Raw genomic sequence first — 48,519 nt, 5'->3', positions numbered from 1 at the left:
GCCCCACTCCCCCCCCCGCTCCGACCGCGCCCCACCGGCGCAACCCCCCCGGGTGGGGGCCCCCCCCGGGCGGGGGCCGCCCGCGGGCGCCCCCCGCGGGGGCACGGCCGCTCCCGGTCAGACCGCGCGGGTCGGCGGCAGGAAGTCCCTGACGTGACTGCGGGTCCAGCAGGCCCCCGTCTCCCGCAGCTCCCGGCCCGAGGTGAACGCGTAGCGGAACAGCCGGGCGCGGACGTGGCGCGGCGGGGCGTCCGGCGGGAACGGCGAGTGCCGCAGCAGCCGCAGGGTGTCCGGGTCGCCCGTCAACAGCCGTTCCACCAGGGCGCCGAACCACGGGTGGGCGTACGCGGGGGAGAGGGCGGCGAACCACATCAGCCAGTCCAGCCGCAGGTGGTACGGAGCGAACTGGCGGGGCCAGCGCCGGACGTCCCCCGGCTTGCCCCGGAACTCGTACGCCAGCCAGGTGCCGTCCGCCCGGGGCACCGGATCGGGGGTGCCCTCGATGACGATCTCGTACCGCACCCGGCTCACGCTGCCGAACGCACCGTAGCTGTTGACCAGGTGCAACGGGTCGAACGAGCGGTTCATGACCTGCCGCCGGGACACCAGGTTGCGCACCGGACGGTAGCTGCGCACCAGGACCAGGGCCGTCACCGCGCACACCACGACCACGTACCAGAGCGGGGCGCCCGCCGGGGCGGGGGCCGTCGTGGGCACCGACAGTGCCGAGGGGTCCAGTACCGAGACCGCCAGCGCGATCGTCAGCCAGTTCAGCCAGGCGAAGTTGCCCGAGAGGACCAGCCACAGCTGGGAGACGATCATCGCGACCGCCGCCCAGCCCGCCACCGGCTGCGGAGCGAACAGGAACACCGGCACCACGAGCTGCGTCAGATGGTTCGCCGCCGCCTCCACCCGGTGCAACGGTCGGGGCAGCCGGTGGAAGAACCAGCTCAGCGGGCCCGGCATCGGCTGCGTCTCGTGGTGGTGGAACAGACAGGTCAACCGCCGCCAGCACGCGTCGCCCCGCAGCTTGATCAGCCCCGCACCGAACTCCACCCGGAACAGCACCCAGCGCAGCAGGAACAGCACGAGCACCGGGGGCGCCACCTCGTCGTTGCCCAGGAACACCGCGAGGAACCCCGTCTCCAGCAGCAACGACTCCCAGCCGAACCCGTACCAGGTCTGCCCGACGTTCACCACCGACAGGTACATCACCCACGGCACCGCCCACAGCAGCATCGCCGCCCACAACGGCAGCAGCCCGTCCACGCCCGCGACCAGCGCCAGGGACACCGCGCAGCCGGTCCACGCCCACAGCGCGTAGAACCGGTCCGAGTAGTACAGCTGGAACACGCTCGGGGCCCGCCGCGCAGGGGTCCGCGCCACGTACCGGCGCACCGGGAGCATCCCCCGGTCGCCGAGCAGCGCACGGAACTGACGGGCCGCACCGAGGAAGGCGCACAGGTACACCACGGCCAGCATGCGCTGGAAGACCAGCCGGGCCGGCCCGTAGTCGGGTTCCGTGAACCACTGCACCCGTCCATTGTGGAGTCCGTCACTCCCGGTGGGCCGGTGGAGCGCGGAGAATCCCCCGACAAGTCGAACATCCGGACAAGTGGTGGCAAGGTGGGCCCATGGTTGAGCGGGGAGCGAGAGACCCGTCACTTCCGGACGACTGGCCCGCCGAACCGGCAGCGATCCTGTCGTCCAACCGCATGGGCAGCTTCGACTGGGACCTCGACAGCGGACGGATGCACCTCGACGCGGCGGCCTTCGTCCTCTTCGCCCAGGCTCCCGACGCGTTCGACGGTCGTCCCGGAACGCTGTCCGCACGGGTCCCCCCGGTCGACGCGCACCGCCTGGACTCCCGGATCGCCCAGGCGATGAAGAAGGGCAGCGACGGTTACGCCGGCTACTTCCGGGTCCGTCACCGGGACGACACGCTGCGCTGGACCCACGTCCAGGCCCACATCCAGCGGGACGGCACCGGACGGCCCCGCCGGATCGTGGGCATCGTCCGGGACGCCGCCCTCGAACTCAGCGACGGCCCCACCCGCACCTCCCGACCGCCCGCCCGTCCCGGTCGCGGCACCAGCGTCGTGCAGCTCGCGACCGATGCCCTCGCCCACGCCCGTACCGTCCAGGACGTCATCGACGCGCTCAAGGACTCCCGGGGCCTGACCCACCTCGGTGCCACCAGCCTGGTCCTCGGGCTGGTCGAGGCCGGCCGCATCCGACTGGTCGCCGAGGGCCCCGCCGGGAGCTTCGTGCCCGGCACCCGGGTCACCCGCGTCGACGAGCCCTACCCCATGAGCGAGGTCGTGCGCACCCTCGCCCCGCGCTTCATCGAGTCGCCGGAGGAGTTCGCCGAGTCGTACCCCGTCCTGTGGCCGCACCTCACCGACCTGGAGATCACCTCGGCCGCCTATCTGCCGCTGATCGCGCAGGCCAGGCCGATCGGCGCACTGGGACTGCTCTACCACGACCGGTACGGCTTCTCCGAAGAGGAACGGGACGTGCTGGTCGCCCTCGGCAGCAGCATCGCCCAGGGCCTGCGCCGGGCGATGTTCTACGAACAGGAGAAGGACCTGGCGACCGGCCTCCAGCGGGCGATGCTGCCGCGGACCATCCCGGCCGTACCCGGCGCCGACCTCGCCGTGCGCTACCGTTCCGCCTCCCTCGGCCGGGACGTCGGCGGCGACTGGTACGACGTGATCCCGCTGCCCGGCGGCCGGGTCGGTGCCGTCATCGGGGACGTCCAGGGGCACGACACGCACGCGGCGGCCGTCATGGGCCAACTGAGGATCGTGCTGCGCGCCTACGCGGCCGAGGGACACACCCCGGCCACCGTCATGGCCCGTGCCTCCGCCTTCCTCGACGAACTCGACACCGAGCGCTTCGCCACCTGCCTGTACGCCGAGGTCGACCTGTCCACCGGGGTCGTGCGGCTGGTGCGCGCCGGCCACCTCGACCCGCTGGTCAGACACACCGACGGCACCTGTCGACGGCTGCCCGTCGAGGGCGGGCTGCCGCTCGGACTGTCCGCCGAGTTCGGGCGCCTCGACTACCCGGTCACCACCGCGGAACTCGACCCGGGCCAGACCCTCGTCCTGTGCACCGACGGCCTGGTGGAAACCCCCGGCACCGACCTGGACGACGGCCTGATGGCCCTGACCGCCCTGGTGGAGGAAGGCCCCCGGGACATCCAACGGCTCGCCGACCGGCTCTGCGGCACCGCCCACGAACGCGGCGGCGACGACGACGTGGCGCTGTTGCTGCTGCGCCGGCTGGGGGTGGGCGCCCCGCAGTCCGGTGGCCGCCTCCAGCAGCGCGTGCTGCCGGGGGACCCCGAGGGGCTGCGCGGGGCGCGCCGGATGATCCGGTCCGCGGTCGTTGCGTGGGGTGCGGGGAACCGGGCCGACGACATCGAACTCGTCGCCGACGAGATGGTCACCAATGCGCTGATCCACACCGAGGGTCCCGCGGTCGTCACCCTCCGGGTCCTCGCGGACGCGGAGCGCCGCTTCCGGGTCGAGGTCGAGGACCCCTCCAGCGCGCTGCCCCGACGCCGGGACGCCGGGGACGAGGGGGTCTCCGGCCGCGGGCTGCTGCTGGTCGACCGGCTCGCCGACACCTGGGGCGTGGAGTCCCGCGGCAGCGGCAAGTGCGTGTGGACCGAGTTCGCCGTCGCCCCCCGCCCGGCGCCCGACTGACCGCCCGCCCGCTCGCTCGTCCGCTCGCTCGCCTGGCGCGCCGGCCCGGCCCGGAGCCTGCCCGGCCCGGTGCCGCCGGCCCGTCGTGCCACCCGGACGGGCGGGCCACCGCCCCGCGTGTGACGCTGAAGCCATGCCCGAGCTGCCCGAGGTCGAAGCCCTCAAGGACTTCCTCACCGACCACCTGGTCGGCCACGAGATCGTCCGCGTCCTCCCCGTCGCCGTGCACGTCCTGAAGACCTACGACCCGCCGCCCTCCGCACTGGAAGGACACACCGTGAACGCGGTGCGGCGGCACGGCAAGTTCCTGGACCTCGCCACCGAGGGCGGTCCCCACCTGGTGACGCACCTCGCCCGCGCGGGCTGGCTCCACTGGCGCGACCGACTCCCCGACGGACCGCCCCGGCCGGGCAAGGGCCCCCTCGCGCTGCGCGTCGCCCTGGAGACCGGCCAGGGCTTCGACCTCACCGAGGCCGGCACCCAGAAACGGCTCGCCGTCCACGTGGTGGACGACCCGGAGCAGGTCCCCGGCATCGCCCGGCTCGGCCCCGACCCGCTCGCCGAGACCTTCGACGAGCCGGCCTTCGCCGCGCTGCTCGCCGGGGAGCGGCGCCAGCTCAAGGGCGCCCTGCGCGACCAGAGTCTGATCGCCGGCATCGGCAACGCCTACAGCGACGAGATCCTGCACGTGGCCAAGATGTCCCCCTACAAGCTGGCCGCCTCGCTCACCGACGAGGAGACCGCGCTGCTGTACGCCGCGGTGCGCAGCACGTTGGGCGAAGCGGTCGAGCGGTCCCGCGGGGTGGCGGCGGGGCACCTGAAGGCCGAGAAGAAGAGCGGACTGCGGGTGCACGGCAGGACGGGTGAACCGTGCCCGGTCTGCGGCGACACCATCCGCGAGGTGTCCTTCCGGGACTCCTCGCTCCAGTACTGCCCCACCTGCCAGACCGGCGGCAAACCGCTGGCGGACCGCCGGACGTCCCGCTTCCTCAAGTAGCCCCACGGAGCCGCGCCCCGGGCCCGCCCGGCTCCGGGTGGCCCGGGGGCGTACGCCCCCGGGCGGATGCCCCGGCGGACGGACGTCCCTATGATCGGGCCATGACCACCGCCCCGATCCGCGCCCCGTGGGCCCGGCGCCCACCAGCGGTCGTCGGGGAGGCCCTGGCCTGGTGCGCCGCGCTCGCCTACCCCGTGGTGCTGCACGTCGCCGTGGTGTCCGAACCCGAGCCCACCGGGCTGCGGTTGCTGCCGCTGCTCGCGTGCGCCGTGCTGCCCCTCGCCCTGGTCCTGCGCCGGCCGCTGCCCGCGTGGGGCCTGGTCCTCACCGCCTCGTTCCTCGCCACCACGACGGCGGCTTCCCGGGTGGCGGTGACGCCCTGGGGGTGGGTGCCCGCGCCGGTGTGGCAACTCGGCTACCTCCAGGCACTGGTGGCGGACCTCGTCGTCGCCTGGATCGTGGCCACCCGTCCCGGAGTGCTGCGCATGCTGCTGACCGCCGGGCCCACCTTCGCCGTACAGGCCGTCGGTGCCTCCTACTACCGCTCCGGCTCCGACGCCTACGTGTCCACCCTCGCGTTCCTGGCGCTCGCGCTCACCGTCGCCTGCACGGTCGGCCATCTCGTCCACGAGCGCCGCCGGCACGCCGAGTCGGACCGGAGCCGCACCGCGGAACTCGCGGTCAGCGCCGAACGGTTGCGCATCGCACGGGAACTCCACGACATGGTCGCCCACAGCATCGGCGCCATCGCCATCCAGGCCGGGGTGGGCCGCCGGGTCATCGACAGCCGCCCCACCGACGCCAGGGACGCGCTGACCGCCATCGAATCGACCAGCCGTGAGACGCTCGCCGGTCTGCGGCACATGCTCGGGGCGCTGCGCCAGGCCGACCCCGAGGGACCGCCCCTGACCCCTGCGCCCACCCTCGCGGACCTCGACCGACTGGTCGCCCACGCACGGGACGCCGGTGTGCGGGTCGACCTCGTGCACTCCGGTGCACAGCGCCCGCTGTCCGCCGATGTGGAACTCGCGGCCTTCCGCATCGTCCAGGAAGCCCTCACCAACGTCATCCGGCACGCGGCCGTCCCCGAGTGCCGGGTGTCGGTCGACTACGGCGACGGGGCACTGACCGTGACGGTCACCGACGACGGCCGGGGCACCGCCGGAGAGCCGGGCCGGGGCTACGGCCTCACCGGCATGCGGGAGCGCGCGACCCTGCTGCGCGGCAGCTGCACGGCCGGACCCCGCCCCGGCGGCGGCTTCCGGGTGACGGCCTGGCTGCCCGTACCCGTGGGCGTCCGGTGATCGGCTCCGGAGAGGGACCGCCCCCCACGGCGGGGGAGTGGCCGACGCCGCAGGTCGGGGTGCTCCTCGTGGACGACCAGCCCCTGGTGCGCGCCGGGTTGCGGGTGCTCATCGCGGACAGCCCCGGACTGACGGTCGCCGGGGAGGCTACCTGTGGCGAGGACGCCGTCCGACTCGCCGCCGACCTGCGCCCGGACGTGATCGTGATGGACATCAGGATGCCCGGCATGGACGGCATCGAGGCCACCGGTGCGATCATCCGCGGACCCGGCGCGGCCCGGGTCCTGATCCTCACCACCTTCGACGACGACGCCTACGTGTACGGCGCCCTGCGCGCCGGGGCGAGCGGGTTCCTCGTCAAGGACATGGACCTGGACGAGATCCTGACGGCCATCCGCGTGGTGGCGGGCGGCGAGGCGCTGCTCGCGCCCCGGGTCACCCGCCGCCTCATCGAGGAGTTCGCCGCGCGCCCCGAGCCCGCACCGCCCCTCCCGGCGGCCCGTGGGATCACCGAGCGGGAGCGGGAGGTGCTCACCCTGGTCGGTGGCGGCCTGTCCAACCACGAGATCGCCGACCGGCTGGTGATCAGTCCCGCCACCGCCAAGGCGCACGTGGGCCGGCTGTTCACCAAGTTGGGCGCGCGGGACCGGGTGCAACTCGTCATCATGGCGTACGAGTACGGTCTGGTGGCGCCGTCCCGGTGAGGGCTCGTCGCCCCGCACGGGTCACGGTCACCAGGGGCGTCCCGTCCCCGTCGCGGATCTCGAACCGTGCGATGTCCGCACGGTGCAGTCCGGTGCCGCCCCGCGGATCGGCGGCCGACCCGCCGCGGTGGGGGACCGTCCAGGTCAGCACGGTCTGGGTGGTGCCGTCCCGACCCACGGCGACGAGTGCGCAGACGGCCGGCCCGGGCACCTTCGCCGGGGCGAGAGCCACCTCGGTGCCCCAGGACCGGTCGACGAGCGTCAGCCGGGCCCGCACTCCGGTCGCCGGGTCGGTGGCCTGCCAGGTCCGGGCCACCGGCGCCACGGGTGCCGGTGTGCGCCGGATCGGTTCGGCGAGTGCGTACGCCCCCACGGGTGCCGTGACGATCAGTGCCGTGACGATCGACGCCAGCCGTAGCCGTCGGCCCCGGGCCCGGCCGCGCAGGTCGGCCACCTCGTCCAGGAGCCGGACGAGCAGGGCGCCCGTGGGGCGTTCCAGCGGCGGCCGGGCGCGGGGGCGCGGCCCTGCGTGGGGCGCCAGCAGCGCGGCCAGGCGGGCGAAGTCACCGAGCAGCACCGTGCAGGGGACGCAGTGGGCGAGGTGTTCCTCGAAGTGGAGGGTGTCGGCGGGTTCCAGGGCGTCGAGCGCGTAGGCGGCGACGTCCCGGTGCCGCTGCTGCGGGCTCATGGGGGTCCTCGGGATCGAAGGCGGGGCCGTCCTCGGATACGGAACGGCCGCCGCGTTCGCTCAAGGGCCGCGCCGTTCGTGTGCCGGGGCGCACGGACGGCGGGTCGGACGCGTGGTCAGAACAGGTGGATGGCCAAATGGCCGAGGGGGACACCGAGTTGCCAGGCGGGGGTCCAGACCTGATCGCTCTCGTCGACCGACAGCTCGCTCCGTCGCCAGGCCAGCCCCGTGTCGAGGTCCGGGGCGAGGAGTTCGGTGTGCTCCAGCCAACGCCAGGCGGCCTCGGCGAGACGGAGGTCGGGGTTGGTACGGCGTCGTGCGCGCTCCTCGGCGGCGAGGCTGGTCAGACGTTCGCGCACCCACTCCTGCCAGGGGTGGCCGTAGGCGGTCAGTGAGAGCCATTCGTCGAACTGCGAGACGACGCGGATGCCCGACAGTTCGTCGTTGAGGTCCGAGAGGTAGGCGGTGAGGGCGAGCGTCTGGCGTCCGGCTCGGAACTCCAACGTGCTGGCCGGGACGAGGTCGCCGGTGCGGAGCACTTCGTCGGCGATGTACTCGGCGTACAGCCAGGCCATGGGGATCACGAGTTCGTCGCCACTCGTGCCGTTCGTCTTGTCGGGCAGCACCGTTCCACCTTTTCTTGGACCTCTGCGTGCTCACGGACCCCGCGCCGGTTCCGGCGAGGGGCCCGCACCGTGAGACACGCTGTCGGGTCCGGCTTCACTCACGTTGACTCTGTGCTTTCGCGGGTGGCCTGCCGGGGTTCACCCGTCCCCGGGCGGCAGGCCACAGGTGTGACGCACGGGGCGGGGAGCCCCGACGTCCGGTCGGCCGAGCCCTCACATTACGGCCGTCGGTGGCGGAATGTGATGGTGAAGCGTGAACCTCCTGGGCCGGCGGACGTCACCGGGCCCGGCCAACTGCTGGCGGGTCGGGGCGTTCAGAGGCCCTTTCAGATGCCCGCAACCGTCCCGGAGGGCGCAGATGGGCCTTCCCGTCGCATCCGACGCACGGGAACGACCCATTCCGCTACGGAGCGTCGCGTTACCGGCACGTGCGGGGGTTGAAGCGCGAACCATCGTCACGCACCGAGAGGGCGGTGAGTGAAACGTGAGATGCGTCACACCGATGCCTTTCGGTGTGCCGTGGCGGCCCCGGAGCCCTGGCCCGGCTGCCGGGGACGGCCGACCGCGCGGCCTCGCGGACGGGCGGGGCCACGCGGGTGCGGTGGGGCCGTGGGTGGGGTCGCGCCCCTCCGCGGAGACGATCACGCTCCTCTACGGGGTCACGTCGGCGGGCGTGACCCGTCATGGTTGTCCCGATCGGCTTGCGACTCCCGCTCCGCCGCCTCGGCGACCTGCTTGATGCGCGCCAGCCGTCGGTCCCAGTCGGCGGCGAGCGAGGCCATCCACTGCGCCGTCGCGTCGAGCGCCGCGGGTCGCACCGTGTAGCGCACCTCGCGCCCGATGCGGCCGCCGCTCACCAGTCCGGCGGCGTCCAGGACCGCGAGGTGCTTGACCACGGCCTGACGCGAGACGGGGAGGTGTCCGGCGAGCGTCGTCGCGGTGGCCTCGCCCTCGGCGGCGAGCCGTTCGAGCAGTCGGCGCCGCGTCGGGTCGGCCAGGGCGGTGAGAACGGTGTCGACCGCCTCGACGGCGCCGCGGGGTCCGTCCGTCACGCGGAGGGCTGTTCGGCGCGCGTCTTGAGCGCGTCGAGTTCCTGGGGCCAGCCGATGCTGTTGTCGCTGACCGCCCGGTCGCGCAGTTCCTGGGACCCGGTCAGTGCCGCGAACCCGCTCTCGACCACGCGCAGCCGCGTCTTGTCGCCCTCCGGCGTCAGTGTGAACTCCACGAGGGTGCTGTTGTCCTCGCGCAGTTCCTCCCCGGGGAACGCGCTGGCCCAGCGGTAGGCCAGGTAGGTCGGCGGCTCGACCTTCTCCACGCGCACCGGGAAGTCGCCGTACTCCGGGTTCTTCGTCATCAGCTCCTCGCCTTCCCTGGCCACGGTGCCGGGCAGGCTCGCCTTGTCGGCCACCCAGAAACCGGGCTCGGCCACCAGGGGCCAGACCCGCTCCAGGGGGGCCTCGATCAGGGTTTCGCTTTCGATCCGGTCCTGGCTCATCAGGGGACTCCTTCGCGGTCGGCATTTGATGCAACTACAGAGTTGCACGTCGCCCTCTTGAGTGCAACCTGAGAGTTGCGTCTCGATCGGTTCGTGTGTGGGTGCGGGCCCGCGTGCGCGTGGGGCGCGGAGGTGCGGCAGGGCGGACGGTCGGCTCCCTCCGGGAGGGGGTGGGTGGTTCGTGCGTCCCATCGGGTGACCGGGCGGCGCGGTGAGTTGCTGCCCGCTTTCATTACTTATGAAGTCATATCGTCCGCACATACGAAGAAATGTCGAGCGTGTGGAGCTCGGACCGTGATCCACGCACCCGCCTCCCCGCCCCGCGGCTCGGCAGACACGCGCAGCGACGGGAAGCCGGTTCCATGACCTCGCACCACCCTCCGCGTCCCCTCCTCCCCGCCAGGTCCCGGCACGCCCTCGCGGCCTGCACCGCCCTCCTGCTCGGTGCCACCGCCACGGCCTGCGCGGACCCGGCGGGGGACCGCACCGCGGCGGGCCGCACCCCGGCCGCCTCGTCCGCGACCCCGGCCACCGGCGGCACCGCGAGCCCGGCCGCGCCCACGACCAGCGCGAGCCCCCCCGGCGAACGCGGCTTCACCCTGGTCGCCACCGGGGACGTGCTCCCGCACGATTCGATCATCCGCAGGGCCAGGGCCGACGCGGTCGGCGAGGGGTACGACTTCGCCCCCATGCTCGCCGGGGTCCGGCCGGTGATCTCCGGCGCCGACGTGGCCATCTGCCACATGGAGACGATCTACGGAGCGGAGGGCGACTACTCCGGCTACCCCGCCTTCAAATCCCCTCCCGAGGTCGCCGCCGGACTCCGGGCCACCGGCTACGACTCCTGCTCCACCGCCTCCAACCACACCCTGGACGACGGTGTCGAAGGAGTCACCCGCACCCTCGACGCCCTCGACCGCGCCGGTGTCAAACACGCCGGATCGGCCCGGACCGAGCGGGAGGCGCGCACCCCCGCCTGGCTGACCGGGGGCACCGCGAAGGTCGCCCACCTCGCCTACACCTTCGGCACCAACGTCAACCCCCTGCCCGAGGACATGCAGTGGGCCGTCAGCCCGATGGAGCCGGAACTGATCACCCGGGACGCCAGGGCGGCCCGGGCCGCCGGCGCCGACGTGGTCGTCGTCTCCCTGCACTGGGGCACCGAATGGCAGGAGGAGCCCGACGAGGACCAACTCGCCGTGGGGGAGCAGCTCACCGCGCTGCGCACCGGCGACCGGCCCGACATCGACCTCATCATCGGCACCCACGCCCACGTCCCCCAGGCGTACGAGAAGGTCAACGGGACCTGGATCGTCTACGGCATGGGCGACCAGATCGCGGGCGACATGATGAACTACGACGGCGAGTGGGACGCCCGCGGCAACGAGGGCAGCATCGCCCGCTTCACCTTCCGACCCCCCGTCCGCTCCGGCACCCGGTGGGAGGTCGACAAGGCCGAGTTCCTGCCCCAGTGGTTCGACACCGGACGGGGCCGCGTGGTGGACCTGACCAGCTCCCGGATCGCCGACGGCACGGAACCGGCCGAGGTGCGCGAGCGGGTGCGCGAGACCGTGCTCAGCCGGGGCGCCGCCAAGGACGGTCTGACCATGGCACGTTGAGTCGGACTCCCACGGCGGCCGAAGTGCCCCGGCGCGCCGTGGGGAACGGTGGCCGCCCCCCGGCGCGTCCCCGCACGCCGCGACCAGCGGAGCATGGCAGACTGCCTCCGGTTCCGGCCGGACGGCCCTTGCTCCCATCGGGTGCATTCGGACGGCGCTCCGGAAACGGTGAGCCGTCCGACGGGTGAGCCGTGCGACGGATTAGTCATGAAAGACGATCGGACGACACCCATGCGTCGGGCACTGCTCCGCGGTGCCGCGGCCCTCGGCGTGGCTGCCAGCGCGGGTTGCTTCGCGACCGACCCGGCGCGCACACCCGGCCGGGCCGCCACCGGCGCCGCCGCGACCGCTCCGGGAGCCCCGGCCCCCGGAGCCCCGGCCATCGCCCCCTTGAAGCCCTCGGCCTACCGGCTCCAGCCCCTCACCGGCTACGGACCCCCGGCCCGGACCCGGGTCGTCGTCAAACCCGCTGTGCGTCGCGCCCCGATCCTGCGGATCGACAGCGGTGGGCGCCGCACCATGGTCCTCACCTTCGACGACGGGCCGGACCCCGCCTACACCCCCGACATCCTGCGGGTGCTGCGCGAACACCGCGTGCCCGCCGTCTTCTTCGTCTGCGGCGAACAGGTCCTCTGGAACAAGGGCCTGACCCGACGCATGGTCGACGAAGGGCACCTGGTCGGCAACCACACCTGGAGCCACCCCCTGTTGCCCTCGCTCTCCCGGAGCGCGATCCGCTCCGAGATGCTGCGCACCAGCGAGATCGTCGAGCACACCGTCGGAACGGCCCCCGAGTGGTTCCGCGCACCGTACGGCGCCTGGAACCGCTCGGTGTTCCAGATCGGTGCCGAACTCGGGATGGAACCCCTCGCCTGGAACATCGACACCCTCGACTGGGACACGCCCGGAACCGCCGCCATCACCCGGTCGGTCCGCCAGGGTGCGGGTCCCGGGGCGGTGGTCCTCTCCCACGACGCCGGCGGCGACCGGTCCCAGACGGTTCGGGCCCTGCGCATCTGGCTCCCCGAACTCCTCGCCGAGGGGTACGAGATGGTACTGCCGGACCGCACGGTGGTGTGAGGCGCGCGGACGGACGGGGGCGGGAGCGGGCCGGAGTTCCCGCCCCCGTCCGTCCGGGCCGACCCGCTCAGCGGACGTCGATCATGCGGGCGAACACCACCACGTTCCCGTCGTAGCCGCCCTGCTGCGAGAAGCCGCCACCGCAGGTGATCACCCGGACCTCGGGGTACCCGGTGTCCCCGTACACCTCGTCGCCGGGGAAGTTCTCCTTCTGGAAGACCTCGATGCCGTAGATCTCGAACACCGCGGTCTTGCCGTCGGCCCGGTGGATCTCCACCTTGTTCCCCTTGTCGAGCGCTCCGAGCCCGTAGAAGACGGCAGGCCCCCGGGTGTTGTCCACATGGCCGACCACGACCGCCGTGCCCTTCTCGCCGGGGGACACCGCGCCCGAGAACCAGCCCGCCAGGTTGGGGTCCTCCGGCGGCGGCGCGTCCACCCATCCCTGCGAGTCCAGCGCCACCGGCATCATCGGCGCGTCCACCCGGATCGCCGGGATGGTCACCCGCTCCGCGCGGGCGAAGGGCAGCGCCTCCAACTCCTCGCCGTCCACCGGGGCGGGGGCCGGTCCGCGGCGGTCCGTGGCCGCCACGGAGGCCGGCTGCGGGGGGCCCGTGTCGAACTCGCCCGACCCGTTCCGTATCAGGGCGAGACCGGTCAACAGCACGAGCGCTATCACCCCCCAGGGCGCGCGCTTCTTCGGCCGCTCGGCCTCGAACGGCTGGGACGCTGACATGGTCCATCCCCTCTCGACGCGACCCCCGGCCGGCCGTGTCGTCGGTGCGTACGAGCAAGCTAAGCGCGGTGCGCGCGGGCGGCGACGCGGCAGGTGCGAACGGGTGGTGCCGTCGAGCCGCCGTGCGCCATCCGGGTCGGCCCCGTGCGGAAATTTCTGACGGTCCGTGACCTGCGGTGATGGCGCAGCGCACGGGGTGGCCGGGGGCGTGCGCTCACCGGGACGGGCGAGCGTCGACATGCGCGCCCGCGCCCGCCCCCTGAGGGTCGGGTACGGAGGCGCTCTCGCCGACCGACCGGGGACCGTACCCCGGGGCGCCTGCCGCGGAGGATGTCCATGCGTAGTCTCCGAGCCCTGGTGGTCTCGGCCGCCTTGGTGGCCGCCGTCGGGGCCACCGCCCCCACCGCGACCGCCGGGAACGACCAGAACAACAACGGCAACAACAACGGCAACAACGAGCAGATCGGTAACATCACCGCCCACCCGAGCGTGATCTCGGCGGGCGGACGCCTCACGGTCACGGTCGACGGACGCGCCTGCGGCAACGGCTCCGTCGAGTCACCCGCCTTCGAACGCACCCGGTTGACCGGCCTCGGCCGCGACGACCGGGACGGACGGGGCACCGCCACCGCCACCGTCACCGTCCACCGCTTCGCCTCGGCGGGCTCCCACGAGATCACGGCCGAGTGCGACGGTCGGCGGCACACCCGGCACCACGCCTTCACCGTCATCGGCGGGGTGCGCGGCGGCCTCGGCGGCAGCAGCGAGAGCGGCGCCACCCGCACCGACATGGCGATCGGCGGCGGCCTCGTCGCGGCGGCGGCCATCGGCGGCGGACTCTTCTGGATGCGCCGCCGCGCGGAGAACCGGGCCTGACCGCCCGCCCCTCGGAACGCACGGGACAGCCCTCTTCCCCGGACCGGTCGAGTCCGGGGAAGAGGGCTGTCCGAGGTGGCCGTCGGGGAATCGGCGGGACGTCGTCACGGTGGCCTCAGGAGGCGTTCTCGTCGGTCCTCCGCCGGGTCACGTACCAGGCCGAGCCGATCGCACCGCCGATCAGAGCGGCACCGAGGCCGATCTCCCCCAGGTCGAATCCGGCGACGGTCCCGCCGATGCCGGCCCGTACCCCGCGCCGTTCCTCAAGGTCCGTCCCGCTGTGGTGGTCGCCCTCCGAGCGGCTGCCCGCGACGGTGAGGTGCAGGGTGCGACTCGCGCCCTCCTCGCAGGAGAACGTCACCGCGTACTCGGCGCCCGCCCGCGCGTCCCAGTCGACGGTGACCGAGCGCGAACGGTCGCCCGAGCGCAGCCGCACCGTGTCGAAGACGCCCGAGGTCACCCGGGTCTCCCCGGAGCAACCGGCCGAACGCAGGGTGACCTGCCCGCCCGCGGCGATGGTGGTCGGGGCGGCACTCACGTCGAACCGGTCGTGACCGGAGCCCTGCTCCTCCTCCGTGCCGCGGTCCTCGGCGGTCGCGATGGGAGCCGCCAGGGCCAGGGCGCTGGCGATCAGTGCGGTGCCCGCCAGCGCGGTGGCCGAGGCCAGGCGTATCGCGCGCATGATGCATCCTCCGGTCCCGAGGGGCAGCCGCGGACCTGTTCCGCTCGTTGTCGGTCGTGTCCCTCGTTGCCCGACACGCTAGGTACGCCCTCCGCGGCCCGCGATCGCTGTCGGGCGAACGGGGTACGGGGCTGGGCCGTGCGGGGGAACCGCCACACCGGTTCCGTCGCCCGCACGGGGGAGGACAACGGCGTGGCGCCGCCCGGTCAGCCGTACATGGCCACCCGGTGGAAGGCCGCCAGCGCGTCGTCGGCTCGGGTCGTGGCCAGGGTTCCCCCGCCCCAGACCGTGCCCCCGTGGCCCCCGGAAGACGCCCTGGCCGGGACCCTCCATCGGGTGCAGGCCGAGGCCGTTGGAGTGCACCCCGGCCTACCGCCCGGGGTGCCGACGGCAGGTACTCGGCGAGACCACTGGTGTGGTTGAGCAGCATCCGCACCGTGATCAGATCACCGCGGCCTCGGGGAGCCAGTGCCGGAAGGTACCGGCCGATCGGCGCGTCGAGACCGATCCGACCGCTCTCGACCTGGTGCAGGACCACAGCGGCGGTGAAGGGGCGCCCGGTGGCGACGTCGGCGACCCCGAACGCTTCCCGGCGCTGGCCCGCTTCGCCCGGGACCTGAGCCCCCTCGGCGCGGACCGCCGCGCCGCGTTCGAGGAGATCCTCACCGCCCAACTCGCCCAGATCGAGACCGCGACCCGTCCGAGCTAGCCGCCGGCCGGCTCGGATCGGGTCGGGTCGGGCGGTCAGGACCCGAGGTCCGGGAACAGGGTCAGGAACGGTTCGGCGCCGTCCGCGACGCCCTGGCTGTAGGGCGTGTCGAAGTCCCAGATCAGGAAGAGCAGGAAGGCGATCAGCGCTGAGAACAGCCCGGCCAGCAGCAACTCCCGGGCGGTCCTCCTGATCTGGAGTGCGAACATCATCCCGAGCGTGACCAGCGCGCCGATGATCAGTCCGAACCACACCACCCCGGGCATCGTCGGCTCGGCCGAGGCCCCGCGCCCGTTGCGGGCCTGGTCGGCCACCGTCACCTGGTCGACGAGCGGTTGGTACGCCTGTGCCTCGAAGTCGTTCGCCGGCTGGTAGTCGGTCACGTCGTGGCGGATGCGGTCCATCAGTTCCTGGCCCCGGTCGGTCAGTGCCCCGGTGTCCGCCATCTTCTGCCACTCGACGTCCACCACGTGGCCGACATAGGCATTGACGTCGGCGCGGATGCGGTCCCGGGTGTCGGCAGGGTAGACCCGTACGCGTTCGTCGATCTCATGGAGGGCACGTGCCTCCGTGCGGACGTGGTCGTCCGCCGCGCTGCGGGCCTCCCAGACGCCCGCGATGGCCAGTCCCAGGACGATGGCGTACACCACGCCGATCATCATGGTGATGTACTCGATCACGTCAGGGGTCTCCGACGGGTCGTCATCGACCCCGATCCTGCGGTGCTGGAGAAGCGTTACGGCGAGGACGACACCACACGCGGCAACCATCGCGAGGGTGAGAACAAGCCATTCCGGCATCGATCAATCCTTCTGAAGGTCAGCGCGGGCGCAGCGCGGCGACGGCGAGCACTGCGGGCGCGGTGATGAGCAGGGTCATGGAGACGAGGGAGGGGCCGTGTCGAGCCGGGGCGCGACGCACGGTGGGCCGGTACTCGGGGTACGTCACCTTCTTCGGCGACGGCCGCGCGCTGGGTCGGGCCGTGGGTTTCGGGGAGGTCCGTACCGCGGACGGCGACGGGGACGGCTTGGCCACGGGCACCGGCTGAGGGCGGGGCGTCGTCGACGGTGGCGACGGTGCCGGCCGCTCCGGCGCCCGGCGGGTCGGGGCCGGTGACCGCGGGGGAGTGGGCCTCGCGGAGGGGGTCGGGGACGCTTCGGTCGGCGTCGGCGTCGGCGTCGGCGTCGGCGTCGGCGTGGGTGTGGGTGTCGGCGTGGGTGTGGGTGTCGGCGTGGGTGTGGGCGTCGGGGTGGGTTTCGGTGTGGGAGTGGGTTTCTGTGTGGGGCTGGGCTTGGGCGGGGTGGGCTTGGGGGTCGGCTTGGGCGGGGTGGGGTGCGGGGAACAGAAGGGGGCGCTGCCCGCGACCGCCACTGCTCCACCGCCGTTCCCGGTGGACGCGTACGCGCAGGCGTCCACCGGGGCGAGGGTCACGGGGCCCGACGGCGACAGGGCCACGGCGGGCGCAGCGGCCAGCCCCGCGAGCGCAAGGGGAGCGAACGCCCGTATCAGCATGGCGGACCAGGTCCGCCGGTATCCATACACGACCTTGAGCATGGAGGGAGCGTTCCGACCTCATGCTTCGCGTGGACATAAATGCTCCGAACGGGTGATCGTGCGGCGTGGCGAGTTGACGAACGCCCGAGCCATGGGGGGCGGTCCTCGCGGGTGCGGGCGGGGTGCCGCACACCCGGTGGCGCCCCCTCCGCGAACTTTTTTCGAAGTCGTTGAACGCAGTCGTGGCCCTGGTCCGTACTTGGGGTCACGAGCGGTGACAGTGGCCCGCTCAACACCCCAGTAAAAAATAGGGAGTTGGCCATGAAGACCTGGCGGACCGCCTCACTCGCGGTGACGGCCGCGGCCGTGCTGGCCCTGACGACGGCGTGCGGCCAGGGCGGTGCCGAGCCACCGGCGAGCGGGCCGAACGTGGGTGCGGCGGCCCCCGCCGGGGCTGGGGCGGGTGCCGCATCGGCCAGTCCCGACGGGGCGGGCGACGGGTACGGCTCCGGAGCGGATCCCGCGGGCGCCGAGAGGACGAAGCCCGCGGGGCGGCTCGCCGTCCGCAGCGACGCGAAGCTCGGCGACCTCCTCACGGACAGCGCCGGATTCACCCTGTACCGCTTCGACAAGGACACGGCCAAGCCCTCGAAGTCCTCCTGTGCCGGCGTCTGCGCGACGGCCTGGCTCCCGGTTCCCGCGGACGGCGCGCGTGCCGCGGCCGGCATCGACGCGAACCTGCTCGGCACCGTGACCCGCGCCGACGGCACCGAGCAGCTGACCGTCGCCGGTTGGCCGGTGTACCGCTTCGCCAAGGACGAGAAGGCGGGCGACACCCGGGGGCAGGGGGTCGGCGGGACCTGGTTCGCCGCCGCGCCCGACGGCACCAAGGCCCGGCCCGCCGAGAGCCCGGGACTGTCGACCCGGGTGGACCGCCGCCTCGGCGAGATCGTCGTGGACGGGAACGGACGGACCGTCTACCGGTTCACCAAGGACTCGGCCTGGCCCATGAAGAGCGCCTGCACCGGCGCCTGTCTGGAGAAGTGGCCGGTCGTCACCCCCGTCGCGAAGGCCGACACCTCGGGCATCCTGCTCAAGCGCTACGTCACCTTCGACCGCCCGGACGGTGCCGAACAGCAGACCATCGACTGCTGGCCGCTGTACACCTTCGCCGGCGACAAGAAGGCCGGCGACACCAACGGGCAGGGTGTGGCAGGCACCTGGTTCGCCGTCAGGCCGGACGGCAAGCTCGTCAAGCAGTAACACCCGGGGCTCCGCCGACGCAGACGCAGTGGGCCGTCCCGCACGGTCCCGGGAGCGGAAGGCGCCCCACGGGTACCGCCGGAACCCGGTCCCTGACGAACGGAAAGGCGCGCGAGATCGACATCGGGTGCGCACGGCCGGGCCGGTCCGCTCTTCCCGCACGACCCGGGGGAAGAGCGGACCGGTCCGTTCGACGTGCGTTCCCTCCTCGCCGGTTGCCAACCGGGCCGATCCGGCGGTATTCGTACGACCATCCATCGGCACTTGCCGGTGGCAGTGACCGAGAACGGACCGCCAATTTCCGCTTTGACTCGCTCCCTTGGCGGGCGATCAGTAGCCTCAGCTCGAACACCGTCCGGACGACGCGTAGGAGACTGCGATGGACCGCCCCTCCTGGGCCCCCCAGGGCATTGACATCACGGTACCGAGCGTGTCCCGGATCTATGATTTCTACCTCGGAGGTTCACACAACTTCGAAGTGGACCGGGAAGCCGCCCGACGGGCCATGGAGTTCATTCCCGCCATCCCCAAGGTCGCGCAGGCGAATCGGGCTTTCATGCGCCGGTCGATCGAACTCGCCGTTGCCGAAGGCGTGACGCAGTTCCTCGACATAGGTTCCGGCATTCCCACCTTCGGCAATGTCCACGAAGTCGCCCAGGCCGCTGATCCGTCAGCCCGCGTGGTGTACGTCGACCACGACCCCGTGGCCGTCGCGCACAGCAAGGCGGTGCTGGCCGACAACGAGCTCGCCGACGTCGTCGGTGCGGATCTGCGCCGGCCCCGTGAGATCCTCACCTCCGAACCGGTCGGAAGACTGCTCGACCTCGACCGGCCGGTGGCGCTCCTCCTCGTCTCCGTGCTCCACTTCGTGCAGGACGCCGATGACCCGCACGCCGCGGTCGCACAACTCCGGGACGCGCTCGCCCCCGGAAGCCTGCTGATCATCACTCACGGTTCGTACGAAGGGATGAAGATCGCCGCGGAACGCGCGGAGGGGACCGTGGACGTCTACAAGAGCACACGCAATCCGCTGATCATGCGCTCGCGCGAAGAGATCGCGCGGTTCTTCGAGGGATACGACATGTGGGAACCCGGGCTCGTGCCGCTGCCGTACTGGCGGCCCGAAACCGATCCGAAGGAGGCGGATCCGTCGTTGTTCGGCGGATTCGTCGGGGTGGGACGCACAGCGTGAGCGCGGAGCCGGACGGGCCGGAAGACAGAGCGCGTAGGTTCGCCACCATCTGGAGCCGCACCATCTACCCGGTGACGGCGACCTCCCGCACCCGGATCGAATTCGAACGGGAACTGCTGCCGCTCGCCCGGCGGCTGCGGGACGCCCTCCTCGCCCGCGTCTTCGACGCGGCCGAGGGCAAGGCGATCGGCGCGGGCCTGGTCCACGCGCACTGCACCGACCCGGAGGCGCTGAGCCGTACGCTCGACGTGTTCGAGGCGTACCTCGTGCTGTACTGCGGCGGCGACGGTCCGCAGGAGGAGTTGCAGGCCCGTTCAGCGCGGCTCCAGCACGCCGCGGCGGCCGGGTTCGCCCAGGCACTGCGCGAGCGCACCCTGTCCGAGCAGGAGGCCATCTCCCGGGCCGCGCTCATCGCCCGCAGCACGGTCGCCGAGGCCCTGCACGCCAGCGAGGCGCGCTTCAGGGCGGTCTTCGAGGGCGCGGCGATAGGGATCTGCATCGCCGACCTCGACGGCATGGTGCTGGAGGTCAACGACGCCCTGGTCCGGATGTTCGGCAGCGGTGAACGCCAACTGCGCGGCCGGCCCCTCGTCGAGTGGACCCATCCCGACGACCCGCCCCACGTGTGGCAGCTGTACTCCGAGCTGATCCGGGGTGAGCGGGAGCACTACCGGGTGGAGAAGGCGTTCCACCGCCCCGACGGCACCGCGCTGTGGACCAACCTCACCGTCTCCCTGCTGCGGGGCGCCGACGGGGAGCCGCAGTACCAGCTCGCCTTGATGGAGGACACCACCGAACGCCGCCTGCTCAACCTGCGGTTGCGCTACGAGGCCACCCACGACGCCCTGACCGGCCTGCCCAACCGCACGCTGTTCTTCGAACGGTTGGAGAAGGCGCTCTCCGCGGGCGAGGGCCAGCGCTTCGGGCTCTGCTACCTCGACCTCGACGGCTTCAAGATCATCAACGACAGCCTCGGGCACGCGGCGGGCGACCGCCTCCTCGTGGAGGTCGCCGACCGGCTCCAGGGGTGCGCCACCGCTCCCGGCGAGATGGTCGCCCGGCTCGGCGGTGACGAGTTCGTGGCGCTCACCACCGGGACCGGCACCCAGGCCGAGGTGGACGAACTCGCCGGACGCATCCTCGCCGCCCTGTCCACCCCCATCCTGGTCGACGGCCGGGAGCTGTCCGTGCGCGGCAGCATCGGCATCGTGGAGGGCCCGGCCGGGGAGCGCGGCGCCGCCGAGGTGCTGCGCAGCGCCGACATCACCATGTACCGGGCCAAGTCGGCGGGCGGCAACCGTTACGAGATGGCCGACGAGGAGGCCGACGCCCGGGCCATCACCCGGCACGGTCTGACCACGGCACTGCCCACCGCCCTGGAACGCGGCGAGTTCTTCATCGAGTACCAGCCCCTCGTCCAACTCGGTGACGGCAGCGTCAGCGGTGCCGAGGCGTTGGTGCGCTGGTCCCATCCCCAACACGGCGTCCTCGGCCCGGACCGGTTCATCCCGCTCGCCGAACGCACCGGGCTCATCGTCCCGCTCGGCCGGTGGGTGCTGGAGGAATCCGTGCGCCAGGCGTGCCTGTGGCAGGAACGGCACGGTGACGCCGGCGGGCCGCTCCGCGTCAACGTCAACCTCTCCCCGTGCCAGCTCACCCATCCGGGGCTGGTCTCGGACACCGTGGAGATCCTGGAACGCGCGGGTCTCGCACCGGCCGCGCTCTGCCTGGAAGTCACCGAATCGGCATTGATCGGTGCCGACGACGACCTCCTCAAGCCCCTGCGGCGACTGGCCGAGATGGGCGTCGACATCGCCTTGGACGACTTCGGCACCGGTTACTCCAACCTGGCCAACCTCCGCCGTCTGCCCGTCAGCGTCCTCAAGCTCGACCGCTCCTTCACCCAGGGCATGCAGCAGTTCCCCGCCGACCCCGTGGACCTGAAGATCGTGGAGGGCATCGTCGCGCTCGCCCACAGCCTGGACCTCGCGGTGACCGTCGAGGGCGTCGAGACCGGGGCCCAGGCCGAGCAACTGCGCGAACTGGGCTGCGACACCGCCCAGGGGTGGTACTACGCACGTCCGGGACCGCCGGACCGACTGCACGAGTTGGCCCTCGCCGACGCCACCGGCTGACCGTCCCGGCGGGCCCGTCCCGACCCGCTCGGCGAAGGGCTCCTGGGCGAGCGGGCGGCAGGACCGTTCCGGCGGGGCGGGGCGGGGATGGAGAGCGGTGGCCCGGGGTGCTCGGTCGGACCGCCCGCGCGGCCCGTGGCAATTCGGTTGCCCCCGCCCACCGGCCGCGGCCACCATGTCCCGATGGCTTCCCCCTCCCCTCACGACGGCCGCGCGAGCATCGACGCGGCGCTGGTCAAACGGCTGATCGCCGGGCAGTTCCCCCGGTGGAGCGGACTCGACGTCACCCCGGTCGAGGTCGACGGCTGGGACAACCGGACCTACCGGCTCGGCGGGACGATGACCGTCCGTCTGCCCACGGCCGCGGGGTACGCCGCCGCGATCGCCAAGGAGACCCGGTGGCTACCGGTGCTCGCACCGCTGTTGCCGCTGCCGGTACCGCCGATCGTGGCGCAGGGAGAACCGGCCGAGGGGTATCCGTACGCCTGGTCGGTCCGGGGCTGGTTGGACGGTGAGGTCGCCCGGCCCGAGCGCATCGACGACCTCACGCGCTTCGCGGGATCGGTGGCCGACTTCCTCCGGGCCCTCCGACGCGTCGACGCCACCGGCGGGCCGGCCGCCGGGGCCCACAGCTTCCACCGGGGCGGTCCGCCGGCCCACTACGACGGCGAGACCCGGCGCGCCCTGACGGCCCTGCACGGCCGTGTCGACACCCGTCGCGCGGCGGCCGTCTGGGACGCGGCGCTGAACGCGCCCTGGCAGGGGGCGCCGGTGTGGTTCCACGGCGACTTCGCCGCGAACAACCTCCTGGTCTGCGACGGCGAGCTGGCCGCCGTCATCGACTTCGGCACGTGCGGGGTGGGCGACCCGGCCTGTGACCTGGTGATCGCCTGGACGGAGTTCTCCGGCGCCAGCCGTGCGGCGTTCCGCGGCGCCGTCGACCAGGACGACGCGACGTGGGCGCGGGCCCGTGGCTGGGCCCTGTGGAAGGCGCTGATCTCGCTGGCCCGACCCGGCGGCGACCCGGAAGAGACGGCAGGGCACCACCGCGTGGTCGACGAGGTCCTCGCCGACCACGACCACGCTGGTTGACCCGGGCACGGAGTCCTGCGCGGGGGCGGGCCGCTCAGACGCGTACGGCGGTCTCCCGGCCCAACAGCAACCGCTGGAGCTCCCGGGCCGCGCGCGGCGGCGCCACGTCGCTGCGGTGGGCGAGCGCGATGGTCCGGTGCAGTCCGGGGCGGGACAGCGGGGTGACCCGGAGGTCCAGGCCGGGGCGGGTCGCCACCATCCGGGGCACCACGGCGACCCCGAGGCCCGCGCGGACGAAACCGAGGACCGCGTCCAGTTCCCCGCCCTCGACCGCGAAGTCGGGTTCGAAGCCCTCGGCGCGGCACGCGGCGACCGTCAGTTCCCGCAGGTCGTAACCGTGCCGGAACATCACCAGGGGCTCGCCCGCGAGGTCCGCCACGCGGACCTCGCCGCCGCGGCCGGGCGCCGGGGCGTCCGGCGGGGAGACCACCACCAGCTCCTCCCGCAGCACCTCGACGGTGGTCAGCGCGGGCGACGGGGACGGCAGGGGGAGCACCACCAGCGCCAGGTCCAGCGCGCCCCGGGCCAGCTCGCGGACCAGGTCGTGCGAGCCGCCCTCCTCGATCACCAGCTGGATGCCGGGATAGCGGTCGCGGAAGGTGCGCAGCACCTCGGGCAGCAGTCCGGTGCACAGGCTGGGCGTGGCGCCGAGCCGGACCCTGCCCCGCCGGAGCTGGGCGAGTTCCTGCACTTCGAGACGGGCGGTGTCGACGTCCGCGAGGATCCGCCGGGCCAGCGGGAGCAGTGCCTCGCCGGCGTCGGTGAGGGTGATGTTGCCGCGGGCCCGCAGGAACAGGTCGGCCCCGAGCTCCCGCTCCAGGGCCCGTACCTGTTGGGAGAGCGAGGGCTGTGCGACGTGCACCAGCTCGGCAGCGCGCGTGAAGTGCCGGGTCTCGGCGACGGTGACGAAGTAGCGGAGCTGTTGCAGCTGCATGGGACCAGTGTAGAGGGCCCCATAGTGCCCAGCTATGGAAATGAGCTAGTCCATGTCTTGGACCGATCAGAAGGGGGCCCGTAGCGTGCTGTGACATGGCTCTGGCAACGCGGACGGACCGACGGTCGTCCATGACGCGCACCATCTGGGACTCCACCGTCGGCAAGAAGACCGTGATGGCCGTGAGCGGCCTGATCATGCTCGGCTACCTCGTGGCCCACATGATCGGCAACCTGAAGATCTTCTTCGGTACGAGTTCCTTCAACGAGTACGCACACTGGCTGCGGACCCTCGGCGAGCCCATCCTGCACTACGAGTGGGCGCTGTGGCTGGTGCGCGTCGTCCTGGTCGTCGCCGTGGTCGCCCACGGAGTCTCCGCGTACCAGCTCAGCCGCCGGGACATCAAGGCCCGACCCACCCGGTACGTCCACAAGAAGCCGCGGACCAGCTACGCCACCCGCACCATGCGCTGGGGCGGGGTCATCCTGCTGCTGTTCCTCGTCTGGCACATCCTCGACCTGACCACCGGCCACGCCCACCCCGGTGGCTTCGAGCAGGGCCGCCCGTACCAGAACGTGGTCGACACCTTCTCCACCTGGTACGGCAACGTCGTCTACATCACGGCCGTGCTCGCCCTCGGGCTCCACGTCCGACACGGGTTCTGGAGCGCCGCCCAGACCCTCGGTGTGGGCAGCAGGTCCCGGGACCGCCTCCTCAAGACCTCCGCGAACGCGCTCGCTCTGCTGCTGACGGTCGGCTTCGTCTCCGTGCCCGTCGGCGTCATGACCGGATTGGTGAGCTGACCATGGCCCCCCACGAGTACCACGCCTACACGACCGGCGAGCCGCTGGTCGACGCCAAGGCCCCGAGCGGCCCCATCAACGAACGCTGGGACAAGCGACGCTTCGAGGCCAAGCTCGTCAACCCCGCCAACCGCCGCAAGCAGACCGTGATCGTCGTCGGCACCGGCCTCGCGGGCGGCGCGGCGGGCGCCACGCTCGCCGAACAGGGCTACCGCGTCGTCCAGTTCTGCTACCAGGACTCCCCGCGCCGGGCCCACTCGATCGCCGCGCAGGGCGGAATCAACGCGGCGAAGAACTACCGCAACGACGGTGACTCGATCCACCGCCTCTTCTACGACACGGTCAAGGGCGGCGACTTCCGCGCCCGGGAGTCCAACGTCCACCGGCTCGCCCAGGTGTCCGTCGAGATCATCGACCAGTGCGTGGCCCAGGGGGTGCCCTTCGCCCGCGAGTACGGCGGACTGCTCGACACCCGCTCCTTCGGCGGCGTCCAGGTCTCCCGCACCTTCTACGCCCGCGGACAGACGGGCCAGCAACTCCTCATCGGCGCCTACCAGGCCATGTCCCGGCAGATCGCCGCGGGCACCATCGAACTGCACGCCCGCACCGAGATGCTCGACCTCATCGTGATCGACGGGCGCGCCCGGGGCATCGTCGCCCGCGACCTGGTCACCGGGAAGATCGACACGTACTTCGGCGACGCGGTGGTCCTCGCCTCCGGCGGCTACGGCAACGTCTTCTACCTGTCGACCAACGCGATGAACTCCAACGCGACCGCGATCTGGCGCGCCCACCGCAGGGGCGCGTACTTCGCGAACCCCTGCTTCACCCAGATCCACCCCACCTGCATCCCGCGCACCGGCGACCACCAGTCCAAGCTCACCCTGATGAGCGAGTCGCTGCGCAACGACGGCCGCATCTGGGTCCCCAAGGCCCAGGGCGACACCCGACCCGCCGGCGAGATCCCCGAGGACGAGCGCGACTACTACCTGGAACGCATCTACCCCTCCTTCGGGAACCTCGTCCCCCGCGACATCGCCTCCCGCGCGGCCAAGAACGTCTGCGACGAGGGCCGCGGCGTCGGCCCCGGCGGCCAGGGCGTGTACCTCGACTTCGCCGACGCGATCGCACGCATGGGCCGGGACAAGGTCGAGGAGAAGTACGGCAACCTCTTCGACATGTACGCGCGGATCACCGCGGAGAACCCGTACGAGACGCCGATGCGGATCTACCCCGCCGTCCACTACACGATGGGCGGACTCTGGGTCGACTACGACCTCCAGACCACGGTGCCGGGGCTCTTCGCGATCGGCGAGGCGAACTTCTCCGACCACGGGGCCAATCGGCTGGGGGCCTCCGCCCTGATGCAGGGCCTCGCCGACGGGTACTTCGTCCTGCCGTCCACCATCAACGACTACCTGGCCCGCCACCCGCACGGCGCCGACGAGGACGTCACCGACGACCACCCCGCCGTCCAGGAGGTCCTGGCGGAGACCGGGGACCGGCTCGCCCTCCTGCTCGCCGTCGACGGCGACCGCACCCCCGACTCCTTCCACCGCGAACTCGGCGAACTCATGTGGGAGTTCTGCGGCATGGCCCGCAGCGAAGCGGGCCTCCACAAGGCACTGGAGCGCATCCCGCAGATCCGCGAGGAGTTCTGGCGCCGGATCAAGGTCCCCGGCACCGGGGAGGAGTTCAACCAGTCGCTGGAGAAGGCGAACCGCATCGTCGACTACCTCGAACTGGCCGAGCTGATGTGCCTGGACGCCCTGCACCGCGCGGAGTCCTGCGGCGGCCACTTCCGCGAGGAGTCCCAAACCGCCGACGGCGAGGCGCGCCGCGACGACGAGTCCTTCGCGTACGCGGCGGCCTGGGAGTTCACCGGCACCGGCACCGCACCCACCCTGCACCGAGAAGACCTGGTCTTCGAGTACGTCCACCCCACCCAGCGGAGCTACGCATGAGGCTCACCCTGCGCGTCTGGCGCCAGAAGAACGCCGAGGCCGACGGAGCCATGTCCACCTACGAGGTGGACGGCATCTCACCCGACATGTCCTTCCTGGAGATGCTCGACACCCTCAACGAGGAACTGATCCTCAAGGGCGACGAGCCGGTCGCCTTCGACCACGATTGCCGCGAGGGCATCTGTGGCGCGTGCAGCCTCGTCATCAACGGCGACGCCCACGGCCCGGAGCGCACCACCACCTGCCAACTGCACATGCGCTCCTTCGAGGACGGCGACACCATCGTCATCGAGCCCTGGCGCGCGGCGGCCTTCCCGGTGGTCAGGGACCTCGTCGTCGACCGTTCCGCCTTCGACCGGATCATTCAGGCCGGCGGTTACGTCAGCGTGCCCACCGGTTCGGCGCCCGAGGCCCACGCCACCCCCGTGCCCAAGCCGGACGCCGACTTCGCCTTCGAGCACGCCGAGTGCATCGGCTGCGGGGCCTGTGTCGCCGCCTGCCCCAACGGCGCGGCGATGCTCTTCACCTCCGCGAAGGTCAACCACCTCGGCGTGCTGCCGCAGGGCGCGCCCGAACGGGAGAGCCGGGTCCTCGACATGGTGACCCAGATGGACACCGAGGGCTTCGGCGGCTGCACCCTCGCCGGAGAGTGCGCCACCGCCTGCCCCAAGGGCATCCCGCTGGTCTCCATCACCCGCATGAACCGCGAGTGGCTGCGCGCCACCCGCGCCTCCGGCAAGCGCTAGCCGCCCCGCCGTCGGGCGCCCCCAGGACCGTTCGCCACCATCCAGCGAACGGACGGGGCCGGGAGTGGTGCTCATCCCCGGCCCCGTCAACCGGCGCTCCACCCCAGTTCCCGGGCGAGGAACGGAGCGGTCCGGCTGTCGGCGCTCCCGGCCACCGTCTCCGGCGGCCCCGCCGCCACCACCCGGCCGCCCTCGTCGCCGCCGCCGGGCCCCAGGTCCACGACCCAGTCGGCGTCCGCGACCACGGACATGTCGTGCTCCACCACGACCACCGTGTGGCCCGCCGCGACCAGTTTCCGCAGCTGACGCATCAGCACCTCCACATCGGCGGGGTGCAATCCGGTCGTCGGCTCGTCCAACAGGTAGAGGGTGTGCCCGCGCCCGCCCCGCTGGAGTTCCGTGGCCAGCTTGATCCGCTGCGCCTCGCCCCCGGACAGCTCGGTCGCCGGCTGACCGAGCCGCAGATAGCCGAGCCCCACGTCGAGCAGCGCCCCGAGACTGCGCCGCACCGCCGGCGCGTCCGCGAAGAAGGCCGCCGCGGACTCCACCGTGAGGTCCAGCACCTCGGCGATGTTGCGGCCCCGGTGACGCACCTCCAACGTGTCCGGCCGGTAGCGGGAGCCACCGCAGTCCGGACACGGCGCGTAGGTGCTCGGCAGGAACAGCAGCTCCACCGACACGAACCCCTCGCCCTGGCAGGTCTCGCACCGCCCGCCCGCGACGTTGAACGAGAACCTGCCCACCCCGTACCCGCGCTCCCGGGCCGTGTCGGTCGCGGCGAACAGCTTGCGCACCGGGTCGAACAGCCCCGTGTACGTGGCGAGGTTGGAGCGCGGGGTACGGCCGATCGGCCGCTGGTCCACGCTCACCAGCCGGCCCACGCCCGCGAGCTCCTCGGTGATCGCGCCGATGAACGTCGACTTGCCGGAGCCCGACACCCCGGTCACGGCGGTGAACGCGCCCAACGGCAGCTCCGCCGTCGCTCCGCGCAGGTTGTGCCGGGTGACCGGTCCGACGGTCAGCCACCCGCTCCCCGGGCGTCCCGCCCCGTCCCCGCGGCGGCCGGGGTCCCGCCCGCCGAACAGGAAGCGCGCCGTCGCCGACTCCGGTACGTCCGCGAGGCCGGCCACCGGCCCGCTGTGCAGGACCCGGCCCCCGTGTTCACCGGCGCCCGGCCCGACCTCCACGACCCAGTCCGCGTGCCGGACCACATCGAGGTGGTGCTCCACCACGAACACCGAGTTGCCCGCGGCCCGCAGCCGGTCGAGCACCCCGAGCAGCGCCCGGGTGTCCGCCGGATGGAGCCCGGCCGACGGCTCGTCGAGCACGTAGACCACACCGAACAGGCCCGAGCGCAGTTGGGTCGCCAACCGCAGCCGCTGGAGCTCCCCGGCCGACAGGCCCGGCGCGGTCCGGTCGAGGCTCAGATAGCCGAGCCCCAGCTCCGTCACCGGGGCGATCCGTGACAGCAGGTCGTCGGTGAGGACCCGGGCGGTGGGCGAGTCGTCGCCGTGCGCGCCCAGGGTCCGGGCGAGCTCGGCGAGCGGCAGCGCCGCCAACTCCGCGATGTCCCGCCCCGCGAAGGTCACCGCCAACGCCTCGGCGCGCAGTCGCCTGCCGTTGCACACCGCACAGGGAACACTGGTGAGGAACCGTTCCGCCCGCGCCCGCAGGGTCGCGCTCTTCGAGTCCGAGAAGGTCTTGAGCACATGGCGCCGGGCGCTCGTGTACGTGCCCCGGTAGGGCCGTTGGATGCGGTCCGCCTCCCGGACGGGGTGCACCGTCACGACGGGCTGCTCGTCGGTGAAGAGGATCCACTCCCGGTCGGCCGGCGGCAGTTCCCGCCACGGTCGGTCGACGTCGTACCCGAGGGCGTCCAGCACGTCCCGGAGGTTCTTGCCCTGCCAGGCGCCGGGCCAGGCGGCGACGGCCCCCTCCCGGATCGACAGCGACGGATCGGGGACGAGCAGCGCCTGGGTGGTGTGGTGGACCCGCCCCAGGCCGTGGCACGCCGGGCAGGCGCCCGCGGCGGTGTTGGGGGAGAAGGCGTCCGAGTCGAGCGGGGGCGCCCCCGGCGGGTACGTGCCGGCGCGGGAGAACAGCATCCGCAGGGAGTTCGACAGGGTCGTCACCGTGCCCACCGAGGAGCGTGCGGTGGGGGTGGAGCGCCGCTGTTGCAGGGAGACCGCCGGCGGCAGCCCGGTGATCTCCGCCACCTTCGGCGCCCCGACCTGGTGGATGAGCCGCCGCGCGTACGGCGCGACCGACTCGAAGTACCGGCGCTGCGCCTCGGCGAACACCGTGCCGAAGGCCAGCGACGACTTCCCCGACCCCGACACACCGGTGAACGCGACCAGTGCGTCACGGGGGACGTCGACGTCCACCCCCCGGAGGTTGTGCTCACGGGCGCCGCGCACCCGGACGTACGGGTCGTGGGGAGGGAACGAGGACATCGACGTGCTCCGTACGGGGGCGACACCCGCCCGGGGTCGGTGCCCGTCCGGGTCACCGGGGGCGGCAAACCCCACCATCCTAGGCTCTGCGCAGTCCCGCCACCCGGGCCAGTCGTCGGTAGGAGTCGTACATCGCCTCCCGGTCGTGGGTGCTCGTCGTCACCAGCACCTCCTGGGCGCCGCTCTCCTTGACCACGGCTTCGAGTTCGGACGCGACCTGCTCCTCGGTGCCGTGCACCTGGCCGGTGAGCCCCGCCTCGAAGTAGCCGCGCTCGCGCCGCGTCATCTCCAGCGCCTCGATCCGCGCGGCGGGGGCCAGCGGCGGGAAGGCGCCCTGCGTCCGGGCCCGGGCCATCGCCCACGCCTCCGGGAGCAGCAGTCTGCGCGCCCGCTCCTGCGTCGCGGCCACCGCGACCGCGCCGGAGACGACGACGTACGGTTCGGCGGCCCAGGAGGAGGGGCGGAACGCCGCCCGGTACCGCTCGACGCCCCTGAGCATCTTGTCCCGACCGCGGAGGTCACCGATCACCAGCGGCAGCCCCGCGGCGGCGGCGATGTCCGCGCCCTCGCCCAGGGCGAGCAGGAACGGCGGCACCCGCAGTCCTTCGGCGGGGCGCGCGTGGACACCGGTCGGTGAGGTGCCCGCGAACCAGCCGAGCAACTCCGTGACCTGGTCGGCGAAGTCCGTGGAGGAGGCGTCCTCCTTGTCCCGCCCCAGGGCCTTGCGGACACCGTCCGTGAAGCCGACCGAGCGGCCGAGGCCCATGTCGATCCGCCCGGGGAAGAGGGACTCCAGCACGCCGAACTGTTCCGCGACGACGAGCGGCCGGTGGTTGGGGAGCATGACCCCTCCGGTGCCGACCCGGATGGACCGGGTCGCGGCGGCGACCGCGGCGGCGAGCACGGTCGGCGCGGATCCCGCGACCCCGGGCACCGAGTGGTGCTCGGACACCCAGAAGCGGTGGTACCCGAGTGCTTCGGCCTCCCGGGCGAAGTCGACGGTGTCCCGCAACGCCTGTGGGTCGTCGTGGCCCTCCCGGGTGCGCGAGCGGTCGAGGACGGAGAAGCGGACGGACTCCAGTGGGGAACTCACCTCCGTTTCAACACCGGGGCCGTCGGAAGATTCCCGCGGCCCCGGTGCGTGCGGACCGGTCGTCAGCGGGGGAGGGCGGTGCGGGAGAGCCGGTGCCCCCACTCGGAGAACAGCAGGGCGACGACCGCCAGTCCGGCCGCGATCAGGGGCACCGCATGGACTCCCGCCCAGCCGATGCCGACCGCGCCGACGGCCCCGGACAACGAGATCGCCAGGTACAGGACGGCGGCGTTCAGCGAGACGAGCACGGACGCCGCCCCCGGGTCGAGGGTGATCAGCCGGTGCTGCTGCGGTGAGGTGATGGCGAACGCGCCGATCCCGTAGACGACGATCATCGGCAGTGCGGCCGTGAACGTGCCCGTGGCGAGCGGGATCAGGAGCAGGCTGCCGGTCATCCACAGCAGGGCGAGCGCCACCACCGCGCGTCCGCCGATCCGGTCGGCGAGCGCCCCCGCGGCGAGGTTGCCGAGGGTGCCGATGACCCCGAGGGTGAACATCAGCACGGCGAGCCGGTCGCCGCTGCCGCCGGTGGCGGGCTCGAAGACGACCGCGATGTAGGTGTACGGGAGGTACACGGCGGTGAACCCGGCCAGGGTGGTCGCCAGGATGGCCAGCACCCGGCGGTCGCGCAGCGGGGCGAGCCGCTCCCGCAGGCCCTCCGGTGCCGGGGCCGCCACCCGGGCCGGCACCCACAGCCGGACGCCGAGCAGCCCCAGCACGGCCAGCGCCGCCACGAACCACATCGTGGACCGCCAGCCCAGCCAGCCGCCCAGCGCGGTGCCGATGGGGGCACCGAGTGCGGTGGCGGCGGTGAAGCCCGTGGTCACCGCCGCGATGGCACGCCCGCGACGCTCGGGGGCGACCAGCGAGGCGGCCGTGACGGCCGCGGTCGGTACGAAGAGCCCGGCACCGGCCGCCGCCACCATCTGCGCCGCCAGGACCGTCGCGAAGGTGGGGGCCAGGGCGGTGGCCACGTTCCCCACCAGGTACACGGCGATCGCCGCCAACAGGATCGCCCGCCGGGCGCGGCGGGCGGTCAGGGTCGCCAGGACGGGCGCGAGCACCGCACAGGTCAGGGCGAAGACGGTCACCACCTGACCGGCGGTGGTGACCGAGACGTCGAGGTCCCGCCCGAGTTCGGGGAGGACACCGGCGAGGACGAACTCGTCGGTGCCGATGGCGAAGGTGGCGAAGCCCAGGACGGCGACGCTGCCCCGCGCCCCGTGCGGCGGGGGCGGTGCGTCCACCGCACTCGGTTTCACCGGGGCCGGCGTCGGGGGCCGGGCGTCGTCGTGGAGGTCACTGTCCATGGGCGTCCCGTCGTAGGTCGTGCACACCGGTGGGGCGGACTACCGCGGGTGCCGAACCGGGCGCCGCGGACCCGAGGGCGCGGTCGGCACGGTGTCCCCCCTCCAGAACGGTACCGATCGGTACCGTTCAAGGAAAAGGACGGTACCGATCGGTTCCGTCTGGCGTCAAGCGCGATTACGGTGGAGCCATGGCCACCCATGCACGCACGCGGCTCATGGACACCGCGGACGCACTCTTCCTCGCCGAGGGCGTCCGGGCCGTCGGCGTGGAACGGCTCCTGGTCGAATCGGGCGTCGGACGGGCCTCCTTCTACCGGCACTTCGCGAGCAAGGACGACCTGGTCGTGGCCGTCCTCGCGGAGCGCGACCGTCGCTGGCGCCGCTGGCTGGCCGAGGGGGTCGACGCCCTCGGGCGAGACCCGCTGGCCGTCTTCGACGTGCTCGCGGCGGATGTCGAACGGGGTGGGTTCCGCGGCTGCGCCTTCGTCAACGCCATGGTCGAGTGCGCGGACGCGGACGGCCCGGTGCACCGGCTCGCCGTCACCCACAAGCGGGCCGTCACCGACTTCTTCGCCGAACTGCTGGCCGACGCGGGGCAGTCGGAACCCGAGGCCCTGGCCGGGCGGTTCGTCCTGCTGATGGACGGGGCCACGGTCACCGTCGTCCGCGAACGCGGTGCCGAACCGCTGCGCTGGGCCCGTGCGATCGCGGCCAGCCTGATGACCTGACCTGACCTGACCTGACCTGACCTCTGGTCGCCCGGTGCCGTGGCGGGGCGGTCCCTAGGCTGGGTGCATGCCTCACAACCCCGAGCCCCTGGCCGTCTTCGACCTCGACGGCACGCTCGCCGACACCGGACACCGACAGCACTTCCTGGAGCGGAGCCCGTCCGACTGGGACGGCTTCTTCGCGGCGGCCCCGGACGATCCGCCGCTGACCGAGGGCGTGGCGCTGGTCCTGCGCACCGCCGCGACCTGCGAGGTGCTGTACCTCACCGGACGGCCCGAACGGTGCCGGCAGGACACCCTCGACTGGATCGCCGCGCAGGGGTTGCCGGCCGGGCGGTTGCTGATGCGCCGCAACGACGACCGTCGGCCGGCCCGTCGCACCAAACTGGCCGTGCTGCGGGAGCTCGCCGCCAACCGCCGCATCCGGATGCTCGTCGACGACGACCTGCTCGTCTGCGCCGACGCCCGACGGGCCGGCGTGCGGGTGGTCCACGCCGACTGGGCCGCCCCCTCGACGACGCTGACGGACGCGCAGGGTCGTGCCGGACGCACCTGACGGGCCGCCCGGGTCCCCGTCGGGGGTCTACGAACGGTTGTACGGACGTGAGACTTCCCTCATTCCCGGCCGTGCCCCACGAGCCCGACGGGGCGGGCCGGGTGCTGTCCGGGAGGCGCCGGAGGTCCCGTCGACCGGTCCGCGCTCACTCTTCGATGCGGAATCCGACTTTCAGTCCCACTTGGAAGTGCTGCACCTCACCGTCCTGGATCTGGCCCCGGACCTGCGTGACCTCGAACCAGTCGAGGTTGCGCAGGGTGCGCGAGGCCCGGCCGATGCCGTTGCGGATCGCTTGGTCCAGACTCTCGGGCGAGGTGCCGACGATCTCGGTGACGCGGTACGTGTGGTCGGACATGCTCGATCTCCTCTCCGCCTCATGATGGCGTCACCCTTCACGGTAAACTCACAGACCTCACTCAGCCTCTTGACCTGCGTCTTGACGCATACCAGACTTCGAGCCCACCCGTATTGAGCCTGACGCTCTTCCCCCACACTCGGGTTCAAGTTCCCCTTGCTGTTGGAAGAAAGCGACTCACGTGATGCCCCGCCGCCGGACCGTCCTCTCACTAGCCCTGGGCTCCACCGCCGCACTCGCCACGGGGTGCGGCGCCCTGCCAGGTCAGGATTCCGGTGACCGCAAGTTGACCTTGTGGCTGATGAAGGACAGCGCCTCCGAGGACTTCATCCAGCGGTTCACCAAGTGGTTCGGGGAAGAGCACGGTGACATCAAGCTGGACGTCCAGATCCAGCCCTGGACCGGCATCGGCGAGAAGGTCACCGACGTCCTCCAGGGCAAGGTGCCCGCCCCGGACGTCATCGAGGTCGGCAACACCCACGTCGCCCAGTACGTCGACAAGGGCGGACTGCTCGAACTGACCCTGGAGTCGGCCCGCGACCTCGGCATGGACGACTGGCTGCCCGGTCTCGCCGAGCCCGGGCGCTTCAACAACCGTCAGTACGGCATCCCGTGGTACGCGGCGAACCGGGTCGTCATCTACAACAAGGAACTCTGGGACGACGCGGGCATCAAGAAGGTCCCCGAGACCCGCGCGGAGTGGCTCGACATCACCCGGACCCTCAACAGCGGGAACGTCCAGGGAATCTACCTGGCGGGCCAGGACTGGTACGCGTTCTCCGGCTTCGTCTGGGACGAGGGCGGCGAACTCGCCACGGACAGCTCCGGCAGTTGGGAAGGTGCGCTCGATTCCCCCGCCGCGCTGCGCGCCATGGACTTCTACGCCGAGTTGCAGGCGCTCGGCAAGGGCCCCAAGCGGGCCGACGAGGAGCACCCGCCGCAGTCGAAGGAGTTCGCCCGGGGCAACATCGCGCAGATCGTCGCGGTGCCCGGCCAGGCCCGTGCCATCGAGCAGGCGAACCCGGACATGGCGGACAAGCTCGGTTACTTCGCCATTCCGGGGAAGACCGCGAGCCGGAAGGGCGCCGTCTTCACCGGTGGCTCCGTCCTCGTCGTCCCCGAGCGCACCAAGGACCGCCGGGCGGCCGTCGCCCTCATCCAGGCCCTCGCCGGCGAGAAGTGGCAGACGGACCTCGCCCGCACGATGGACTACGTGCCCAACAAGACCACCCTGGCCCGGGTCGTCGCGGGTGATCCCGGCGTCGCCGCCATGGCCGAGGGCGCCGTACGCGGCCGGGCCACGCCCAACTCGCCCAACTGGGCGAGCGTCGAGTTGAACAACCCCATCAAGACGTACATGTCGGCCGTGCTCACCGGGGGCAACCCGCGCAACGAGGCGAAGAAGGCGTCGATGCAGATCACCCGCGCCCTCTCCTGACCGACCCGGGACGAGCCCGGCCGTGGGCGGGGGCCCCCCCGGGGCCCGCCCCCCCCCGGGGCCCCCCGCCCCCCCCCCGGGGCACCCCGCGCGCCCCCCCGCCCCCCCCCGCCCCCCCCGGGGCCGCGGCGGGGGGGGGGGGGCCCCCGGGGGGGGCCCCCCCCACGGCCGGGTCCACCGGTCAGCGCACGGTGCTCAGCGAGAGCGCGAACCGGCCGGCCCGGTCCGTCCACCAGTGGGTGCGTTCCAGTCCCGCGGCGGCCAGCTCCGCCCTGACCCCGTCCTCGCGGAACTTCGCGGAGACCTCCGTGCGCAGTTCCTCACCGGCGGCGAAGTCCACGGCGAGGCCCACCGCCGGGATCTTCACCGTCACACCGGTACGGGCCCTCAGCCGCATCTCGATCCACTCCCGCTCGGCGTCCCACACGGCCACGTGCGCGAAGTCGTCCGGGTCGAAGTCGCCGCCCAGCTCACGGTTGATCACGGTGAGGACGTTCTTGTTGAACGCGGCCGTGACCCCCGCCGCGTCGTCGTACGCGGCGACGAGCGTCTCCTCGTCCTTGACCAGGTCGGTGCCCAACAGCAAGGCGTCACCGGGCGCCATGAGCGAGCGCACCGCACCGAGGAACGCGGCACGCTCCTCGGGCAACAGATTGCCGATCGTGCCGCCGAGGAAGGCGATCAGCCGCGGCCCCGGGGCGTCCGGCAGGGCGAACGTCCCGGTGAAGTCGGCGATCAGCGCGTGCACCGAGAGTTCGGGCCGCTCGGCCAACAGCGCCGCACCCGCCTGTTCGAGTGCGCTCCCGCTGACGTCCACCGGAACGTAGGCCCGCAGGTCGACGAGCGCGTCCAGGAGGTGACGGGTCTTGTCCGACGACCCCGAGCCCAGCTCGACCAGGGTCCGGGCGCCGGTCGCCGCGGCGATCTCGGGGGCGCGGTCGAGCAGGATCTCCCGCTCGGCGCGAGTCGGATAGTACTCCGGGAGCGTGGTGATCCGGTCGAACAGCTCACTGCCCCGGGCGTCGTAGAACCACTTCGGCGGCAGGGTCTTCGGGCTGCTGGTCAGACCGGACAGCACATCGGCGCGCAGGGCCGCTCCGGTGGTGTCCTCGGGAAGGGTGCGGGTGACGCGGAACGGGCTCACGCGACGGGCTCCTTGAGCGGGGTCAGCTGGACTTCGGCGGGCGTGGCGGTCACCAGGGTCCGGTCGGGCACCCGCCGCCAGCGTGGATCGTCGTCGTAGGGTTCCGAGGCCACGACCGTACCGGCGTCGGGACCGGACCGGACGTACAGGGAATCGCCCCAGGTGGTCGCGGCGATGGAGTCCCCGTCGGTGAGCAGCAGGTTCAACCGCGAGCCGGGGGCCGCCCGGGCGACGTCCGTCACGGTGTCGGCGAGCGCCTGCCCCGGAGGGTCCCCGTCGGTCAACCGGCGCAGCACCAGCGCCCAGACCAGCGCCGCGTCGCACCGGGCCGCCAACGACAACAGGTCGGCGGGCGGCAGGTCGGCGGCGAGCGGCGCCAGCGCATCGGGCCAACCGGTCACCGCACCGTTGTGACTGAACAGCCAGGGCCCCGAGGCGAAGGGGGCCGCCGCCGCCTCCCCGTCGGGGTCCGGGGCGGTCGCGTCCCGGACCGCGGCCAGCAGCGCCCGGGTGCGCACCACCCGGGCCAGGTCCGCGAACGACAGGTCGGCCCAGATCGGCCCGGAGCGTCGGTACCGGGCGGGCACCGGATCGCCGTCCGCGTACCACCCCACCCCGAAGCCGTCCGCGTTGACGGTGCCGTACCGCTGGTGACGGGGCGCCCAGGACTGGTGGTACAGCGCGCTCGGCGGCGTCCGCAGCACCGAACCCAGCGTCACTTCAGCTCCCAGATAGGCGATGTGACGGCACATCAGACCACCTCCGGGAACGCCTCGTCGGCCGGCGTCACGTCCCGGGCGGTGCGGAACCCCGAGAAGATCTGCCGCCGGATCGGATGGTCCCAGTTGCGGAACGTGCCCCGGCAGGCCACCGCGTCCACGGCGAACGAGCCGCCCCGCAGCACCTTGTAGTCGCCCCCGAAGAACACCTCCGAGTACTCGCGGTAGGGGAACGCGGTGAACCCCGGGTACGGCAGGAATCCGCTGGACGTCCACTCCCACACGTCCCCGATCAACTGCCGTACCCCCAGCGGGGACTCCCCGGCCGGATAGCTTCCCGCGGGCGCCGGCCGCAGGTGCCGCTGACCGAGGTTGGCGTGCTCGGGCCCCGGATCGGCGTCCCCCCACGGATAGCGGGTGGACCGCCCCGTCGCCGGGTCGAAACGGGCAGCCTTCTCCCACTCCGTCTCGGTCGGCAACCGCCGTCCCGCCCAGCGCGCGTAGGCGTCCGCCTCGAACCAGCCGACGTGCACCACCGGCTCCTCGGCCACCACCGGCTCGGTGGCACCGAACCGGCGACGCAGCCACGTCCCGCCCTCACGGCGCCAGAACAGCGGGGCGCTGATCCCCCGCGAACGGACGTGGTCCCAGCCGCGCGGCTCCCACCACCGCGGGTCCTCGTAGCCGCCGTCCTCGATGAACGCCTGGTAGGCCCCGTTCGTCACGGGCGTCGTGTCCAGGAAGAACGCCGGAACCAGCCGGTGGTGCGCCGGACGTTCGTTGTCCAGCGCCCACGGTTCCGCGGACGTCCCCATGGTGAACGGACCACCCGGCACCAGCACCTCCGCCGGCCCCGTGAACCCGGCCGCCGGCTCCGGGTCCGGCGCCGTCAGCACGACGGGACCGGTGCGCAACTGATGGGTGATGAGCATCGTCTCGTCGTGCTGCTGCTCGTGCTGGGCGATCATCCCGAAGGCGAAACCCGCGTCGGTCAGCGGGGAACCGTGCAGCGGGGCGGAGTCCAGGACGTCCAGGGCCCGGCCGCGCACCTCCGCGGCGTAGGCGCGGGCCTCGGCGGGCGGCAGCAACGGCAACGCCGGCCGCTCGGCGCGCGGATGTTCGAACGCGTCGTACAGCGGGTCGATCTCCGGACGCATCGCGGCCCGTCCCGCCACGGCCCGCAGCAACCACTGCTCCTCCTGGTTGCCGATGTGCGCGAGGTCCCACACCAGGGGCGACATCAGGGGCGAGACCTGCGCGGTCAGCTCGCCCTCCTGCACGCAGTCGGTCAGCAGGGAGGTCCGGTCGCGGGCGGCGAGCAGCGCGGTCCGCGCCCGGTCCCGCAGGACGCCGGGGTCGCCCGAGGGGGCGGTGGACTCGGTCATGCGGTCAGGTCCTTCCCGTGCTGGACGAAGCCCTCGATCAGGTCGTCGGCGGGGCTGCGCCCCTGGAACACGTAACGGTCCGCGTACGCGGCCACGGCGGCCTCGACGCGCGCCGAAGCGCCGAGACGGGGCAGTGCGGCCAGCGCGGCGTCGAAGCAGGTGACGGCGGCCTCCCGCAACTCCTGGTCGGTGAGCCCGGCCCGGGCGGCGGTCAGCCACAGCTCACTGCCGGGCGCCGGGGCGCCCCGGGTGCGCTCCGCCAGGGACTTCACGCACCGGTAGGCCGTCTCCGTGGCCTCGGGATCGTCGAAGAGGGCGGTCGTCACGGCCAGCGGTACCGTCCACCCGTCCTCCCCGTTCTGGGCGTCGATCATCCGCAGTTCCAGGTGGCCCCGCGGTCGCACCGGCGGGAACAGGGTGCTGATGTGGTAGTCGAGGTCGTCGCGGGTCGGCGGGCGGGGGAGCGCGCCGCGTATCCAGTCGCGGAACGTCACGCCCTCGGGCACCAACCAGGGCCCGCCCTCGGTGCGCACGCACATCACGGGGGCGTCCAGCACCCGACGGGCCCAGCCGACCCGCGGGTCCTCGTCCAGCGGCGGGGCGGCGGAGCGGCCGGGCTCGATGTCCGCCCACAGGGCCTGCCGGGTGGAGCGCCAGCCCGTCAGACGCGCCTCGGTCAACGGTGAGTTCGCGAAGGCGGCGACCAGCACCGGACCGAGCAGATGGGCGAGCCGCCAGCGGCGCCCCAATCCCAGGGGCCCGGGTTCCTCGAACCCGGCGTCCAGGCACACCTGCACCGACGCCGAGGAGCACATCATGACGCGTCCGGCGGGCCCCGCGCGGTCCAGGTACGTCTCCATGGCCGCGTACCGGGGGGCCCGTAGCCAACGGACCGGCTCCCGCCACGGGTCGGTGCCGATGCCCGCCAGGGCGAGTCGCAGGGGGCGGAGCGCGGCGCGTACCGCCGCGAGGTCCGCGGACACCGCCGTCACGCACTCCATCAGTGAGGCGGCGGGAGCGGAACTCAGTTCCAGTTGGCCGCCCGGCTCGACGGTGAGCGCCGAGTTCAGGGGCAGCGTCCGCAGCACGGTGTAGGCCTCGTCCAGGCGGGCGCGCGGTACGCGTTCGTGCGGTCGGTCGGCCGGGCGGACCAGCCATTCGAGCTCGACGCCGATGGTGCGAGGTGGTCCGGTCTTGAAGCAGATGCCTCGGACCAGCGCCTCGACGTCCGCGTCCGAGACCAGTGCCACGGACTGCGTACAGTCTCCTTCGGTCATTGTCGGGACCCTCCAGATCCTCGGGTGGAGATCCTGGGACCGACCGGGGCCGGGGACGGCCCCGGTCGGTCCTGCCCGTCCACCCAAGACGGTCGGCGCCGCCCGCACAAGAGTGCCCGTGCGTCGCCGAAATCGTACGGAAGCCAGGTGTTTCGGCCGTACGGCACGGGCGCTCGCCCGAGTCGCACCCGGCACGGGGTGCTGGGCACCAGCATGGGGGAGGGGCACCGCACCCGCGACTCCGGTGGACCGGCGGGCAGCGACGGGGGCGGTCGCGTCGGGGCGCGCGCACCGCGCGGCGACCGGTGGCCGAGGGGAACGGTGGGCGCCGGCCCCGATCGGGCGCGAGGTGGCCGGCCGGTCCGGCCCGGGGCCTGTGCGTCGGACCGCCGTCCGGACCGCCCCCGACGCCTCACCGCGCACCCGGGGCGCCCACGCGCCCGCTCGCGGTGCTCACCTCCGTGCCGGCGCAACCCCGGCGCCGCCCCTCCCGAACGCCGTGCGCCCCGCAGGGGGCAGGTGCACCGGGGCTCGGCGCTGTACACGTGTCTACGGAAGGTGCCCGATTTCTACGATCATCACCGGACCCCTCAAGGCCCCTTTTGCACCGATCGGGTGATACACACCCCGAGCCGTCCGACGCCCCCCACGGGAACCGGGCCGACTACCCACCGGGCCCGCCGGAACCGGTCCCGGGACCTGGGGCGACGGCCCGCCCGGGCCCTCAGGACCACCCGTACCGGTCGCGCAGGCGCGCGGCGACCCCGTCGAACCGGGCACGGTCCAGGGCGCACGCCTCCCGGCGCATCCCGTCCTCGTGCACCCGCAGCACCCGGTCGGAGTCCACCCACGAATCACGCCCCTCGCGGTCCCAGGAGCCACTGCCGATCGGCAGCCACTCCCGGTCCTCGTGCCGCTTGCTCGACAGCGGAACGGCCAGGAGGGTGCCGCTGGCCTCACGGGCGACGATGAGCACCGGACGGTCCTTCCCGCGTCCGTCGCCCTCCTCGAACGGCACCCAGGTCCACACGATCTCGCCCGGATCCGGATCGCCGTCGTGGGCGGGCGCGTACTCGGTGCGGACCTCCCCCACGGCGTGCGCGGCGACCTGGGAGGTGGCGTGCGGCCCGGTGCGGCCCGGCGTGCTGAGGGCGTCGCCCTCGGGAGAAGGGGTCATGTGGGCCACCGTAGGGGGGACGTGCCCGCCCCGCCGGATGGAGCCCCCGGACGGGTGACACCACCCCGCCGCGAACGCCGCCGATGACGTCCCCGTAGCCCCGTCTCCCAGGCAACGACCTTGGAATAGACAGGAGTTGGCCGGTTCCAGGTAGGCCGAAAATGCCGCCTGGTCCCATGGAAGGATGCGGAGCGTCATGGTGCAGATACCCGAGCAGCCCGTCATGCGCGTTACCGATGAGTCAGCCGAGCGGGAGCCCGTACCGCGGCGCGCCCCGCGTTCCCAGGAAACCCACTCCGCGAGGCCCGTACGCAATACCGTGCCCGCCCAGTCCCGCTCCTCCCCGCGCCCCCTCGCCCGCGCGGTGCCCACCAGCGCCGACGTGGCCCGGCTCGCAGGGGTCTCGCGGGCGACCGTCTCCTACGTCCTCAACAACACCAGTGCCGTACGGATCAGCGAACCCACCCGGCGCCGCGTGCACGCAGCCGCCAAGGAACTCGGATACGTTCCGCACGCCGCCGCCCGCAGTCTGCGGGCGGGCCACAGCCGGATGGTCCTGATGCCGACCCCGGCCGTTTCGGTCGGCCCCCTCTACAGCCGGTTCCTCGGCGAACTCCAGTGGGCCCTGGGCCGGTTGGACTACACCGTCGTCCAGTACGGACGCGTCGGACTGACCGGTGAGGAAGCGGCCCGGGCCTGGGCGGAGTTACGGCCCGTCGCCGTACTCGCCCCCGGAGCCCACGACCTGGGGCCGCGCAGCGTGTCCCTCCTCAAGAGATCCGGAGCCCGAGCAGTCATCACCCTGGGACCCCACCAGGTGACCGGGGCCCACGCCCTGCTGATGGACCAACACGCAGTGGGCCGCACCGCGGGCCACCACCTCGTCGCCCGCGGACGCCGTCGCATCGGCGTGGTCATCCCCGAGGAGAAGGGACTCGAAGCGTTCTCACGGCCCCGCGCCGACGGCGTCCGTGAGAGCGCGGAGGGAACCGGAGCCGAGGTGGTCGACGTGCCGTTGCGCTACGACGAGGCGTCCGCCGCCCGGCTCGCCGCCCGGTGGCGGGACCTCGGACTGGACGGCGTCTTCGCCTACAACGACGAGTACGCGATGCTGCTGATGCGGGCGCTCCAGGACGAAGGCGTCCAGGTGCCGCACGAGACGGGCATGGTGGGCGCCGACGACCTGATGCTCGGACGGCTGCTGCGCCCCCGACTCTCCACGGTGCGCACCGAACTGCCCTCCGGTCAGGAGCTCGCCGGACTCGTCGACCGGGTCGTCCACGACCCCGCGGCGGAACCCCTGACCAGACAACTGATGGGAGCGGCCCTCGTGGAGCGCGAGAGCGGGTAACCCGCCACCGGTCGACTCCCGGCCGGACACCTCCGTCCACTCGGCCGGGCGGTTGCGGTGACGCTGCTCCACCGTCACCGCAACCGCCCGGCCCGCACGTGCGCGGCCCACCGGCGGACGCGTTCGCCACCCGCCGCACCCCCCGGCACCCGGGGGCACGCCGCCCACCGCCCCCTCGGACCAAGACGCAGGCACCACGCGCACGACGAGCGCCACATGCACCACACGCCACATGCACCACATGCACACCGGCACCGACATCCACGGCGAAGGGAAACCGGCAATGACCCTGCTCGACCCGTTGACCTGGCAGTCACCCCCACTGACCGGGCCGTCGTACGACGTGGTGGAACCGGCCACCGGACAGGTACTCGGACAGGTGCGGCGCGCCGGGGACGAGGACGTCCCCACGGCTGCCGCACGGGCCGCGACCGCCCTGACGGGGTGGCAGCGACGGCCCTACACCGAACGGGCCGCGGTGCTCAGGCGGGCGGGGGACCTCTTCACCGCACACGCCGACGAACTGCGGGAATGGCTGGTCCGGGAGTCCGGCTCGATACCGGGGAAGGCGGACTTCGAGCTGGGAGTGGCCGCCCAGGAGTGCTACGAGGCCGCCGCGCTCGCCTCCCGGCCCACCGGGCAGGTGCTGCGCAGCGCCAGCCCCCGGCTCTCGTACACCCAGCGGGTCCCCGCCGGAGTGGTCGGCGTGATCGCCCCGTTCAACGCCCCGTTGATCCTCTCCGTCCGCTCGGTCGCGCCGGCGCTCGCCCTCGGCAACGCCGTGCTGCTGAAGCCCGACCCCCGGACGGCGGTCTGCGGCGGCCTCGCGCTCGGCGCCGTGTTCGCCGCCGCCGGACTACCGGCTGACCTGCTGCACGTGCTGCCCGGGGGCCCGGACACCGGACAGCGGCTCATCGCCGACCCGCACGTCCCCGTGATCTCCTTCACCGGCTCCACCCGGACGGGCCGCTCGGTCGCCGAGACCGCCGGCCGTCACCTCAAGCGGGCGCACCTCGAACTCGGCGGCAACTCCGCCTTCGTCGTCCTGGAGGACGCCGACCTGGGGGTCCTTCTTCCACCAGGGGCAGGTCTGCATGACCACCGGCCGCCACCTGGTGCACGCCTCCCTCTACGAGGAGTACGTGCAGCGACTCGTGGCCAAGGCCGACGCACTGACCGTCGGTGACCCGCACCGGGAGCAGGTCCACCTCGGCCCGCTCATAGACGGGAGCCAGACCCGCGCCGTACACGAACTGGTCACCTCCAGCGTCGCCGCCGGCGCCAAGCTTCTCACCGGCGGCAGCCACGACGGCCCCTTCTACCGGCCGACCGTGCTCGCCGGTGTCGACCACGACGCGCCCGCCTACGCACGCGAGGTGTTCGGGCCCGTCGCCCCCGTCCGCCCCTTCACCACCCTGGACGAGGCCGCGACCCTGGCAGCCGCCGATCCGTACGGGCTCTCGCTGGGCATCGTCACCCGGGACGCCACCCGCGGCCTCGCCCTCGCGGAACGCATACCCACCGGCATCGTGCACATCAACGACCAGACGATCGGCGACGAGGCGGTGGCGCCCTTCGGCGGCACCGGCGGATCGGGCACCGGCGCCCGCTTCGGCGGCGACGCGAACGCCGAAGCGTTCACCGAACTGCGCTGGACCACCGTGGACGGCGACGTACCCGCCTACCCCTTCTGAACCCGTCCCCCCCGCGCACCCGACCCGTCCCCGTACGCACGCCTGACTCGTCCCCGTACGCACGTCACGGCCGGTACCCCGAGGATCACGAGGGGTACCGGCCGTGACGGCCGTGTGGTTACGGCCACCGGGCTCCGGTTCCGCGGAACCGGCCGGGGCGGCGGGTCAGACGTTCGGCCCCGACGCCTCGGTCTGCTTCTCCTCCGCGGCGATCGACGCGCGGACCTCGTCCATGTCGAGCCCCCGTGCCTGACCGATCACGTCGTCCAGCACGGCCTGCGGCAGCGCTCCGGGCTGCGAGAACACCGCGACCTGGTCACGCACGATCATCAGCGTCGGGATCGACTGGATGCCGAACGCCTGCGCCAGCTCCGGCTGCGCCTCCGTGTCGACCTTGGCGAACACCAGGTCCGGGTTGGCCTCGGCAGCCTGCTCGTAGACCGGGGCGAACTGACGGCACGGACCGCACCAGGCCGCCCAGAAGTCGATCAACACGAACTCGTTGTCGGTGACCGTCTGGTCGAAGTTCTCCTTGGTCAGTTCCACGGTCCTGCTCATGTCCGCCGCCTGCTTCCTGGTCTCGGGGCTGGTTCTTCCTGGGGTCCCGTCGGCACCGCTCGGCACAACGGCGACGGGTACCGGGATATTCCGTGCGGCGCCGCCCACCGGGGTCGCCCCGTCACCCGGAGCCACCCACCACCGGGGGACCCGTCCGGCCACCCGGCGCGTACCCATGTGGCTCCCGCGCACACCTGCGTCCAGACTGTCCCCATGACGGAAACGACCGAGTACGACGTGGTGGTGCTGGGCGCGGGCCCGGTGGGGGAGAACGTGGCCGACCGGACCCGCGCAGCGGGGCTGAGCACGGCGGTGGTCGAGAACGAACTGGTCGGCGGCGAGTGCTCCTACTGGGCCTGCATGCCCAGCAAGGCACTGCTGCGGCCGGTGATCGCCCGCGCCGACGCCCGCCGCACCCCCGGGCTGTCCGCGGCCGTGCGCGGACCGCTCGACACCCGGGAGGTCCTCTCCCACCGGGACGAGGTGGCCGCGCACTGGAAGGACGACGGCCAGGTCGGATGGCTGGAGTCGACGGGCGCCCGGTTCTACCGGGGCCACGGCCGGCTGGCCGGCCCCCGCCGCGTCACGGTCACCGGGCCCGACGGCGAGACCCACACCCTCACCGCGCGCCAGGCGGTCGCCGTCTGCACCGGCAGCCGGGCGGTGCTGCCGGACCTGCCGGGCCTCGCCGACGCCAAGCCGTGGACCAGCCGCGAGGCCACCAGCGCGGACCGGGCTCCGGGGCGGCTCGTCGTCGTCGGCGGGGGAGTCGTCGGGGTCGAGATGGCGACGGCCTGGCAGCACCTCGGCTCACAGGTGACCTTGCTGGTGCGGGGTGACGGGCTGCTGCCGCGCATGGAGCCGTTCGCCGGGGAACTCGTCGCCGAGTCCCTGCGCGAGGCCGGCGCCGACGTCCGGACGGGCACTTCGGTGCGGTCCGTGGCGCGCGCGGGGGACACCGTCACGGTCACCCTCGACGACGGCGAGCGGATCGAGGCGGACGAACTCCTGATCGCCACCGGCCGCGCGCCCCGCACCGACGACCTCGGCCTCGACACGGTGGGGCTCCCCGCGGGCGACTGGCTGCCTGTGGACGACAGCCTGCGGGTCGAGGGCCACCCCTGGCTCTACGCCGTCGGCGACGTCAACCACCGTGCGCTCCTCACCCACCAGGGCAAGTACCAGGCCCGGATCGCGGGCGCCGCGATCGCCGCCCGCGCCCAAGGGGTGCCGATCCTGGAAACGGACCGTTGGGGCGCCCACGCGGCCACCGCCGACCACGCGGCCGTCCCCCAGGTCGTCTTCACCGACCCCGAAGCGGCGGCGGCCGGGCTGACCCTCGCCGAGGCGGAGGCGGCGGGCCACCGGGTGCGCGCCGTGGACTACGACATCGCCTCCGTGTCGGGTGCCTACCTCTACGCCGAGGGCTACCGGGGACGGGCGCGGATGGTCGTGGACCTGGACCGGGAAGTCGTCCTCGGCGTCACCTTCGTGGGCCCCGGAGTGGGCGAGCTGATCCACTCCGCCACGATCGCCGTCGCGGGCGAGGTCCCCCTCGAACGCCTGTGGCACGCGGTCCCGTCGTACCCGACGATCAGCGAGGTGTGGCTACGGTTGCTGGAGACCTACCGCCGTTGAGTACACGCCGACCGCGTCCACCGGTTCCCCGCGTGTCCGGGCTCGGGTTCCGCGACAGGGTGTGACGAAGGCGCGTTGTGGTTCGCGAGGCTGTGTGCGCCATGATGTCTGGCATGACTGAGCACGGGGGTGCGGCGGATCAGCCGCGGGAAACACCGAGGTCTCGTCTCGCCGACTACGTGGAGATGAGTGGTCCGGTTCGATCGGTGTCGTCGTCTGACGCGGTGCGGGAGGTTGCGGGCGGAGTCGGCGAACCGGCGTCGCCTGGGCGGGGAGGGTCCGGTGCGGAGGCGGAGGGTCCCGGCGCCTTACTCGATGATCCGGAAGTGGCCGCTCGGAAGAGGGAGTTCGCCCGTCTCTTGGGTGAGTTCCGGCGCACGGCGGTGCTGGTGCCGTTGGGCGATGAGCCGGGCTCGGAGGAGGAACGGGGGTTGTTGACGGCGGACTTCAACGGTATCCGTTTCATCCTGGCGTTCTCTGACGAGCAGGCTCTGGCCCGTTATGTGCAGGCTCGCGGCGAGTTCGCCCGTGAGTGGACGTACCGCACGATTCTTGGTGCCAGGCTCCTTGACGTGGCAGTGCCGGCTGCGGGTGTCCCCTGTGGGGTGGCGCTGGACTGTGCGGACGTGTCGGACGGGGTGGTATTTCCGCCGGTGAGGGGCATCGTGCCGGACGCGGTGGCGGTCGACCGTGACCTGTCCGACGGAGAGGGCGCCGGGCGATGACCGGTGGCGGGGGTGGTGGCAAGGATCTGAAGGCGGAGGGGTTGGCGTTGGTCGCCAAGGGGTTGACCGAGGCGCTGGCCGAGCTGAAGGAGTTGGGCATGGTGGGGGAGGCCGGTGCCGGGCGTGGTTTCGGGGACATTGCGTTGTCGGGTCTGGAGTTGGGCCACCAGGGGTTGACCGACGACTTCACATCGTTCTGTGAGCGCTGGGAGTGGGGGGTGCGCTCGCTGGTGAACGAGGGGAACGCCTTTGCGTCGAAGACGGGCCTGTCGGCGGGCACGTACTACGAGACCGAGCAGTACGTCGAGGGCAGCTTGAAGGTGGTGACGAACTCACTGATCGGCAATCCGTACGCCTCTGAGGACGAGGTCCTCCGGCAGAGCTGGGGTGGCATCGCCACGTCCGGTGCTTTCGGCGGCGTGGACTACAGCAGGGAGTCCTTCGACCAGGCGCTGGCCAACAGCGAGCAGGGCTGGAAGGACGCGGGCCGGGACGTGATGACCTCCTCCACCGTCGGCCCGATGGGGCTGAACCCGCAGAACCTGCACGGCGCCGCCGGCATGTCCGACACCGAGTACGAGCAGTGGCTCGACTCCACCTTCGGCCCCTCCCCCGAGGAACGCGCGAAGGCCGCCGAACAGCAGCAGCGAGGCGGGGGCGCGGGCTGATGGGCATCGGCGATCTGGTCAACGACGGGCTCGGCAAACTTGAGGACGGCCTCGACGCGGGCAAGAAACTCGTCGGCGAGGGCGTCGACTGGACCACGGACAGGGTCGGCGACGGCCTCGACTACGTCGGTGCCCACGGCGCCGCCGACACGGTCGAGGACTGGGGCGACGAGGTCGCCTCCGACCTCGGCGCCACGCCCGGTGAGCACCAACTCGGCCAGACCGAGGAGGCGAACGAGCTCGTCCACGGCAAGCCGGACAAGATCCGCGCGTCCGCGAAGCACCTCAAGGACTTCCATGCGGCGTTCGACCAGGTCAGCTCCGGCATGCGCAAGGTCGACTCCTCCGGCTGGGCCGGTCAGGGCGGTGATGCGTTCCGCAAGAAGTTCGGCGTGCACCCCACCAAGTGGGCGCAGGCCGCTGCTGCTTGTGAGAAGGCGAGCGGCGCCCTGGAGGCGTACGCCGACACGGTGACGTGGGCGCAGGGCAAGGCCAAGGAGGCGGTCGAGCTCTACAAGAAGGGCAGGAAGGCCTCGGAGGAAGCGGTCGACGCGTACACCAAGAGGGTCGACGCCTACAACGCGAAGATCAAGGCGAACGAGGACCCCGGCCCCCGGCCCGAGCCGTTCCACGACCCCGGCAAGGCCGACATCAAGAAGGCCCACGAGACCCTCGCCGAAGCCCGCAAACAGCGCAACACCGCGGCCGGCGACGCCCAGGCCAAGGTGAAGGCGGCCCTCGCGCACGCCCCCGCCGAACCCCCGCCGCTCGACCGCCTCGGCAGCAACCTCTTCGACGGCTACCAGGCATACAACACCGAGCTCACCCACCTCGTCGGCGGCGCCTTGAAAGGCACCGCGGGTCTGGTCAACTTCGCCCGCGGCCTCAACCCCACCGACCCCTACAACCTCACCCACCCCGCCGCCTACCTACAGAACGTCTCCATGACGCTCTCCGGCCTCGTCTCCACCGCCGCCCACCCCGAACGCATCGCCACCGCCGTCGCCGACGGCTTCAAGAAGGACCCCTCAGAGTTCGTCGGCCGCCTCATCCCGGAACTGATCGGCACGAAGGGCGCAGGACTCGCACGCGGCGGGCTGCGAGGAGCGATCCGAGAGGGCGAAAACGTCGCGCGCAAGACGGCCACGAAGGAACCGCGCCCGGAGAACCCGCGCAACAAGGTCGAGAACGACCCCAGCGACCCGGTCGACCTCGTCACCGGCACGATGTACCTGCCACAGACCGACGTCACCCTGCCCGGCACGCTCCCCCTGATCTTCACCCGCCGCCTGGAATCCGGCTCACGCCTAGGCCGTTTCTTTCGGATCATCTGATCGTTGGTTGATGTGTGTCGTTGACTGACGCCCAGTGGGCACGCATCGAGCCGCTGCTGCCGGACCG

Annotated in this window: 42 protein-coding genes and 4 pseudogenes; 25 read left to right on the top strand and 21 right to left on the bottom strand. The window is 72.7% G+C overall.

Annotation, left to right across the window (positions count from 1 at the left end; genetic code table 11):
• Positions 1 to 117: 117 nt before the first annotated feature.
• Positions 118 to 1,536 (bottom strand): lipase maturation factor family protein, encoded by a 1,419-nt coding sequence (locus ACFYOU_RS29340; RefSeq protein WP_391309766.1) that lies wholly within the window; start codon positions 1,534 to 1,536, stop codon positions 118 to 120.
• Positions 1,537 to 1,634: 98 nt separating this feature from the next.
• Between ACFYOU_RS29340 and ACFYOU_RS29335 the strand changes: the two genes are divergently transcribed.
• From ACFYOU_RS29335 to ACFYOU_RS29320, 4 genes are all read left to right on the top strand, one after another.
• Complete coding sequence (locus tag ACFYOU_RS29335; RefSeq protein WP_391309764.1) at positions 1,635 to 3,713, top strand: SpoIIE family protein phosphatase; 2,079 nt, start codon at positions 1,635 to 1,637, stop codon at positions 3,711 to 3,713.
• Positions 3,714 to 3,846: 133 nt separating this feature from the next.
• Positions 3,847 to 4,710, top strand: a complete 864-nt coding sequence (locus tag ACFYOU_RS29330) for a DNA-formamidopyrimidine glycosylase family protein (protein ID WP_391309762.1) — start codon at positions 3,847 to 3,849, stop codon at positions 4,708 to 4,710.
• Positions 4,711 to 4,811: 101 nt separating this feature from the next.
• On the top strand, positions 4,812 to 6,014 hold the full coding sequence (locus tag ACFYOU_RS29325) for a histidine kinase (protein WP_391309760.1): 1,203 nt from the start codon (positions 4,812 to 4,814) through the stop codon (positions 6,012 to 6,014).
• Positions 6,015 to 6,082: 68 nt separating this feature from the next.
• A complete protein-coding gene (locus ACFYOU_RS29320) occupies positions 6,083 to 6,718 on the top strand; it encodes a response regulator (protein WP_391309758.1) in 636 nt (211 codons plus the stop codon).
• Here ACFYOU_RS29320 and ACFYOU_RS29315 read toward each other — a convergent pair.
• The 4 genes from ACFYOU_RS29315 to ACFYOU_RS29300 form a co-directional block, all read right to left on the bottom strand.
• Complete coding sequence (locus tag ACFYOU_RS29315) at positions 6,678 to 7,406, bottom strand: zf-HC2 domain-containing protein (RefSeq protein WP_391309756.1); 729 nt, start codon at positions 7,404 to 7,406, stop codon at positions 6,678 to 6,680. The two genes, ACFYOU_RS29320 and ACFYOU_RS29315, sit on opposite strands and share 41 nt — an antisense overlap.
• A gap of 116 nt (positions 7,407 to 7,522) precedes the next feature.
• Entirely contained in the window at positions 7,523 to 7,981 is a 459-nt protein-coding gene (locus ACFYOU_RS29310) for a hypothetical protein (RefSeq protein WP_389764548.1), read from the bottom strand.
• Positions 7,982 to 8,691: 710 nt separating this feature from the next.
• Entirely contained in the window at positions 8,692 to 9,084 is a 393-nt protein-coding gene (locus tag ACFYOU_RS29305; RefSeq protein ID WP_391309754.1) for a metalloregulator ArsR/SmtB family transcription factor, read from the bottom strand.
• A complete protein-coding gene (locus ACFYOU_RS29300) occupies positions 9,081 to 9,527 on the bottom strand; it encodes an SRPBCC domain-containing protein (protein ID WP_389764509.1) in 447 nt (148 codons plus the stop codon). The genes ACFYOU_RS29305 and ACFYOU_RS29300 overlap by 4 nt, the downstream gene beginning before the upstream one ends.
• 362 nt (positions 9,528 to 9,889) lie before the next feature.
• Between ACFYOU_RS29300 and ACFYOU_RS29295 the strand changes: the two genes are divergently transcribed.
• Entirely contained in the window at positions 9,890 to 11,146 is a 1,257-nt protein-coding gene (locus ACFYOU_RS29295; protein WP_391309751.1) for a CapA family protein, read from the top strand.
• A gap of 207 nt (positions 11,147 to 11,353) precedes the next feature.
• Positions 11,354 to 12,226, top strand: coding sequence for a polysaccharide deacetylase family protein (locus ACFYOU_RS29290; protein ID WP_391309750.1), 873 nt, complete (start codon positions 11,354 to 11,356; stop codon positions 12,224 to 12,226).
• A gap of 67 nt (positions 12,227 to 12,293) precedes the next feature.
• Here ACFYOU_RS29290 and ACFYOU_RS29285 read toward each other — a convergent pair whose 3' ends face one another.
• Positions 12,294 to 12,959 (bottom strand): class F sortase, encoded by a 666-nt coding sequence (locus ACFYOU_RS29285; protein WP_389764514.1) that lies wholly within the window; start codon positions 12,957 to 12,959, stop codon positions 12,294 to 12,296.
• A gap of 336 nt (positions 12,960 to 13,295) precedes the next feature.
• Here ACFYOU_RS29285 and ACFYOU_RS29280 point away from each other — a divergent pair, with 336 nt between their 5' ends.
• Positions 13,296 to 13,835 carry a hypothetical protein gene (locus ACFYOU_RS29280; RefSeq protein ID WP_389764516.1) on the top strand — a complete coding sequence of 180 codons (540 nt, stop codon included), beginning with the start codon at positions 13,296 to 13,298 and terminating at the stop codon, positions 13,833 to 13,835.
• A gap of 115 nt (positions 13,836 to 13,950) precedes the next feature.
• Here the strand turns inward: ACFYOU_RS29280 and ACFYOU_RS29275 are convergent, their stop codons facing one another.
• Positions 13,951 to 14,517 carry a hypothetical protein gene (locus tag ACFYOU_RS29275; RefSeq protein ID WP_389764518.1) on the bottom strand — a complete coding sequence of 189 codons (567 nt, stop codon included), beginning with the start codon at positions 14,515 to 14,517 and terminating at the stop codon, positions 13,951 to 13,953.
• A 382-nt stretch (positions 14,518 to 14,899) separates the two neighbouring features.
• Positions 14,900 to 15,109: pseudogene (locus tag ACFYOU_RS29270) on the bottom strand (serine hydrolase); the annotation flags it as partial.
• Between ACFYOU_RS29270 and ACFYOU_RS29265 the strand changes: the two are divergent.
• Positions 15,092 to 15,226 (top strand): annotated as a pseudogene (locus ACFYOU_RS29265) (TetR/AcrR family transcriptional regulator); the annotation flags it as partial. The pseudogenes ACFYOU_RS29270 and ACFYOU_RS29265 sit on opposite strands and share 18 nt — an antisense overlap.
• Before the next feature lie 35 nt (positions 15,227 to 15,261).
• Here the strand turns inward: ACFYOU_RS29265 and ACFYOU_RS29260 are convergent.
• Both ACFYOU_RS29260 and ACFYOU_RS29255 read right to left on the bottom strand, forming a co-directional pair.
• Positions 15,262 to 16,026 carry a hypothetical protein gene (locus ACFYOU_RS29260; RefSeq protein WP_391309747.1) on the bottom strand — a complete coding sequence of 255 codons (765 nt, stop codon included), beginning with the start codon at positions 16,024 to 16,026 and terminating at the stop codon, positions 15,262 to 15,264.
• Between the two features lie 19 nt (positions 16,027 to 16,045).
• Positions 16,046 to 16,174 (bottom strand): hypothetical protein, encoded by a 129-nt coding sequence (locus tag ACFYOU_RS29255; RefSeq protein WP_387010845.1) that lies wholly within the window; start codon positions 16,172 to 16,174, stop codon positions 16,046 to 16,048.
• Between the two features lie 867 nt (positions 16,175 to 17,041).
• Here ACFYOU_RS29255 and ACFYOU_RS29250 point away from each other — a divergent pair.
• The 4 genes from ACFYOU_RS29250 to ACFYOU_RS29235 all read left to right on the top strand — a co-directional run bounded on the left by ACFYOU_RS29250 (position 17,042) and on the right by ACFYOU_RS29235 (position 22,402).
• Positions 17,042 to 17,983 carry an SCO0930 family lipoprotein gene (locus ACFYOU_RS29250; protein WP_391309746.1) on the top strand — a complete coding sequence of 314 codons (942 nt, stop codon included), beginning with the start codon at positions 17,042 to 17,044 and terminating at the stop codon, positions 17,981 to 17,983.
• Between the two features lie 379 nt (positions 17,984 to 18,362).
• Positions 18,363 to 19,175: an SAM-dependent methyltransferase gene (locus tag ACFYOU_RS29245; protein WP_389764524.1), complete on the top strand. Its 813-nt coding sequence runs from the start codon at positions 18,363 to 18,365 to the stop codon at positions 19,173 to 19,175.
• Positions 19,172 to 21,310 (top strand): EAL domain-containing protein, encoded by a 2,139-nt coding sequence (locus ACFYOU_RS29240; protein WP_391309745.1) that lies wholly within the window; start codon positions 19,172 to 19,174, stop codon positions 21,308 to 21,310. Before ACFYOU_RS29245 ends, ACFYOU_RS29240 begins: the two co-directional genes overlap by 4 nt.
• A gap of 183 nt (positions 21,311 to 21,493) precedes the next feature.
• Positions 21,494 to 22,402, top strand: a complete 909-nt coding sequence (locus ACFYOU_RS29235; RefSeq protein WP_391309743.1) for a phosphotransferase — start codon at positions 21,494 to 21,496, stop codon at positions 22,400 to 22,402.
• 34 nt (positions 22,403 to 22,436) lie between these two features.
• On the opposite strand, the gene ACFYOU_RS29230 is transcribed toward ACFYOU_RS29235, so the two are convergent.
• Entirely contained in the window at positions 22,437 to 23,336 is a 900-nt protein-coding gene (locus ACFYOU_RS29230; RefSeq protein ID WP_389764530.1) for a LysR family transcriptional regulator, read from the bottom strand.
• 95 nt (positions 23,337 to 23,431) lie between these two features.
• Here ACFYOU_RS29230 and ACFYOU_RS29225 point away from each other — a divergent pair, with 95 nt between their 5' ends.
• The 3 genes from ACFYOU_RS29225 to ACFYOU_RS29215 are packed head-to-tail and all read left to right on the top strand — an operon-like array spanning position 23,432 to position 26,849.
• Positions 23,432 to 24,139, top strand: coding sequence for a succinate dehydrogenase (locus ACFYOU_RS29225; RefSeq protein WP_389764532.1), 708 nt, complete (start codon positions 23,432 to 23,434; stop codon positions 24,137 to 24,139).
• Positions 24,140 to 24,141: 2 nt separating this feature from the next.
• Complete coding sequence (locus ACFYOU_RS29220; RefSeq protein ID WP_391309741.1) at positions 24,142 to 26,103, top strand: fumarate reductase/succinate dehydrogenase flavoprotein subunit; 1,962 nt, start codon at positions 24,142 to 24,144, stop codon at positions 26,101 to 26,103.
• On the top strand, positions 26,100 to 26,849 hold the full coding sequence (locus tag ACFYOU_RS29215; RefSeq protein WP_389764536.1) for a succinate dehydrogenase/fumarate reductase iron-sulfur subunit: 750 nt from the start codon (positions 26,100 to 26,102) through the stop codon (positions 26,847 to 26,849). The genes ACFYOU_RS29220 and ACFYOU_RS29215 overlap by 4 nt, the downstream gene beginning before the upstream one ends.
• Positions 26,850 to 26,935: 86 nt before the next feature.
• On the opposite strand, the gene ACFYOU_RS29210 is transcribed toward ACFYOU_RS29215, so the two are convergent.
• The 3 genes from ACFYOU_RS29210 to ACFYOU_RS29200 form a co-directional block, all read right to left on the bottom strand.
• The gene (locus tag ACFYOU_RS29210; protein WP_391309739.1) at positions 26,936 to 29,302 is read right to left on the bottom strand and encodes an ATP-binding cassette domain-containing protein; all 2,367 of its coding nucleotides are present in this window, start codon (positions 29,300 to 29,302) and stop codon (positions 26,936 to 26,938) included.
• A gap of 79 nt (positions 29,303 to 29,381) precedes the next feature.
• Positions 29,382 to 30,395 (bottom strand): MsnO8 family LLM class oxidoreductase, encoded by a 1,014-nt coding sequence (locus ACFYOU_RS29205; RefSeq protein WP_391309737.1) that lies wholly within the window; start codon positions 30,393 to 30,395, stop codon positions 29,382 to 29,384.
• A gap of 62 nt (positions 30,396 to 30,457) precedes the next feature.
• Positions 30,458 to 31,705, bottom strand: a complete 1,248-nt coding sequence (locus ACFYOU_RS29200; protein WP_391309734.1) for an MFS transporter — start codon at positions 31,703 to 31,705, stop codon at positions 30,458 to 30,460.
• Between the two features lie 188 nt (positions 31,706 to 31,893).
• On the opposite strand from ACFYOU_RS29200, the gene ACFYOU_RS29195 reads away from it, so the two are divergent.
• The gene (locus ACFYOU_RS29195) at positions 31,894 to 32,433 is read left to right on the top strand and encodes a TetR/AcrR family transcriptional regulator (RefSeq protein ID WP_389774450.1); all 540 of its coding nucleotides are present in this window, start codon (positions 31,894 to 31,896) and stop codon (positions 32,431 to 32,433) included.
• A 67-nt stretch (positions 32,434 to 32,500) separates the two neighbouring features.
• On the top strand, positions 32,501 to 32,989 hold the full coding sequence (locus ACFYOU_RS29190) for a hypothetical protein (protein WP_389774447.1): 489 nt from the start codon (positions 32,501 to 32,503) through the stop codon (positions 32,987 to 32,989).
• A 145-nt stretch (positions 32,990 to 33,134) separates the two neighbouring features.
• On the opposite strand, the gene ACFYOU_RS29185 is transcribed toward ACFYOU_RS29190, so the two are convergent.
• The gene (locus ACFYOU_RS29185) at positions 33,135 to 33,344 is read right to left on the bottom strand and encodes a dodecin (RefSeq protein ID WP_385492724.1); all 210 of its coding nucleotides are present in this window, start codon (positions 33,342 to 33,344) and stop codon (positions 33,135 to 33,137) included.
• 184 nt (positions 33,345 to 33,528) lie between these two features.
• Between ACFYOU_RS29185 and ACFYOU_RS29180 the strand changes: the two genes are divergently transcribed.
• On the top strand, positions 33,529 to 34,782 hold the full coding sequence (locus ACFYOU_RS29180) for an extracellular solute-binding protein (protein WP_389774459.1): 1,254 nt from the start codon (positions 33,529 to 33,531) through the stop codon (positions 34,780 to 34,782).
• A gap of 181 nt (positions 34,783 to 34,963) precedes the next feature.
• Here ACFYOU_RS29180 and egtD read toward each other — a convergent pair whose 3' ends face one another.
• Genes egtD through egtA form a run of 4 tightly spaced genes read right to left on the bottom strand, consistent with a single transcriptional unit; the run spans position 34,964 to position 39,307 of the window.
• Positions 34,964 to 35,926: an L-histidine N(alpha)-methyltransferase gene (gene egtD / locus ACFYOU_RS29175; RefSeq protein ID WP_391309731.1), complete on the bottom strand. Its 963-nt coding sequence runs from the start codon at positions 35,924 to 35,926 to the stop codon at positions 34,964 to 34,966.
• Positions 35,923 to 36,678, bottom strand: a complete 756-nt coding sequence (gene egtC / locus ACFYOU_RS29170; protein WP_391309729.1) for an ergothioneine biosynthesis protein EgtC — start codon at positions 36,676 to 36,678, stop codon at positions 35,923 to 35,925. The genes egtD and egtC overlap by 4 nt, the downstream gene beginning before the upstream one ends.
• On the bottom strand, positions 36,678 to 38,030 hold the full coding sequence (egtB, locus tag ACFYOU_RS29165; RefSeq protein ID WP_391309727.1) for an ergothioneine biosynthesis protein EgtB: 1,353 nt from the start codon (positions 38,028 to 38,030) through the stop codon (positions 36,678 to 36,680). The genes egtC and egtB overlap by 1 nt, the downstream gene beginning before the upstream one ends.
• Entirely contained in the window at positions 38,027 to 39,307 is a 1,281-nt protein-coding gene (gene egtA, locus ACFYOU_RS29160; RefSeq protein ID WP_391309726.1) for an ergothioneine biosynthesis glutamate--cysteine ligase EgtA, read from the bottom strand. The genes egtB and egtA overlap by 4 nt, the downstream gene beginning before the upstream one ends.
• A 213-nt stretch (positions 39,308 to 39,520) precedes the next feature.
• Between egtA and ACFYOU_RS29155 the strand changes: the two are divergent.
• Positions 39,521 to 39,928: pseudogene (locus ACFYOU_RS29155) on the top strand (poly(ADP-ribose) glycohydrolase domain-containing protein); the annotation flags it as partial.
• 103 nt (positions 39,929 to 40,031) lie between these two features.
• Here the strand turns inward: ACFYOU_RS29155 and ACFYOU_RS29150 are convergent.
• A complete protein-coding gene (locus ACFYOU_RS29150) occupies positions 40,032 to 40,484 on the bottom strand; it encodes a type II toxin-antitoxin system PemK/MazF family toxin (protein WP_391309724.1) in 453 nt (150 codons plus the stop codon).
• A 319-nt stretch (positions 40,485 to 40,803) separates the two neighbouring features.
• Between ACFYOU_RS29150 and ACFYOU_RS29145 the strand changes: the two genes are divergently transcribed.
• Together ACFYOU_RS29145 and ACFYOU_RS29140 are read left to right on the top strand one after the other, a co-directional pair.
• The gene (locus ACFYOU_RS29145; RefSeq protein ID WP_391309722.1) at positions 40,804 to 41,835 is read left to right on the top strand and encodes a substrate-binding domain-containing protein; all 1,032 of its coding nucleotides are present in this window, start codon (positions 40,804 to 40,806) and stop codon (positions 41,833 to 41,835) included.
• A gap of 283 nt (positions 41,836 to 42,118) precedes the next feature.
• Positions 42,119 to 43,529, top strand: a pseudogene (locus tag ACFYOU_RS29140) (aldehyde dehydrogenase family protein).
• A gap of 165 nt (positions 43,530 to 43,694) precedes the next feature.
• On the opposite strand, the gene trxA reads toward ACFYOU_RS29140, so the two are convergent.
• Positions 43,695 to 44,264, bottom strand: a complete 570-nt coding sequence (gene trxA / locus ACFYOU_RS29135; RefSeq protein WP_391309719.1) for a thioredoxin — start codon at positions 44,262 to 44,264, stop codon at positions 43,695 to 43,697.
• Positions 44,265 to 44,300: 36 nt separating this feature from the next.
• Between trxA and ACFYOU_RS29130 the strand changes: the two genes are divergently transcribed.
• The 4 genes from ACFYOU_RS29130 to ACFYOU_RS29115 all read left to right on the top strand — a co-directional run bounded on the left by ACFYOU_RS29130 (position 44,301) and on the right by ACFYOU_RS29115 (position 48,452).
• Positions 44,301 to 45,725, top strand: a complete 1,425-nt coding sequence (locus ACFYOU_RS29130) for an FAD-dependent oxidoreductase (RefSeq protein WP_391309717.1) — start codon at positions 44,301 to 44,303, stop codon at positions 45,723 to 45,725.
• Between the two features lie 113 nt (positions 45,726 to 45,838).
• Positions 45,839 to 46,450 carry a hypothetical protein gene (locus ACFYOU_RS29125; RefSeq protein WP_391309715.1) on the top strand — a complete coding sequence of 204 codons (612 nt, stop codon included), beginning with the start codon at positions 45,839 to 45,841 and terminating at the stop codon, positions 46,448 to 46,450.
• Complete coding sequence (locus tag ACFYOU_RS29120; protein WP_391309714.1) at positions 46,447 to 47,118, top strand: hypothetical protein; 672 nt, start codon at positions 46,447 to 46,449, stop codon at positions 47,116 to 47,118. Before ACFYOU_RS29125 ends, ACFYOU_RS29120 begins: the two co-directional genes overlap by 4 nt.
• Positions 47,118 to 48,452, top strand: coding sequence for a putative T7SS-secreted protein (locus ACFYOU_RS29115; RefSeq protein ID WP_391309713.1), 1,335 nt, complete (start codon positions 47,118 to 47,120; stop codon positions 48,450 to 48,452). The genes ACFYOU_RS29120 and ACFYOU_RS29115 overlap by 1 nt, the downstream gene beginning before the upstream one ends.
• The last annotated feature ends 67 nt before the right edge of the window (positions 48,453 to 48,519 follow it).

It is taken from the genome of Streptomyces sp. NPDC005955 (genome assembly GCF_042871255.1).
Classification (GTDB): domain Bacteria; phylum Actinomycetota; class Actinomycetes; order Streptomycetales; family Streptomycetaceae; genus Streptomyces.
Note: the sequence above shows the minus strand (reverse complement) of the source record. Positions and strands in the feature narration are given on the sequence as shown.

Bases quoted from the DNA above. Each gene is read 5' to 3' on its own strand.
- ACFYOU_RS29335 (WP_391309764.1), top strand. From the start codon at position 1,635: ATGGTTGAGCGGGGAGCGAGAGACCCGTCACTTCCGGACGACTGGCCC.
- ACFYOU_RS29330 (WP_391309762.1), top strand. From the start codon at position 3,847: ATGCCCGAGCTGCCCGAGGTCGAAGCCCTCAAGGACTTCCTCACCGAC.
- ACFYOU_RS29325 (WP_391309760.1), top strand. From the start codon at position 4,812: ATGACCACCGCCCCGATCCGCGCCCCGTGGGCCCGGCGCCCACCAGCG.
- ACFYOU_RS29315 (WP_391309756.1), bottom strand. From the start codon at position 7,406: ATGAGCCCGCAGCAGCGGCACCGGGACGTCGCCGCCTACGCGCTCGAC.
- ACFYOU_RS29310 (WP_389764548.1), bottom strand. From the start codon at position 7,981: ATGGCCTGGCTGTACGCCGAGTACATCGCCGACGAAGTGCTCCGCACC.
- ACFYOU_RS29300 (WP_389764509.1), bottom strand. From the start codon at position 9,527: ATGAGCCAGGACCGGATCGAAAGCGAAACCCTGATCGAGGCCCCCCTG.
- ACFYOU_RS29295 (WP_391309751.1), top strand. From the start codon at position 9,890: ATGACCTCGCACCACCCTCCGCGTCCCCTCCTCCCCGCCAGGTCCCGG.
- ACFYOU_RS29290 (WP_391309750.1), top strand. From the start codon at position 11,354: ATGAAAGACGATCGGACGACACCCATGCGTCGGGCACTGCTCCGCGGT.
- ACFYOU_RS29285 (WP_389764514.1), bottom strand. From the start codon at position 12,959: ATGTCAGCGTCCCAGCCGTTCGAGGCCGAGCGGCCGAAGAAGCGCGCG.
- ACFYOU_RS29280 (WP_389764516.1), top strand. From the start codon at position 13,296: ATGCGTAGTCTCCGAGCCCTGGTGGTCTCGGCCGCCTTGGTGGCCGCC.
- ACFYOU_RS29275 (WP_389764518.1), bottom strand. From the start codon at position 14,517: ATGCGCGCGATACGCCTGGCCTCGGCCACCGCGCTGGCGGGCACCGCA.
- ACFYOU_RS29260 (WP_391309747.1), bottom strand. From the start codon at position 16,026: ATGCCGGAATGGCTTGTTCTCACCCTCGCGATGGTTGCCGCGTGTGGT.
- ACFYOU_RS29250 (WP_391309746.1), top strand. From the start codon at position 17,042: ATGAAGACCTGGCGGACCGCCTCACTCGCGGTGACGGCCGCGGCCGTG.
- ACFYOU_RS29245 (WP_389764524.1), top strand. From the start codon at position 18,363: ATGGACCGCCCCTCCTGGGCCCCCCAGGGCATTGACATCACGGTACCG.
- ACFYOU_RS29235 (WP_391309743.1), top strand. From the start codon at position 21,494: ATGGCTTCCCCCTCCCCTCACGACGGCCGCGCGAGCATCGACGCGGCG.
- ACFYOU_RS29230 (WP_389764530.1), bottom strand. From the start codon at position 23,336: ATGCAGCTGCAACAGCTCCGCTACTTCGTCACCGTCGCCGAGACCCGG.
- ACFYOU_RS29225 (WP_389764532.1), top strand. From the start codon at position 23,432: ATGGCTCTGGCAACGCGGACGGACCGACGGTCGTCCATGACGCGCACC.
- ACFYOU_RS29220 (WP_391309741.1), top strand. From the start codon at position 24,142: ATGGCCCCCCACGAGTACCACGCCTACACGACCGGCGAGCCGCTGGTC.
- ACFYOU_RS29215 (WP_389764536.1), top strand. From the start codon at position 26,100: ATGAGGCTCACCCTGCGCGTCTGGCGCCAGAAGAACGCCGAGGCCGAC.
- ACFYOU_RS29210 (WP_391309739.1), bottom strand. From the start codon at position 29,302: ATGTCCTCGTTCCCTCCCCACGACCCGTACGTCCGGGTGCGCGGCGCC.
- ACFYOU_RS29200 (WP_391309734.1), bottom strand. From the start codon at position 31,705: ATGGACAGTGACCTCCACGACGACGCCCGGCCCCCGACGCCGGCCCCG.
- ACFYOU_RS29195 (WP_389774450.1), top strand. From the start codon at position 31,894: ATGGCCACCCATGCACGCACGCGGCTCATGGACACCGCGGACGCACTC.
- ACFYOU_RS29190 (WP_389774447.1), top strand. From the start codon at position 32,501: ATGCCTCACAACCCCGAGCCCCTGGCCGTCTTCGACCTCGACGGCACG.
- ACFYOU_RS29185 (WP_385492724.1), bottom strand. From the start codon at position 33,344: ATGTCCGACCACACGTACCGCGTCACCGAGATCGTCGGCACCTCGCCC.
- ACFYOU_RS29180 (WP_389774459.1), top strand. From the start codon at position 33,529: ATGCCCCGCCGCCGGACCGTCCTCTCACTAGCCCTGGGCTCCACCGCC.
- egtC (WP_391309729.1), bottom strand. From the start codon at position 36,678: ATGTGCCGTCACATCGCCTATCTGGGAGCTGAAGTGACGCTGGGTTCG.
- egtB (WP_391309727.1), bottom strand. From the start codon at position 38,030: ATGACCGAGTCCACCGCCCCCTCGGGCGACCCCGGCGTCCTGCGGGAC.
- egtA (WP_391309726.1), bottom strand. From the start codon at position 39,307: ATGACCGAAGGAGACTGTACGCAGTCCGTGGCACTGGTCTCGGACGCG.
- ACFYOU_RS29150 (WP_391309724.1), bottom strand. From the start codon at position 40,484: ATGACCCCTTCTCCCGAGGGCGACGCCCTCAGCACGCCGGGCCGCACC.
- trxA (WP_391309719.1), bottom strand. From the start codon at position 44,264: ATGGGTACGCGCCGGGTGGCCGGACGGGTCCCCCGGTGGTGGGTGGCT.
- ACFYOU_RS29130 (WP_391309717.1), top strand. From the start codon at position 44,301: ATGACGGAAACGACCGAGTACGACGTGGTGGTGCTGGGCGCGGGCCCG.
- ACFYOU_RS29125 (WP_391309715.1), top strand. From the start codon at position 45,839: ATGACTGAGCACGGGGGTGCGGCGGATCAGCCGCGGGAAACACCGAGG.
- ACFYOU_RS29120 (WP_391309714.1), top strand. From the start codon at position 46,447: ATGACCGGTGGCGGGGGTGGTGGCAAGGATCTGAAGGCGGAGGGGTTG.
- ACFYOU_RS29115 (WP_391309713.1), top strand. From the start codon at position 47,118: ATGGGCATCGGCGATCTGGTCAACGACGGGCTCGGCAAACTTGAGGAC.